This window comes from Pseudomonas sp. R19M (assembly GCF_050312585.1).
Lineage (GTDB): Bacteria > Pseudomonadota > Gammaproteobacteria > Pseudomonadales > Pseudomonadaceae > Aquipseudomonas > Aquipseudomonas palleroniana.
On sequence record NZ_JBNPJV010000009.1, the window covers coordinates 1 to 56,928 of the forward strand.

Annotated in this window: 54 protein-coding genes (1 of these 54 only partly in view); 24 read left to right on the forward strand and 30 right to left on the reverse strand. The window is 59.7% G+C overall.

Annotated elements, in window-relative coordinates; genetic code table 11:
* Nucleotides 1-167: 167 nt before the first annotated feature.
* From ACQRBT_RS00630 to ACQRBT_RS00650, 5 genes are all read left to right on the forward strand, one after another.
* Nucleotides 168-1,448, forward strand: a complete 1,281-nt coding sequence (locus ACQRBT_RS00630) for a glycerate kinase type-2 family protein (protein WP_205345475.1) — start codon at nt 168-170, stop codon at nt 1,446-1,448.
* Nucleotides 1,438-2,853, forward strand: coding sequence for a pyruvate kinase (pyk, locus tag ACQRBT_RS00635; RefSeq protein WP_412047158.1), 1,416 nt, complete (start codon nt 1,438-1,440; stop codon nt 2,851-2,853). The genes ACQRBT_RS00630 and pyk overlap by 11 nt, the downstream gene beginning before the upstream one ends.
* 153 nt (nt 2,854-3,006) lie before the next feature.
* Nucleotides 3,007-3,882: an urea transporter gene (locus ACQRBT_RS00640; RefSeq protein WP_412047159.1), complete on the forward strand. Its 876-nt coding sequence runs from the start codon at nt 3,007-3,009 to the stop codon at nt 3,880-3,882.
* Nucleotides 3,883-3,913: 31 nt separating this feature from the next.
* The gene (locus tag ACQRBT_RS00645) at nt 3,914-4,735 is read left to right on the forward strand and encodes an ion transporter (RefSeq protein ID WP_060754537.1); all 822 of its coding nucleotides are present in this window, start codon (nt 3,914-3,916) and stop codon (nt 4,733-4,735) included.
* A 98-nt stretch (nt 4,736-4,833) separates the two neighbouring features.
* The gene (locus ACQRBT_RS00650; RefSeq protein ID WP_161548857.1) at nt 4,834-5,838 is read left to right on the forward strand and encodes a sulfate ABC transporter substrate-binding protein; all 1,005 of its coding nucleotides are present in this window, start codon (nt 4,834-4,836) and stop codon (nt 5,836-5,838) included.
* 151 nt (nt 5,839-5,989) lie between these two features.
* Here ACQRBT_RS00650 and ACQRBT_RS00655 read toward each other — a convergent pair whose 3' ends face one another.
* Complete coding sequence (locus tag ACQRBT_RS00655) at nt 5,990-6,604, reverse strand: DUF5666 domain-containing protein (protein ID WP_060754539.1); 615 nt, start codon at nt 6,602-6,604, stop codon at nt 5,990-5,992.
* Nucleotides 6,605-6,779: 175 nt separating this feature from the next.
* Between ACQRBT_RS00655 and ACQRBT_RS00660 the strand changes: the two genes are divergently transcribed.
* Entirely contained in the window at nt 6,780-7,976 is a 1,197-nt protein-coding gene (locus ACQRBT_RS00660; protein WP_161548855.1) for an MFS transporter, read from the forward strand.
* 126 nt (nt 7,977-8,102) lie between these two features.
* On the opposite strand, the gene ACQRBT_RS00665 is transcribed toward ACQRBT_RS00660, so the two are convergent.
* From ACQRBT_RS00665 to phnN, 5 genes are all read right to left on the reverse strand, one after another.
* Nucleotides 8,103-9,623: a M10 family metallopeptidase C-terminal domain-containing protein gene (locus ACQRBT_RS00665; protein ID WP_412047160.1), complete on the reverse strand. Its 1,521-nt coding sequence runs from the start codon at nt 9,621-9,623 to the stop codon at nt 8,103-8,105.
* Between the two features lie 235 nt (nt 9,624-9,858).
* On the reverse strand, nt 9,859-11,646 hold the full coding sequence (locus ACQRBT_RS00670; protein ID WP_427851666.1) for a M10 family metallopeptidase C-terminal domain-containing protein: 1,788 nt from the start codon (nt 11,644-11,646) through the stop codon (nt 9,859-9,861).
* 907 nt (nt 11,647-12,553) lie between these two features.
* The gene (locus ACQRBT_RS00675; protein ID WP_412047162.1) at nt 12,554-13,366 is read right to left on the reverse strand and encodes a M10 family metallopeptidase C-terminal domain-containing protein; all 813 of its coding nucleotides are present in this window, start codon (nt 13,364-13,366) and stop codon (nt 12,554-12,556) included.
* Nucleotides 13,367-13,987: 621 nt separating this feature from the next.
* Nucleotides 13,988-15,538, reverse strand: coding sequence for a M10 family metallopeptidase C-terminal domain-containing protein (locus tag ACQRBT_RS00680; RefSeq protein WP_412047163.1), 1,551 nt, complete (start codon nt 15,536-15,538; stop codon nt 13,988-13,990).
* Nucleotides 15,539-15,888: 350 nt separating this feature from the next.
* Complete coding sequence (phnN, locus tag ACQRBT_RS00685; RefSeq protein ID WP_161548883.1) at nt 15,889-16,461, reverse strand: phosphonate metabolism protein/1,5-bisphosphokinase (PRPP-forming) PhnN; 573 nt, start codon at nt 16,459-16,461, stop codon at nt 15,889-15,891.
* 570 nt (nt 16,462-17,031) lie between these two features.
* On the opposite strand from phnN, the gene ACQRBT_RS00690 reads away from it, so the two are divergent.
* Nucleotides 17,032-18,549, forward strand: a complete 1,518-nt coding sequence (locus ACQRBT_RS00690) for an MFS transporter (protein ID WP_412047164.1) — start codon at nt 17,032-17,034, stop codon at nt 18,547-18,549.
* 94 nt (nt 18,550-18,643) lie between these two features.
* Here ACQRBT_RS00690 and ACQRBT_RS00695 read toward each other — a convergent pair whose 3' ends face one another.
* The 10 genes from ACQRBT_RS00695 to ccmA form a co-directional block, all read right to left on the reverse strand.
* Nucleotides 18,644-19,039, reverse strand: a complete 396-nt coding sequence (locus ACQRBT_RS00695) for a hypothetical protein (protein ID WP_060753302.1) — start codon at nt 19,037-19,039, stop codon at nt 18,644-18,646.
* A gap of 14 nt (nt 19,040-19,053) precedes the next feature.
* Nucleotides 19,054-20,238: a c-type cytochrome biogenesis protein CcmI gene (gene ccmI / locus ACQRBT_RS00700; RefSeq protein ID WP_412047165.1), complete on the reverse strand. Its 1,185-nt coding sequence runs from the start codon at nt 20,236-20,238 to the stop codon at nt 19,054-19,056.
* On the reverse strand, nt 20,231-20,704 hold the full coding sequence (locus tag ACQRBT_RS00705; protein ID WP_244698041.1) for a cytochrome c-type biogenesis protein: 474 nt from the start codon (nt 20,702-20,704) through the stop codon (nt 20,231-20,233). Before ACQRBT_RS00705 ends, ccmI begins: the two co-directional genes overlap by 8 nt.
* Nucleotides 20,701-21,237, reverse strand: a complete 537-nt coding sequence (locus ACQRBT_RS00710) for a DsbE family thiol:disulfide interchange protein (RefSeq protein ID WP_008434782.1) — start codon at nt 21,235-21,237, stop codon at nt 20,701-20,703. The genes ACQRBT_RS00705 and ACQRBT_RS00710 overlap by 4 nt, the downstream gene beginning before the upstream one ends.
* Nucleotides 21,234-23,222 (reverse strand): heme lyase CcmF/NrfE family subunit, encoded by a 1,989-nt coding sequence (locus ACQRBT_RS00715; RefSeq protein WP_090365987.1) that lies wholly within the window; start codon nt 23,220-23,222, stop codon nt 21,234-21,236. The genes ACQRBT_RS00710 and ACQRBT_RS00715 overlap by 4 nt, the downstream gene beginning before the upstream one ends.
* Nucleotides 23,223-23,225: 3 nt before the next feature.
* Nucleotides 23,226-23,693, reverse strand: a complete 468-nt coding sequence (ccmE, locus tag ACQRBT_RS00720) for a cytochrome c maturation protein CcmE (RefSeq protein ID WP_104995914.1) — start codon at nt 23,691-23,693, stop codon at nt 23,226-23,228.
* Complete coding sequence (gene ccmD, locus ACQRBT_RS00725) at nt 23,690-23,866, reverse strand: heme exporter protein CcmD (RefSeq protein ID WP_060753296.1); 177 nt, start codon at nt 23,864-23,866, stop codon at nt 23,690-23,692. The genes ccmE and ccmD overlap by 4 nt, the downstream gene beginning before the upstream one ends.
* Complete coding sequence (gene ccmC, locus ACQRBT_RS00730) at nt 23,863-24,618, reverse strand: heme ABC transporter permease (RefSeq protein ID WP_060753295.1); 756 nt, start codon at nt 24,616-24,618, stop codon at nt 23,863-23,865. The genes ccmD and ccmC overlap by 4 nt, the downstream gene beginning before the upstream one ends.
* An 88-nt stretch (nt 24,619-24,706) precedes the next feature.
* A complete protein-coding gene (gene ccmB, locus ACQRBT_RS00735) occupies nt 24,707-25,375 on the reverse strand; it encodes a heme exporter protein CcmB (protein ID WP_014717701.1) in 669 nt (222 codons plus the stop codon).
* Nucleotides 25,372-26,007 (reverse strand): cytochrome c biogenesis heme-transporting ATPase CcmA, encoded by a 636-nt coding sequence (ccmA, locus tag ACQRBT_RS00740; RefSeq protein ID WP_104995911.1) that lies wholly within the window; start codon nt 26,005-26,007, stop codon nt 25,372-25,374. Before ccmA ends, ccmB begins: the two co-directional genes overlap by 4 nt.
* Before the next feature lie 200 nt (nt 26,008-26,207).
* Here ccmA and ACQRBT_RS00745 point away from each other — a divergent pair, with 200 nt between their 5' ends.
* Entirely contained in the window at nt 26,208-27,785 is a 1,578-nt protein-coding gene (locus ACQRBT_RS00745) for a flagellar hook-length control protein FliK (RefSeq protein WP_412047166.1), read from the forward strand.
* Complete coding sequence (locus tag ACQRBT_RS00750) at nt 27,782-28,111, forward strand: EscU/YscU/HrcU family type III secretion system export apparatus switch protein (protein ID WP_412047167.1); 330 nt, start codon at nt 27,782-27,784, stop codon at nt 28,109-28,111. Before ACQRBT_RS00745 ends, ACQRBT_RS00750 begins: the two co-directional genes overlap by 4 nt.
* 151 nt (nt 28,112-28,262) lie before the next feature.
* On the opposite strand, the gene ACQRBT_RS00755 is transcribed toward ACQRBT_RS00750, so the two are convergent.
* Entirely contained in the window at nt 28,263-29,489 is a 1,227-nt protein-coding gene (locus ACQRBT_RS00755; protein ID WP_412047168.1) for a molybdopterin molybdotransferase MoeA, read from the reverse strand.
* Nucleotides 29,473-30,012 carry a molybdenum cofactor biosynthesis protein B gene (gene moaB / locus ACQRBT_RS00760; RefSeq protein WP_412047169.1) on the reverse strand — a complete coding sequence of 180 codons (540 nt, stop codon included), beginning with the start codon at nt 30,010-30,012 and terminating at the stop codon, nt 29,473-29,475. Before moaB ends, ACQRBT_RS00755 begins: the two co-directional genes overlap by 17 nt.
* A 76-nt stretch (nt 30,013-30,088) precedes the next feature.
* On the opposite strand from moaB, the gene mobA reads away from it, so the two are divergent.
* Together mobA and ACQRBT_RS00770 are read left to right on the forward strand one after the other, a co-directional pair.
* Nucleotides 30,089-30,691, forward strand: coding sequence for a molybdenum cofactor guanylyltransferase MobA (gene mobA, locus ACQRBT_RS00765; RefSeq protein ID WP_412047214.1), 603 nt, complete (start codon nt 30,089-30,091; stop codon nt 30,689-30,691).
* 79 nt (nt 30,692-30,770) lie between these two features.
* Entirely contained in the window at nt 30,771-30,992 is a 222-nt protein-coding gene (locus ACQRBT_RS00770; RefSeq protein WP_060753290.1) for a YgdI/YgdR family lipoprotein, read from the forward strand.
* 56 nt (nt 30,993-31,048) lie between these two features.
* Here the strand turns inward: ACQRBT_RS00770 and ACQRBT_RS00775 are convergent, their stop codons facing one another.
* The 3 genes from ACQRBT_RS00775 to ACQRBT_RS00785 form a co-directional block, all read right to left on the reverse strand.
* A complete protein-coding gene (locus tag ACQRBT_RS00775) occupies nt 31,049-31,939 on the reverse strand; it encodes a pseudouridine synthase (RefSeq protein ID WP_412047170.1) in 891 nt (296 codons plus the stop codon).
* A gap of 72 nt (nt 31,940-32,011) precedes the next feature.
* A complete protein-coding gene (locus tag ACQRBT_RS00780) occupies nt 32,012-32,347 on the reverse strand; it encodes a hypothetical protein (RefSeq protein ID WP_060753288.1) in 336 nt (111 codons plus the stop codon).
* 73 nt (nt 32,348-32,420) lie between these two features.
* Complete coding sequence (locus tag ACQRBT_RS00785) at nt 32,421-32,657, reverse strand: glutaredoxin family protein (protein WP_060753287.1); 237 nt, start codon at nt 32,655-32,657, stop codon at nt 32,421-32,423.
* 157 nt (nt 32,658-32,814) lie between these two features.
* Here ACQRBT_RS00785 and ACQRBT_RS00790 point away from each other — a divergent pair, with 157 nt between their 5' ends.
* Nucleotides 32,815-34,533 (forward strand): cation:proton antiporter, encoded by a 1,719-nt coding sequence (locus tag ACQRBT_RS00790; protein ID WP_412047171.1) that lies wholly within the window; start codon nt 32,815-32,817, stop codon nt 34,531-34,533.
* On the opposite strand, the gene ACQRBT_RS00795 is transcribed toward ACQRBT_RS00790, so the two are convergent.
* Nucleotides 34,520-35,728: an ammonium transporter gene (locus tag ACQRBT_RS00795; protein ID WP_090366003.1), complete on the reverse strand. Its 1,209-nt coding sequence runs from the start codon at nt 35,726-35,728 to the stop codon at nt 34,520-34,522. The genes ACQRBT_RS00790 and ACQRBT_RS00795 overlap by 14 nt on opposite strands.
* Before the next feature lie 347 nt (nt 35,729-36,075).
* Here ACQRBT_RS00795 and ACQRBT_RS00800 point away from each other — a divergent pair, with 347 nt between their 5' ends.
* From ACQRBT_RS00800 to ACQRBT_RS00830, 7 genes are all read left to right on the forward strand, one after another.
* Nucleotides 36,076-36,390 (forward strand): DUF883 family protein, encoded by a 315-nt coding sequence (locus ACQRBT_RS00800; RefSeq protein WP_161548841.1) that lies wholly within the window; start codon nt 36,076-36,078, stop codon nt 36,388-36,390.
* A gap of 2 nt (nt 36,391-36,392) precedes the next feature.
* A complete protein-coding gene (locus ACQRBT_RS00805) occupies nt 36,393-36,779 on the forward strand; it encodes a phage holin family protein (RefSeq protein WP_060753283.1) in 387 nt (128 codons plus the stop codon).
* On the forward strand, nt 36,776-37,114 hold the full coding sequence (locus tag ACQRBT_RS00810) for a hypothetical protein (protein WP_060753282.1): 339 nt from the start codon (nt 36,776-36,778) through the stop codon (nt 37,112-37,114). The genes ACQRBT_RS00805 and ACQRBT_RS00810 overlap by 4 nt, the downstream gene beginning before the upstream one ends.
* Nucleotides 37,115-37,274: 160 nt before the next feature.
* On the forward strand, nt 37,275-38,606 hold the full coding sequence (locus tag ACQRBT_RS00815; protein ID WP_060753281.1) for a deoxyguanosinetriphosphate triphosphohydrolase: 1,332 nt from the start codon (nt 37,275-37,277) through the stop codon (nt 38,604-38,606).
* A 166-nt stretch (nt 38,607-38,772) separates the two neighbouring features.
* Entirely contained in the window at nt 38,773-39,162 is a 390-nt protein-coding gene (locus ACQRBT_RS00820; RefSeq protein ID WP_060753280.1) for a response regulator, read from the forward strand.
* Between the two features lie 255 nt (nt 39,163-39,417).
* Nucleotides 39,418-40,044: a response regulator transcription factor gene (locus tag ACQRBT_RS00825; RefSeq protein ID WP_060753279.1), complete on the forward strand. Its 627-nt coding sequence runs from the start codon at nt 39,418-39,420 to the stop codon at nt 40,042-40,044.
* Between the two features lie 8 nt (nt 40,045-40,052).
* A complete protein-coding gene (locus tag ACQRBT_RS00830) occupies nt 40,053-43,688 on the forward strand; it encodes a transporter substrate-binding domain-containing protein (RefSeq protein ID WP_412047172.1) in 3,636 nt (1,211 codons plus the stop codon).
* Nucleotides 43,689-43,834: 146 nt separating this feature from the next.
* On the opposite strand, the gene ACQRBT_RS00835 is transcribed toward ACQRBT_RS00830, so the two are convergent.
* Both ACQRBT_RS00835 and ACQRBT_RS00840 read right to left on the reverse strand, forming a co-directional pair.
* Nucleotides 43,835-44,317, reverse strand: a complete 483-nt coding sequence (locus tag ACQRBT_RS00835) for a GAF domain-containing protein (protein ID WP_244383985.1) — start codon at nt 44,315-44,317, stop codon at nt 43,835-43,837.
* On the reverse strand, nt 44,314-45,204 hold the full coding sequence (locus ACQRBT_RS00840; protein WP_090366008.1) for an ATP-binding protein: 891 nt from the start codon (nt 45,202-45,204) through the stop codon (nt 44,314-44,316). Before ACQRBT_RS00840 ends, ACQRBT_RS00835 begins: the two co-directional genes overlap by 4 nt.
* Nucleotides 45,205-45,367: 163 nt before the next feature.
* Here ACQRBT_RS00840 and ACQRBT_RS00845 point away from each other — a divergent pair, with 163 nt between their 5' ends.
* Nucleotides 45,368-47,677: a response regulator gene (locus tag ACQRBT_RS00845; protein ID WP_412047173.1), complete on the forward strand. Its 2,310-nt coding sequence runs from the start codon at nt 45,368-45,370 to the stop codon at nt 47,675-47,677.
* Here ACQRBT_RS00845 and ACQRBT_RS00850 read toward each other — a convergent pair.
* From ACQRBT_RS00850 to msrB, 3 genes are all read right to left on the reverse strand, one after another.
* The gene (locus ACQRBT_RS00850; RefSeq protein WP_090366009.1) at nt 47,658-48,122 is read right to left on the reverse strand and encodes a MarR family winged helix-turn-helix transcriptional regulator; all 465 of its coding nucleotides are present in this window, start codon (nt 48,120-48,122) and stop codon (nt 47,658-47,660) included. The two genes, ACQRBT_RS00845 and ACQRBT_RS00850, sit on opposite strands and share 20 nt — an antisense overlap.
* A complete protein-coding gene (locus ACQRBT_RS00855; protein WP_060753273.1) occupies nt 48,119-48,604 on the reverse strand; it encodes a glutathione peroxidase in 486 nt (161 codons plus the stop codon). The genes ACQRBT_RS00850 and ACQRBT_RS00855 overlap by 4 nt, the downstream gene beginning before the upstream one ends.
* A 216-nt stretch (nt 48,605-48,820) precedes the next feature.
* Entirely contained in the window at nt 48,821-49,213 is a 393-nt protein-coding gene (gene msrB / locus ACQRBT_RS00860; RefSeq protein WP_060753272.1) for a peptide-methionine (R)-S-oxide reductase MsrB, read from the reverse strand.
* Nucleotides 49,214-49,400: 187 nt separating this feature from the next.
* Here msrB and ACQRBT_RS00865 point away from each other — a divergent pair, with 187 nt between their 5' ends.
* Both ACQRBT_RS00865 and htpX read left to right on the forward strand, forming a co-directional pair.
* Complete coding sequence (locus ACQRBT_RS00865; RefSeq protein ID WP_025857865.1) at nt 49,401-50,612, forward strand: pyridoxal phosphate-dependent aminotransferase; 1,212 nt, start codon at nt 49,401-49,403, stop codon at nt 50,610-50,612.
* Nucleotides 50,613-50,916: 304 nt separating this feature from the next.
* Nucleotides 50,917-51,804 (forward strand): protease HtpX, encoded by an 888-nt coding sequence (gene htpX / locus ACQRBT_RS00870; RefSeq protein ID WP_060753271.1) that lies wholly within the window; start codon nt 50,917-50,919, stop codon nt 51,802-51,804.
* A 53-nt stretch (nt 51,805-51,857) separates the two neighbouring features.
* Here htpX and ACQRBT_RS00875 read toward each other — a convergent pair whose 3' ends face one another.
* Entirely contained in the window at nt 51,858-52,514 is a 657-nt protein-coding gene (locus ACQRBT_RS00875) for a thiopurine S-methyltransferase (protein ID WP_412047174.1), read from the reverse strand.
* 102 nt (nt 52,515-52,616) lie between these two features.
* Here ACQRBT_RS00875 and ACQRBT_RS00880 point away from each other — a divergent pair, with 102 nt between their 5' ends.
* Complete coding sequence (locus ACQRBT_RS00880) at nt 52,617-53,384, forward strand: DODA-type extradiol aromatic ring-opening family dioxygenase (protein WP_060753269.1); 768 nt, start codon at nt 52,617-52,619, stop codon at nt 53,382-53,384.
* Nucleotides 53,385-53,454: 70 nt separating this feature from the next.
* On the opposite strand, the gene ACQRBT_RS00885 is transcribed toward ACQRBT_RS00880, so the two are convergent.
* Entirely contained in the window at nt 53,455-55,128 is a 1,674-nt protein-coding gene (locus ACQRBT_RS00885) for a DEAD/DEAH box helicase (protein WP_016972326.1), read from the reverse strand.
* Nucleotides 55,129-55,551: 423 nt separating this feature from the next.
* Between ACQRBT_RS00885 and ACQRBT_RS00890 the strand changes: the two genes are divergently transcribed.
* The gene (locus ACQRBT_RS00890; protein WP_412047175.1) at nt 55,552-56,343 is read left to right on the forward strand and encodes a crotonase/enoyl-CoA hydratase family protein; all 792 of its coding nucleotides are present in this window, start codon (nt 55,552-55,554) and stop codon (nt 56,341-56,343) included.
* A gap of 98 nt (nt 56,344-56,441) precedes the next feature.
* On the opposite strand, the gene ACQRBT_RS00895 is transcribed toward ACQRBT_RS00890, so the two are convergent.
* A protein-coding gene (locus ACQRBT_RS00895; protein WP_060753267.1) for a spermidine synthase crosses the window boundary here: on the reverse strand, nt 56,442-56,928 show its 3' portion. Its footprint extends 269 nt past the window's final position; 487 of the gene's 756 nt are visible here — the last part of the coding sequence; its start codon lies beyond the right edge, outside the window — the gene reads right to left on this strand; the stop codon is at nt 56,442-56,444.

Genomic DNA, 56,928 nt, shown 5'->3' on the forward strand with positions numbered 1-56,928 from the left:
GGTCCTCCTGAAATACCGCGGCGTCTTTGTTGGGGCGGCTTTGCCACCCAGCGCGGGGCAAGCCCGCTCACTACAGAGTTTGGTCGAGGCCCCCTCCCACAGATTGATCGCATTTCAAGCTTGAAATGGTTGCATCTCTAATAACAAAAATTCCCGGGAGCCCGCTTATGTCGGTCGATCCGCAACACCTGCTTCGCGAGCTGTTTGCCACAGCCATCGAGGCCGCCCACCCCCGGCAAGTCCTGGAACCTTATCTGCCCGCCGACCGCAGCGGCCGGGTGATCGTGATCGGCGCCGGCAAAGCCGCGGCAGCCATGGCTTTGGTCGTCGAGAACTGCTGGCAGGGTGAAGTCACCGGCCTTGTGGTCACCCGCTACGGCCACGGCGCGCCGTGCAAGAAAATCGAAGTGGTCGAAGCCGCCCACCCCGTGCCCGATGCAGCGGGCCTGGCCGTGGCACAGCGTGTGCTGGGGCTGATCAGCGACCTGGGCGAAGACGACCGGGTGATCTTCCTGCTCTCCGGCGGCGGCTCTGCCTTGCTCGCCCTGCCCGCCGAAGGCATCACCCTGGCCGACAAACAAGCCATCAACAAAGCCCTGCTCAAATCCGGCGCCACCATTGGCGAGATGAATTGCGTACGCAAGCACCTCTCAGCCATCAAGGGCGGCCGATTGGCGAAAGCGGCCTGGCCCGCGACGGTCTACACCTATGCGATTTCCGATGTGCCCGGTGACCAGGCCACGGTGATCGCCTCCGGCCCCACGGTGGGTGACCCCAGCACGTCGCAACAGGCCCTGGCGATCCTCAAGCGCTACGGCATCGACGCCCCCGCCTCGGTGCGCAACTGGTTGCAGGACCCGGCCTCGGAAACCGTCAAACCCGGCGACCCGGTGCTCGCGCGCAGCCACTTCCAATTGATCGCACGCCCCCAGCAATCCCTCGAAGCCGTGGCGGTCAAAGTCCGCCAAGCGGGGTTCAGCCCGCTGATCCTCGGTGACCTGGAAGGCGAAGCCCGCGACGTGGCCAAGGTACACGCCGGTATCGCCCGGCAGATCGTGCAACATGGCCAGCCGTTGGCCGCGCCGTGCGTGATCCTCTCCGGCGGTGAAACCACCGTCACCGTGCGCGGCAATGGCCGTGGCGGGCGCAATGCCGAATTCCTGCTGAGCCTCACCGACAGCCTCAAGGGCCTGCCCGGCGTGTACGCCCTGGCCGGCGACACGGATGGCATCGACGGCTCGGAAGACAATGCCGGCGCGATCATGACCCCCACCAGCTACGCCCGCGCCGAAGCCCTGGGCCTGTCGGCCAGCGACGAGCTGGACAACAACAATGGCTACGGCTATTTCGCCGCGCTCGACGGTCTGCTCGTCACCGAGCCGACCCGTACCAACGTCAATGACTTGCGCGCCATCCTGATCCTTGAGACTGCCCACCATGACGCCTGACAAGAAGGTCAAAATCCTCGCCACCCTGGGGCCGGCCACCGACGGTATCGACGATATCCGCGAACTGGTGGAAGCCGGAGTAAACATCTTCCGCCTCAACTTCAGCCACGGTGAGCACGCCGATCATGCCCAGCGCTACCAGTGGATTCGCCAAGTGGAGCGCCAGTTGAATTACCCGCTGGGCATTCTCATGGACCTGCAGGGGCCGAAGTTGCGGGTCGGACGTTTTGCCGAGGGCAAGGTGCAACTGGTGCGCGGCCAGGTCCTGCGCCTGGACCTGGACCCGACGCCGGGCGACCAATGCCGGGTCAACCTGCCTCACCCGGAAATCATCGCAGCGCTGGAGCCGGGCATGGACCTGCTGCTGGACGACGGCAAGCTGCGCCTGCGGGTCATCACCAAGCACGCCGACGCCATCGACACGACCGTGCTCAATGGTGGCGAGTTGTCCGACCGCAAAGGCGTGAACGTCCCACAAGCCTTGCTGGAACTCAGCCCGCTGACCGCCAAGGACCGCCGCGACCTGAGCTTCGGCCTGGAGCTGGGCGTGGACTGGGTGGCGCTGTCCTTCGTGCAACGCCCGGAAGACATCCGCGAAGCCCGCGAACTGATCGGCGACAAGGCGTTCCTGATGGCCAAGATCGAAAAGCCGTCGGCCGTGCAGCGCCTGGCGGAAATCGCCGAATTGAGCGACGCGATCATGGTGGCCAGGGGCGACCTGGGGGTGGAAGTGCCGGCCGAGAGCGTGCCGCACATTCAGAAAGACATCATCCGTACTTGCCGCCAGTTGGGTAAACCGGTGGTGGTGGCCACGCAGATGCTCGAATCCATGCGCTTCTCGCCTGCGCCGACGCGCGCCGAAGTCACCGACGTAGCCAATGCGGTGGCTGAAGGGGCGGATGCGGTGATGCTGTCGGCGGAAACCGCCTCGGGCGATTACCCGCTGGAGGCCGTGCAGATGATGAGCAAGATCATCCGCCAGGTGGAAAACGGCCCGGACTACCAGACGCAACTGGAGGTCAACCGACCCAAGGCGCAGGCCACGGTGTCCGACGCGATCAGCTGCGCCATCCGGCGCATCAGCAGCATCCTGCCGGTGGCGGTGCTGGTGAACTACAGCGAGTCGGGCAACTCCAGCCTGCGTGCGGCGCGGGAACGCCCGGTGGCGCCGATTCTCAACCTCACGCCGAACCTGTCCACGGCGCGGCGTTTGAGCGTGGCGTGGGGCGTGCATTCAGTGGTCAATGACCGGCTGCGGCAGGTGGATGAGGTGTGCTCCACGGCGCTGGAGATCGCCCAGGCCCAAGGAATGGCGCAGCGTGGGGATACGTTGGTCATTACAGCGGGGGTGCCGTTTGGACAGTTGGGGTCGACCAATTCCTTGCGGATTGAGACGTTGATTTAGCGCCTGTCAGGGCCTCATCGGGAGCAAGTCGAATCGTCGCACCGCCCCTCCCACATTTAACTGCGTTCACAAATTTGTGTGTGTAAATGCAGTTAAATGTGGGAGGGGGCTTGCTCCCGATTGGGGGCAACCCAATCCAACTGACTGACCACCATGCACAACCCAACCTGCCCCGACTGGGCCGAAGCCCTGCTCAACGGTTTCAGCCAGATCTTCCTGCAACGCCACCCGCTATGCGGCCTGCTGTGCCTGCTGGCCATTCTGATCGGCGCTCCGGCGCTGTTCGGCGGGGCGCTGCTGGGCGGTGTGGCGGGATTGCTGACCGCCCAGCGCCGAGGGTATCCGAAGGTTGAGCGGCAGGCCGGCCTCTATAGCTATAACGGCGTGCTGCTGGGGTTGTTGATCAGCCAGCACTGCGCCTGGTCGGCGTTACTGCCGCCACTGATCCTGGCGTGCGGCGGCTTGAGTGCGATCCTCACACGGCAATGGCTGCAACATGCCACCCATGCGCAAGCCTTGCCCGCCTACACCGCGCCATTTGTCGGCCTTGGCTGGTTGCTACTGGGCACGGTGCCTGATAGCCCCTCTGCCCTGAGCGAACCCGATGCAGTGGCCTTGCTCACCGCCACCTTTACGGGGCTCGCGCAAATCCTGTTGCTCGATCAACCGCTGGCCGGCGCGTTGATTGCCCTGGGCCTGTTGCTGGCCAACCGCAGCGCCGCGTTATGGGCGTTGATCGGCGCCGGCAGCGGCGTGTGGGTCGGCTGGCTGCTGGATGACCCCACCGGCGCCCTGCTCGGCCTGCACAGCTACAACCCGGCACTCGCCGCCCTGGCGCTGAGCCAGGCCCATCGGCGCCCCTGGCTGCCGTTGCTCGGCATCCTGCTGGCGATTGCACTCACACCGGGTTTTGCCGCGCTGCACCTGCCGGCGCTGACCGCGCCGTTTATCCTCGCGTGCTGGCTGGTGCGCGCCAGCTGCCGGGTACTGCAGAAAACCCGCATGGACAGCCCCTTCGAATCCTCCTAGGCTGGCGCGATATTCGATTCAGGCGACTTCCATGGACAGCAACAACTGGCGTCAACGGCTGTATGTAATGGTGTTTCAGAGCGACACCGCGGCCGGGCGACGCTTCGACAGCACCCTGCTCTTGATCATCCTTGCCAGCCTGGTGATCGTGATCCTCGACAGTATCCAGGCGGTGCACGATAACTATGCCGACCTGCTGGCCTATATCGAATGGGGTTTCACCATCATCTTCGCCATCGAGTACGGGCTGCGCCTGTATTGCTCGCCCAAGCCGCTGCGCTATGCCTTCAGCTTCTACGGGTTGGTCGACTTGCTGGCCATCGTGCCGGGCATTCTGGCGCTGTACTACAGCGACGCCCAATACCTGCTGATCATCCGCATTATCCGCATGCTGCGTATCTTCCGGGTGCTCAAGCTGGGCCCCTACCTCAAGCAGGCCAACTACCTGATGTCGGCGCTGCGGGGCAGCAAGCAGAAAATCGTGGTGTTCCTGGTCAGCGTGTGCACCCTGGTCACGGTGTTCGGCACCCTGATGTACGTGATCGAAGGCCCGGAGCACGGGTTCACCAGTATTCCCAAGGGCATTTACTGGGCGATCGTGACCCTGACCACCGTCGGCTTTGGCGATATCGTGCCCAAGACCCCATTGGGCCAAGTGATTTCGTCGCTGGTGATGATCACCGGTTACTCGATCATCGCCGTGCCGACCGGGATCTTCACCGCGGAACTGGCCAACGCCATGCGTGGCGAGCAACTGCACACTGACTGCCCGGTGTGCAAGAAAAACAGCCACGAAGCCAATGCCGCATTTTGCTCCCGATGCGGTAATGCACTGTTTAAGAAAGTGGAATAAGCAAAGTTCGTTTTAATCTTTAAGCGACTATGCGCCCCCGGCTATAGTCGCTGGCAAATTGCCGCCCCCCTCTTCTCCCGAACAACAAGGAATGAGCAGTGAAAAAAATCCTCAGCGCGTCTCTACTGGCCGCCGGCCTGGCCCTGGCCGGTGCCGTCCAAGCCGCACCGGTCACCCTGCTCAACGTCTCCTACGACGTGATGCGTGATTTCTACAAGGACTACAACGCGGCCTTCCAGAAGCACTGGGAAGCCGAGCACCCGAACGACAAGCTCACCTTGCAGATGTCCTTCGGTGGGTCGAGCAAACAGGCGCGCTCGGTCATCGACGGCCTGCCGGCTGACGTGATCACCATGAACATGGCCACCGACATCAATGCCCTGGTCGACAACGGCCAACTGGTGCCCGACAACTGGGTCACCCGCCTGCCGAACAACAGCGCACCGTTTACCTCGGCCACGGTGTTTATCGTGCGCAAAGGCAACCCCAAGGCCCTGAAAGACTGGCCGGACCTGCTCAAGGATGGCGTGCAGGTGATCGTGCCCAACCCGAAAACCTCGGGTAACGGGCGCTATACCTACCTGTCGGCCTGGGGTTATGTGCTCAAGAACGGCGGCGACGAAAACAAGGCCAAGGCGTTTGTCGGCAAACTGTTCAAACAAGCGCCGGTACTGGATACCGGTGGCCGCGCCGCCACCACCACGTTCATGACCAACCAGATCGGCGACGTGCTGGTGACCTTTGAGAACGAAGCGGAAATGATCGCCCGTGAATTCGGGCGTGATCAATTCGAAGTGATCTACCCGAGCGTCTCCGCCGAAGCCGAACCCCCCGTGTCGGTGGTCGACAAGGTGGTCGAAAAGAAAGGCACCCGCACGGCCGCCGAGGACTACCTGAAATACCTGTGGTCGCCGCAAGGCCAGGAAATCGCCGCCAACAACTACCTGCGCCCACGTGATCCGCAGGTGCTGGCCAAGTACACCGACCGTTTCCCGAAGGTCGACTTCCTGTCGGTGGAAAAAACCTTTGGTGACTGGCGCACAGTGCAGAAGACCCACTTCAATGATGGTGGCGTGTTTGACCAGATCTACTCTGGCCAATAACCCTTTCAGATAAACCTGGTAAAAGTGTGGGAGGGGCGGTGCGACGATTCGACTTGCTCCCGATAGCAGAGTGTCAGTCAATGAATGAGTTGACTGATACACCGCTATCGGGAGCAAGCCCCCTCCCACTTGGGGTTCATGTGATTGGCTGTTACATGGGCGGCGTTACGCCGTCCTTGCCGGCTGAGATGGCTTGAGCGGTGATCGTTCCATCCGGCCCTTTCGCCGCAAACAGCACCACCTTCACCCCGGCCTTGAGCAGACTGCGATCCCCCGGCTCCAGGTTGACGATGGGCACACCCTCCGGCACTACGATCTTCTGCTCGCCCCCCTTGTATTTGACGGTCAGGGTGCGACCGTTGCTGACCACCAGATCACCGACGGTGCCGTTGGTCATGCTGCTGCCTTCCTTCAAGTCAAATGCACGGTGCCCGTCGCCGGTGCCGGCCATGGCCGGTGGGAACACATGCACTTCGAGCGCCGTGAGGGTGCCGTCGGCATTCGGCATTGCGGCCGAGCCGATATAGCTGCCGGGCTTGATTTCATCGATCCTGGCCAGCGTGACGGCGCGCACCTGGGTGGCTTGGGTGAGGTTGACGGTGACCTCTTCACCGCTGTTGGCCTTGACCTGCAGCGCGTCACCGTCGACCGCCGTAATCTCGCCGCGAACCCCGACACGCGGAGCCTCGGCAGCGTGGGCCAAGCCCACGGCCATGGCGGCGGCGAGGGTCGAAGCCATGAGCATCTTGTTCAACGTGATCTTCATCGCAAGCGTTTCCTGTTTCAGCCTTTGTGCCTGAATGTATCATCACCCTCGGCGCAGAAAATTAACGATTCAGTCATCAATGCCGCGCATGAGTGATATCACTGCCAGCGGTCTACCCCGGCGGCGGTGTTGCCTTTAGGCTTGCGCCACTTTCCTACGCTTTTATGAGAACACCATGAACGCTACTTCCCACACTGCGAGCACGATGACCCGGAGCATGGTGATGCTGTTCGCGTTTTGCTGCGGCGCCATCGTTGCCAACATCTACTACGCACAACCGATCATCGAGCTGATTGCACCGGATATCGGCCTGACCCCGGCGATGGCCAGCCTGATCGTGTCCCTGACGCAGATCGGCTACGCCCTCGGCCTGTTCTTCCTCGTACCGCTGGGCGATCTGCTGGAAAACCGCAAGCTGATGATCACCACGACCGTCGTGGCCATCGCCAGCCTGCTGGGCGCAGCGTTTACCGAACAGCCGAACCTGTTCCTGCTGGTGTCGTTGCTGATCGGTTTCAGTTCGGTCTCGGTGCAGATCCTGATCCCGCTGGCCGCGCACCTGGCGCCCGCCGAGTCCCGTGGACGTGTGGTCGGCAGCATCATGGGCGGCCTGTTGCTCGGTATCCTGCTGTCACGCCCGGTGTCCAGTGTGGTGGCCGACCATTTCGGCTGGCGTGCGATGTTCATGGCCGCCGCCGCGCTGATGGCGTTTATCAGCGTGGTGCTGCTGCTGACCATCCCCAAGCGCCAACCCGACCACAGTGCCAGTTATGCTCAGTTGTTGCGCTCCCTTGGCACCCTGGTGCGTGAGCAACCGCTGCTGCGCCAGCGCGCGTTCTATCAGGCCTGCCTGTTCGCCACCTTCAGCCTGTTCTGGACCGCCGCCCCATTGGAACTGGCGCGCAACCACGGCCTGAGCCAAAGCGAAATCGCGCTGTTTGCCCTGGTGGGCGCCCTGGGCGCTGTTGCCGCGCCCATCGCCGGTCGCCTGGCCGATGCCGGCCACACCCACCGCGCCTCGTTGCTGGCGATGTTGTTCGCGGCGCTGAGCTTCCTGCCGGCCTTCGTACACCCGCTGTACAGCGTCATCGGCCTGGCCGTCACCGGCGTGGTCCTGGACTTCTGCGTGCAGATGAACATGGTGCTCGGCCAACGCGCCATCTACGCCCTCGACGCCAAAAGCCGCAGTCGCCTCAACGCGCTGTACATGACCAGCATCTTCATCGGCGGCGCCTTCGGCTCGGCGATTGCCAGCAGCGTGTATGAACAGGGCGGTTGGTTGGGGGTGATGCTGGTAGGCAGTGCCTTCCCGCTGGTGGCGTTGTTGCGATTCCTGAGTGCGGCACGTGGCGTCTCGGTGGCCACCGCCTGATCGATCTTCTATCCGTCGGAATATTGTTTCAAATGCACAAAAGGGCAGGACTTGATCAATCACCGATCAGTCCTGCCCAGCTTTAACGAATGCCACGGCGATCATTGAAAATACGCCGCATGCCCCTTAGAGATAGCCATCCTCCTTGATATTCAGCCCAATGACATCTTCCGGGCTGATCATTCGTGTGCTTTTGATCAGGAAGTCCGTCTTGCCGTCACCATCCAGGTCTATTGCCAGCAGGTAGCGCCCCGATTGAGGATTGAACTTGATGAGGGTGTCACCCGCTTGACCGGTGTAGGCATTCACGAAGTTAAAGGCAACCTTGCCGTCGATGGCCATCTGCGACAGATCGATCTTGTCCTGGCCGGTGTTGAAGTCCAGCAATAAATCGGCTTGGGTACGTGTCGAGTCCGCGAAGGCATTGAACTTGAAGGTGTTCCACCCGCCCCCGCCGACCAAGGTGTCCGCTCCCGCGCCCCCGGTCAGCACGTTGTCCGCAGCATTCCCCACGATCCGGTCGTTACCACGGCCCCCAATGGCATTTTCGATCACCGTGTTCTCAGCGATCCTGACGTTTTCCCTCAATCCCCCCACGTTGGACCGTGAACCGCCCCGCAAGTCGATCGACTGATCCTGCTCGAAACCGGAAAAATCAAATGTATCCACTCCTCGGTCGTCCCAGACGGTGAAGTCTGGTTTGTCGGAGGCGGACGTGAGGGTCATTTCCGGTTTACCCGTGTTGGAGTTGAAACCGTAGATGGTGTCATCCGACAGGGTTTTAACTCCAGGTTTCGCGTCATCGGTGGGTTTGGTTTCGCCTTTAGGCTTCGCATCACCAGCGGGTTTGGTTTCGCCTTTAGGCTTCACATCACCAGCGGGTTTGGTTTCGCCTTTAGGCTTCACATCACCGGCAGGTTTGGTTTCATCTTTAGGCTTCGCGTCACCGGCAGGTTTGGTTTCGCCTTTAGGCTTCACATCACCAGCGGGTTTGGTTTCGCCTTTAGGCTTCGCGTCACCGGCAGGTTTGGTTTCATCTTTAGGCTTCGCGTCACCGGCAGGTTTGGTTTCATCTTTAGGCTTCACATCACCGACGGGCTTGGGTTCACCTTTAGGCTTCGCATCACCGACGGGCTCGGGTTCACCTTTAGGCTTCGCATCACCGACGGGCTCGGGTTCACCTTTAGGCTTCGCATCACCGACGGGCTCGGGTTCACCTTTAGGCTTCGCATCACCGACGGGCTTGGGTTCACCTTTAGGCTTTGCATCAGCAGGTTTCGTTTCACCCTGAGGCTTGGGTTCTGGAGTTGGCCGAGGTTCATCTCCCTGAGGCATAGGCTCACAGCTGGCAGTGGCTACGTTACCGCTGAAGCCGATGATGGCCGCGAAAGATAAGTTGCTCAAGGCTGTTTCTCCAGGCTGCAATAACTTGGAGGGCACACCGACATTCGGGTTTGATCCATAAAGGCGCTGAAGACTGGAAAACCCATTTGTCACCGACATAGACAAACCGAGCAACGGAGACCGCGTAGAGGTCTGTTTTTCAATAAGCGAGTGCTCGTATGGGTTATGTACAATGGGTAACAGCTGAGGAACCACATTGGTGGATGCATGGAAATTTACAACGGGTGCATTCATATTAATCATAATTACTTTTCTCTTTAAGTTAAAAAAACAACGGCCCAACACTTCGCAACAGTAGAACTTACGAATTATTAAATAATTACTTTCGAGCCATAGCTCACACACCAAGGCGATTAATGCACCACCTTAATTTTCTGAGCGATGCCAAAAGACCATTCTCATCACACTGGATTTAGACTGATCAAGCGATCAGCGAGAGGATCAACTATTCAAGTAACACAACTTACTTAAATATATTTCACACATTTTTATTATTTAATGGATCGATTTGCCATGCCCGCGCCGTAAATGCAGCGCTATCAAAGGCCGACACCAGCGTCGATCGATGCTCCGCAGATTTGGCATGGAATCTATGTGCGTCATTCAGGCCCCCAGGGCCCACCTGCGGCCCGCAAAGATCCGCTGGAGGTCGTGGACGCGGGTCTGTCTTCGGCTCGCAGACATCCGGACGTGGGGCTGGCTTGGGCTCCTTCGGCACAGGGCATGGCTCCGGCCTGGGTTCCTTCGGCACAGGACGTGGCTCCGGCCTGGGCTCCTTCGGCACAGGGCATGGCTCCGGCCTGGGTTCCTTCGGCACAGGGCATGGCTCCGGCCTGGGCTCTTTCGGCACAGGGCATGGCTCCGGCCTGGGCTCCTGCGGCACAGGGCATGGCTCCGGCCTGGGTTCCTTCGGCACAGGACGTGGCTCCGGCCTGGGCTCCTGCGGCACAGGACGTGGCTCCGGCCTGGGTTCCTGCGGCACAGGACGTGGCTCCGGCCTGGGCTCCTTCGGCACGGGCGAGGGTGCCGGATTTTCGCCATTCGCCTGGACATCCCCCGCCTTCATCTGGCCAATGCTATTTATCAACAGATCCGCCTTGCCGTTGCCCGTCAGGTCCAATGCCAGGCTTCCCTCGCGACTACCCGCGTCGTACCTGAGCACGACTTGACCCGGTTGACCGGTTAAATGATCGACGAACTTGACCGCTTTGATACCTGTAGCTTTCAGGACCGCAGAGAGATCAATCGTATCTGCGCCACTTTCAAAATCCAGAATGACATCGGGGTTGTCCGGGGTGGAGTCACTTGCCCGGTCATAGACAAAAGTGTCGCCCCCACCACCGCCTTGCAGACGATCTGCGCCGCCGCCGCCTTTGAGGCGGTTAGCCACCTGATTGCCCAGCAGCGTGTCATTTCCCTTGCCGCCCAGGGCATTTTCCACCACGACACCCTTGGCGATGGAGACATTGCCCTTTAACGCTCCTACGTCTGAAAACGACTCAGCATTGAGATTGATCTTCTGATTCTGTGAAAACCCGGAAAAATCCAATGTATCGTTCCCACCACCGTCCCACACACAGAAAATAGGATTGTCGCTGTCCGCCTTCAAACTAAGGGCTTCACGGTTCGTATTGGAGTTGAACCCGTATGTGGTATCGGTATTACGGGTTTTGTTGTTCGCGCCGTAGAGTTTCTGAATAGCCGCAATGTCATCCATCATCGGCGCAGAGGGGTTCAGCGACTTGAAATCGTGCCCGGGCTGATTCTTTTCCGAGAAGTAGCTCATCACCGAGCGCGCCCGGGTATCCCCCGCATACTCCGCGTGAAGCCCATAGTCGCCAAAACCATCATAACCACCTGGGTGTTCCAGCCCGATGGAATGGCCGATTTCGTGGATGAGCACCTCACGGAAAAAACTGCCGATCTTCGGGTCTGCCCCCACACCCAGGGTCCCAATATTTGCGAATGTTCGATTCATTGACTTATTGGGGAGCGAGGCCACGCCAGAAGGTGTTCCAGCCATATCATTGATATCGACATGGCCGTCGGCTTTTTGCGCGTTTTCAGTAAACGTCACATTGGCGACATCCTGCCAAGATTGCAGTGCTTGCCTGGCCTGATCCGCCTGCTGCGGAGTGAAGCCCTTGGCGATCCGATACGATAAGTCAATTTTCTTGTCGCCATCGCGGTCATGAAACCGGTAGCCACCTCGGGTAATTTTTTTCCCAGCCTGCTCTGTTGTTAATACGGCCTTCTTACTGCCCAAGGTGTACGTCTTGATAGGCTGCCCAGGGCTGATACTGCTCCAGGGATTAGACGCCTTATTTACACTAACGGCAGTAGCGGGCGGTCCGGGTACTCTCATAAACCATAGTCCTCATTTCAATCAAACTCGGGGTAAACAATTGTCAAACTCGAGATACCGAATCCCCGCTCATCAAGAGCGGCACTAGTTGTCGGCACACCCTTAAGTTCGCACACAGCCGCTTGGCGTTCCAGACACTAATTAATTCACCCTGACACATTCTAAATCCTGATCACACTTTTCCTTAACCACGCAAAACCCTGAAACCACCCCCACCTCAGACACACACGTAGAACCTTCATAAGCCACTGACTTTGCAGAAAAAACAAATTATAAAGTACACTAAAAATCAGAATAATTTCATCGCATTGCTCACAATCAGATAACACCAACCTCATCAAAAACTCAAAGTTAAACACCCCCTCTCTTACTATGACTACATAACTATCCATTCAAGACAAGGATCTAAGAATCTGGCTTGAGTGAAAAACTCAACATTTCAAAAAAATAGATTATTCTCTGTCTCGCGTCGGTAAATTAATGCCTACAGCATTATTCCTGCCTGACAAATCAAACCTTCGGAGCAAAAAAAGTAAAATGCAGGCGAATGCGTCAACCAGGTCGACAAGACGGCCAAGTGCACACATTTGCCTCAGCAAAGCTAAGTAGGGGGAAGGATCATGCCAGGAGGGGTTGATAGCGCCGACACGGAACCTTCAGGCTGCCATGCTGAATCAGAAAGCAGGCTTGAACGCGAAGCCAGGGCGCGTTTCAAGCCTGTAAATAGATAAATATGAGGCTGATAGTTACAGCGAGGGGATCAACGCAATGTTTCCGTGCACATCAGTCGAGCGCACGGCTCATGTGTTCAGGACAATCCGATGACATCCTCCGGGCCGAAAGGCCGAGTACTCTTTATCAGGAAGTCACTGTGGCGATTACCCGACATGTCGACCGCCATAAAATAGCGCCCGCTGTTTGCATTGTATTTAATGATTGTGTCACCGGGTCGCCCCGTGAAGCTGTGCACCAGGTTCAGCCTGACGCCAGCCGCATTTGCCATGCCGCACAAATCAATCTTGTCCCAACCTGTCTTGAAATCCGTGAGCAGGTCGGCATTCTCGTAAGTGGAGTCAGCTGCCGCATTATATTTGAAGACATTACTCCCGCCGCCGCCACTCAATGTGTCTGCGCCCTCCCCCCCAAGCAGGACATTATCAGATGAGTTACCGATTATCCGATCGTTGCCTGCCCCCCCCACAGCATTTTCAATCTTCGACTCGCGGCTGATATACACATTGTTAGCCATCCCACCGACACTGGAGTAAGTACCCGCCCCCAGATTGATAACCTGATGCTGCTTGAACCCGGAAAAATCCAAGGTATCGTTGCCCCCTGCATCCTTGACGCTGAACCATGGTCTGTCATAGGTAGATACCAGGGAAGTTTGAGTATTCCCGGTATTCGAATTGAACCCATACCGGGTATCGCCCGGAAAATGTTGCGCCGGACGCGGCTCAGGCTTCGGGCTTGGCTCCAGCACAGGGGCTGGGCATGCCGCCAAGACAGCCTTCGGACCAGGCTTGGGTTCAGATGCCGGGCGCGGATGCGCACTCCCCCATGGCGCGTATCGGGTAAAAGCCTGCTGGAATTTCATATAGGCCCTGGCGAACAGGCTCATCACTTCGCTCCCCCCTGGAAACCCCGCCATAATCTGCTGATTGCCGCCGGAGGCGGACGGTAGGTTTGCGTTCCCCGGGCCCGCCCATCCCCTGTCGAGTACGTTGGGTGCCAGGACATTTACCGTGGACGAAAAATGACTACGGGTGTGGTAGTTGTGCAGGCGAGAAGTACTGGACATCATCGTATCATCAGGCCGACCACTCAAAGTAGACTGCTCCGCAAAGCGCGATGAACTATACGTTTGAAAACTGATATTAGAGCCATGAACCGTCATAAGCCAACACTCTCCATCCAGAAAATATTTCGAATACAAACAATTAAAACCCATTGCCGGAATCAAATACACATAGGAAATAAATGAGCATCCGATCAAAGCAGCTCTAAATTCTCACGACAAAAAAAGCGCGACAACAGCTTATTTATTTCAGACTAAAACACTCACCCACTCTGACAAGAAGAGCAATACAAAAACACCAATGCAAACTTTGACAAAAACCTTCCAACCCCCTTTAAAACTAAAGACAACAGGCCAACCGCTTTTAAAATAACCTCAAATCCTGTAACGCGCTGTCTTTAAACACTAGGTACTCACCCGCACAGGGTACAAACTGGCTTGGCATTATTTGAACCATGAAAATATTCGGCTTACCCAGCCGATGGCCGTCGTGGAGAGTTTATTCACCGTTCTTTTGACGAGCCCAGCCAAGCCGAACGTGAGCGGGGCCGGAGCCGAGTCCGGAATCGGTTCAGGCTCAGGCTCAGGCTCAGGCTCAGGCTCAGGCTCAGGCTCAATGGTTGGTTCTGGTTCAGGAGCGGGTTCCACATTTGGTGCGACCGTCGGCCCAGGGGCGCTCCAGATCACATCCGTCTGCTTGATCTGGCCACGACTGAGGATCAGCAGATCAGCCTCGCCGCTCCCTGTCGTATCCACAGCCAGGCGGTAACGGCCTGTATTCGAATCATGACTGAGTATGGCGTCGCCCGCCTGGCCGCTGAACCGCTCGGAGAAGTTCAGGTCCTTGAGGCCTGCTGCTCGAAGCACACCGGAAACGTCGATCCGGTCGACACCACTAGTGAAGTCCTCAAGGGTGTCAGGCTTTTGTGGGGTAGAGTCACTGATGCGCTCATAAATGAAAGTGTCCGATCCAGCCCCCCCACGCAGCTTATCGCTGCCCTTGCCGCCTTTGAGGCGATTGTCGCCGTCGTTCCCCTTCAACGTATCGTCACCGTATCCGCCGATGGCATTTTCGATAACCACCCCTTTGGCAATGGAGACGTTTCCCCGCAGCCCACCCACATCCGAGAACGCCTCGGCATCGAGGTTGATGTTCTGGTTATGGGCAAACCCGGAAAAATCCAGCGTATCGTTGCCCGCGCCGTCCCAGACCGTGAAGACCGGCTTTTCAGTTGCACGCTTGAGGCTATAAACCTCACGACCGGCGTTGGAGTTGAAGCCATACGTGGTATCGGTATCTCGGGTCTTGGTGTTCTTTCCATAAAGCCTTTGAACCGCCGCAATATCATCCATCATGGGCGCACAGGGGCTTTGGTTGGCGAAGTTGTGCCCGGGTTGGTTGGTTTCCGCCCAGTAACTCATGACGCTGCGCGCTTTGGTGTCCTGTTTGTAGGCCGCAGAACTGCTGTAGCTGTGGCCCATGCCGTCGTAGTCGCCCGGATGGCTGAGCCCCAGGGTATGTCCCAGTTCATGGATCGCCAAACCCAGGAACGCGCTGCCTATCGCCGGCTTACCCCCGCCACCCCCGGTGCCTATATTGGCGGTGACCCGAGATTGAGACTGGTTAGGCATATACGCGTGACCAGACCAAGAACCCGCCACGCCATTGACCGTGATATGGCCATCGGTGTTCGAGCCATTTTCAACAAAGTTGATGTTTGTAACATCCGCCCAGTATTGCAAGGCTTCCCTGATACGCACCTTCTGAGGCTCGGTAAATCCTCCAACCAGGTTAAAACCAACAACGATTTTATTATCACCATTGCGATCATAAAACTTGCAACCTTCGCGTGTTATATGTTTTGCCGCTTGATCCGTATTAAAGGAGCGCTGTGTACCGACCCACTTTAAAACATCAATTTTATTCGAGCACGGTGGTTCGGACGGCAAAGAATCGGGGTGTGACAGGAAAGGATGTCTGACAGGGATCTGCATGCCATGAATACTCTTGGGCGTTGAGCACAATCCATAATGAATTTTCGATGCTGACCAATCCGTCGCCAGCCCGATAAAAGTCCCATAGATAAAAAGCGCCAGCCACCCAGACTTTATTGCAAGACCACTGCCTGAAAACCGCCGAACAATAAGCTGCCTTGACTGTTCTATTACAAACCGTCAACAAGCTGTTTTATAAAGAAAAAATACTTCGCAACAAGCGAGCAATCTATTGAAGTGAAAACATCAAGAAACCCACCCAAACGCACCGGTAACTAGTGGAACACTCTCGTTACCCCTGTCTCACTTCCAACACGTCTGACGCCTACATTACGCAATGAACGCGGACGTCAGGCACATGCCGCGTCCCCGTGATCCAGGCAGCACAACAGGCGCTCGACGGTATGCTCAAGGGGGCCGGAGTTATCCAGCACGAATAATCCCGCGCCATTGCCGGCAATCAGCTCGGCGGTGAACCGCACGTTGCGCGCCAGGCGCTCTTCAATGTCCGCCAGCGACTCACGCCCGCGTGCGATGAGGCGTTCACGCAACACCGCTTGATCCACGGTCAGCAGCAACACCAACGAGGTCGGATAGCGTTCACGCGTCTGCGCCAGATGCGCTCGGGAGCCATTGACCAGCACATCCTCCCCCGCCGCCAGCCAGACGTCGATTTCCCTCGGGATGCCATAAGACAGCCCATTGGCCTGCCAACTCAGGGCAAATGCGCCCTCGTCCTGCATCGCGGCAAACTGCTGCGGGCTCACGCCCTGCGCCGCCTCGCCCACCGCCTCCGCCGAACGCGTGATCACGCGGCGCACAATGCGGCAGCCGCGTTCGAGCAAACGTGGGCGTGCGGCCTCCAGCAGGCTGTCCTTGCCCGAACCCGACGGCCCGATGAGATAGATCAACCTGCCCGCCATCAAAACACCCTCTTCGCTTGTCGCCAGACTGGCCTGGTAGTCGCTGGAAAGTATACCCAGCAATCCCCCGGCCGCCAGGCCGGCGGCGGCCACATTACCCGAGTGCGATACGCCGCGCACCCAGTTCGGTGCGCCCATCGGCATGATCATGTTCAGTGCTGAGAGCCAAGTCGCTAGTACGCTTTTAGGGGGCGAATGCGAACCCGAAGAAACCCAAGCATTTTGTTCTGTATTGTTCGCTGCTTGTATTTATCAGACATGAAAAAAGCCGGTGACCGCCGTTAGAGGCTACAGATAAATACGTTTCCCCTAAACTCGCGGCGTCTGTTGTCAGACTTGTAAATTTATAACAGCGATACAAGAAGAAACAAATACTCGATGGTCGCACCTCAATACAAATTATACAAAGCTCGTCACGTTCCAACATGGGAACGCTTTTCTTCTTATAACCGCCAGTCAATTAGGGATATGGAACATGGAGTTCGACGTAATTGCAGTAGACGCAGCCTCTCTGGCCCGCCTGCTTGGACTGAACGCTTGGCAATTCACAATGTGTAGAAGGAGCCGGTGATGTCTTTAGCGGCTGATGAAGTAAAACGACAAACCCGGTCTCGGCGGTGGTTGGCTCTAGCGATATTGATGCTACCGGTCTTGCTGGTGACCGTGGATAACACGGTCTTGGGCTTCGCACTGCCAAAAATCGCTGAGGCGTTACACCCTAGCGCCAGCCAGCAGTTATGGATGATTGATGCCTATTCACTGGTATTGGCAGGATTGCTGATTACCATGGGTAGCCTGGGTGATCGCAAAGGCCATCGAAAACTGCTGTTGATCGGGTCACTGGGGTTTACCGTCGTTTCAGTCATGACAGCTTACTCTCACACTGCCTCCCAACTGATCGTGGGACGTGCCTGTATGGGGATCTTCGGTGCCATGTTGATGCCTTCGACATTGGCGTTGATTCGGTCACTCTTCGAAGACCGGGAAGAGCGGCGCATGGCCGTGGCTATCTGGGCGACAACGTTGACGGTCGGTTCTGCGCTTGGACCTTTGGTTGGTGGCGTTCTGCTCGAGTTCTTTGCCTGGGGATCGATTTTTCTACTGGCGGTACCGGTGCTGGTGCCCTTATTAGTGCTCGGCCCCTGGCTGTTGCCTGAGTCGGAGCCCGATGCTTCCGGGCCTATGGACGCCATCAGTACTGTGCAATCCATCGTGGCGCTCAGTGCTCTGGTGTATAGCATCAAGCATATCGCCAGCGATGCTCTGGATGTGTCCGCGCTGGTGGCCTTCGGCGTTGCAGTGGTTATCGGTTGGCAATTCGTACGCCGCCAATTGCACCTGTCGACGCCGTTGATGGACCTGGGCCTGTTTCGCAACAAGACGTTCAGCGGGTCGGTGACGATTAATCTGATGAGCTTGGCTTTCCTGATAGGTTTTGTATTTTTCTCCACTCAATTCCTGCAAATCGTTCTGCAAATGTCCCCCCTTAGCGCCAGTATCGCGCTGATTCCGGGTCAGATCATGGCAATTGCGGTGGGCATCCTGATAGTCCCGGTCGCGCAGCGAGTATCGGTCAATGTCCTGATTCCCATCCTGCTGGCCTTTACTGCCGGCGCATTTTTGTTGGTTGCAGGCCTGGGCAGTAGTTTGACGGTGATTGTGGCGGCGTTTGCATTGCTGAACATTGGCGTCGGTGCAATCGCTACTGTCTCCAACGACGTGATTCTGTCGGCCGTCCCACCCACCAAAGCCGGAGCAGCATCAGCCATCAGCGAAACCGCCTATGAAGTCGGGGTAGTGCTCGGCACCACCCTGCTCGGAGGCCTTGTCACCGCCTATTACCGCGGCACATTGCAATTACCCGACTTCCTGACGCCTATGCAGATGAGCCTGGCAAGCGAGACATTGGCAGGCGCTCATGCGGTATCAGCCACATTGGTGGGAGATCAGGCCAGTGAATTGATGAACAGTGCCACGCGGGCATTTGAGGGAGGTGCTCACCTGATGGCCTGGACCACCTTCAGTTTGGCGGTGCTGGCCATCGTCGTCGCTAGGTGTACGCTGAAGGCTCGTCAGACAGCGGCATAGAGTCGGAACCAGAAGTACTCCCACATTTGCCCAGCAGTGACCGGCAAAGTGGATTTCAAACCCATGAAAAAGGCGACCCGAAGGTCGCCTTTTGTCATTGCGCGTACTGCTTGCTCAACCCTGGCGGCACGCCGTGCACATCGGTTTCTTCCCAGGGGCCGTTCGGGCTGATCGAACGACTCCAGCCGTTGCTCCAGCGGTAGTAGGTGCGCTGGCGATAGAAGGTGTCGGGCTGGTCGTCGAGCACGTAGACCTGCATCTTGCCGTCCCAGTGGCTGGCGGCGCCCGGTGGCGGGGCGAACGTCGGCGATTTGCTGGGCTGTGGTTTGGGGGCCGGAGTGACTGGGCCGGACGGCTTGGTGCTCGGTTGGGTCGATGGGCCTGACGGTGGGATCGTCGGGCCGGTGGGCGCTGGAGGGGGCCGGTGGACCGCACAGGCGCTCAGGCCGAGTACCAGGCTGAGCAAGGTGATGCGTGCAAATGCGGTCATGGCGTTTCCTCGAATTACGGGTTCGGACTGTCGATGGTCAGTTGCTGCAGCGCAGTGGTGCTGCTGGCCAAGGGTTGGCTGCGGCCGATCCACTCACCGGCGGTGGCAACACCCGCCCGGGATATGCGCGCAACCAGTTGGACTTCGGGGAAGTTCGACAGTTTCAACTGCGGCATCATCGCGTCGGCGTCGCCCAGTTCGACGGTAATCGGAAGCTCAGCCACCGTGACGCGTTTGGCCGCCAAGGGCGCCGGCGGGCCGGAGACGGCGCGGGCGAAGATGAACACGCTGTCGGTAGGCAGGGCCTTGGCCTTCACCTCGGGCGACACATCCACACGCACTCTCATCACCGCCTTGGGTGCGACGGCGCTACCGCTTTCTTTCAGCTTTTCGGCAGCACGGTCAATCCCGCCTTGCAGCGCGGCGCGAGAGTTGTCTTGCGCCGGTAGTTGCGCCAGCAGGCGGCTCCAGTAGTCGATAGCCTCCTGATAACGCTGGCCTTCAAAGGCTGCGATACCCAACAGGCCCAGGCTGGTGACCTCCTTGGGATCTTGCTTCAACGCTTCGTCGGTCAGGGCTTGAACCTTGGGCGACCACTGTTTGTTGTCGGCAAAGTACTGCGCCTGCGCCCACTGGCCGAGCAGTTCGGGCTGGCGACCGGCCAGGGCCACGGTGCGCTCGAAGACTTTCGCGGCATCGGCGGAGCGATCCTGCGCCATGTAGGCGCGACCGAGGAAGTACAGACCTTCGGCCGAGTCCGGCTGGGCCGCCGCGGCGCGCTCCAGGCGCTGGGTCATGTCTTCCATGGACACCGGCGGCTGGGAGAATTCGCGGGTCAGTTCGACCTTGTCGCTGGCCCCGAAGTGCAGGTAGAGGCTGATGCCCAGCACCGGGACCAGAAGCGCGGCGAGTAATGGCAGTGGCTTGCCCAGGCGCGACTCACGGGTTTTTTCCGCGCCTTCGGTGTCAGCCAGCAATTCACGGGCGGCCTCCGCACGGCCGGCATCGAGTTGCGCGGCATTGAGCACGCCTTCGTCCTGCTGCACTTGCAGTTCGGCAACACGCTCCTGGTACAACGCCACGTTCAACGCGGTGCGATCCTCCTCACGCTGGGCACGACGGCCGCGCAACACAGGGATCAACAGGAAACTCAGGGCAATCAGAAGCAGCAAGCCGGCTGCGAGCCAGAAATCAATCATCAGTCTTGGTGTCCAGCAATTGGTCGAGACGTTTACGCTCTTCAGGCGACAGTGCGTCGCTGCCATCAATCGGCGCGGCGCGGCGACGGCGCACAATCACCGCCATGACGACCACACCGGCCAGCAACAGCCCGGCGGGGCCGAACCAGAGCAGTGCGGTCTTGCCGGTGAGGGCCGGTTTGTAACGCACAAAATCACCGTAGCGATCGACCATGAAGTCGACGATCTGCTGGTTGTCCTTGCCCTCCCCCAGCATGCGGAAAATTTCTTTACGCAGGTCGGCGGCGATCGGTGCATTGGAATCGGCGATGTCCTGGTTCTGGCACTTGGGGCAGCGCAGTTCCTTGGTCAGGTCGCGGAAACGCTCGCGCTCGGCATCATTGGCAAACTCGTAGGTATCGATGGCGGCATGGGCCACACCTGCCAGCCCGAGTGCCAGCACAGCGGCGGTCAACCAGCGCTTCATGGCTTGGCCTCATCGACCAGGGCCTGGTACTTGGCGGCCAGTTGCTCACGCCACACGACTTCGTCGATCACGCCGACGTATTTGTCGCGGATCACGCCCTTGGCATCGATGAAGAAGGTTTCCGGGGCGCCATACACGCCGAGGTTGAGGCCGAGGTTGCCGTCTTCGTCGCGGATATCCAGCTGGTACGGGTTGTGGAACTCCGCCAGCCACTTCAAGGCCGCCGCATTGTCGTCCTTGTAATTGATGCCGTAGATCACCACGCCCTTCTCGGCCAGCTTGTTCAGCACCGGGTGTTCAACGCGGCAGGAGATGCACCAGGTACCCCACACGTTGACCAGCGCCGGCTTGCCCAGCAGGTCGGCCTGGGTCAGGGTCTTGTCGCCCTGCACCGTCGGCAAGCTGAACGCCGGGAACGGCTTGCCGATCATCGCCGAGGGCAGCTCGGCCGGGTCCAGGTACAAGCCGCGATACAGGAACACCGCCACCACCAGAAATGCCGCCAGCGGCAACACCATCAACCAACGCTTCATACCGCCGCTCCCTGCAGGCCGAGGGCTTCGCGCACCCGGCTCTTGACCTTGACCCGATAGCGCCGGTCCAGCGCGGCAAGCAAACCACCGAATCCGGTGAGCAAACCGCCAAACCAGATCCAGCGCACAAACGGCTTCACATGCACGCGCACCGCCCAGGCACCCTCACCCAGGGGTTCACCCAGCGCCACATAGAGGTCGCGGGTGAAACCAGCGTCGATACCCGCTTCAGTCATCATCGATGACTGCACGGTATACAAACGTTTTTCCGGGTGCAGCACAGCCACTTCGCGGCCGTTGCGCACGACGCGCACGGTGCCTTTATCCGAGGTGAAGTTCGGGCCTTCGAAGTGCTTGGCGCCCTCGAAAATAAAGTGGTAACCGGCCAGGTCCATGGCCTCGCCCGGCGCCAGGCGCAGGTCGCGCTCGGCGCTGTTCTGGCTGGACAACACCACGCCCAGGGCGCACACGGCGATGCCGATGTGGGCGATCTGCATGCCCCAGTAGCTGCGGGTCAACGTCGGCAAGCCCTTGATCAAACCTTTGTGGCGGGTCTTGTCGAAGATATCGCGCACGCCTGCCAGCAACACCCAGGCCGCCAGCAGGAAGGTGGCGAGCACCGCCCAGTTGAAGTCGCCGTAGGCAATACCGGCGATCACCGCCAGGGCCACACTGCCCAGCAGCACCGGCATCAGCATGCCGGCCAGCCATTTGACGGGTGTGTCCTTCCAGCGCACCAGCACGCCAACCGCCATCACCACCATCAGCAGGCCCATCAGCGGGATAAACAACGCATTGAAATACGGCGGGCCGACGGACAGCTTGGCGCCGCTCAAGGCATCCAGCACCAACGGGTACAGCGTGCCGAGCAGGATCATCGAGGCGGCCACCACCAACACCAGGTTATTGCCCAGCAGCAGGGTTTCGCGCGACCACAGGTTGAAACCCACCTGGCTCTTGACCACTGGCGCGCGCAGGGCGAACAGCGTGAGTGAACCACCGACCACGAACAGCAGGAAGATCAGGATGAATACGCCGCGCGCTGGGTCGGACGCAAACGCATGCACCGAAGTCAGCACGCCCGAACGCACGAGGAAAGTACCGAGCAGGCTGAGGGAAAAGGCAGCAATCGCCAGCAGCACGGTCCAGCTTTTGAACACGCCGCGTTTTTCAGTGACGGCCAGGGAGTGAATCAGCGCAGTGCCCACCAGCCAGGGCATGAAGGAAGCGTTTTCCACCGGGTCCCAGAACCACCAGCCGCCCCAGCCGAGTTCGTAGTAGGCCCACCATGAACCGAGGGTGATGCCGATCCCGAGGAAGGCCCACGCCACAATGGTCCATGGCCGCGACCAGCGCGCCCAGGCGGCATCGAGGCGCCCGCCGAGCAAGGCGGCGATGGCAAATGCGAAGGCCACCGAGAAGCCGACATACCCCATATAGAGCATCGGCGGGTGCACGATCAGGCCGATGTCCTGCAGCAGTGGGTTGAGGTCGCGACCGTCCACCGGGATCTGCGGCAGGATGCGGCTGAACGGGTTGGAAGTCATGATCAGGAACAGCAGGAAACCCACGCTGATCATGCCCATCACCGCCAGCACGCGGGCCAGCATCACTTGCGGCAGTTGCCGCGAGAACACCGACACGGCGAACGTCCAGCCGCCGAGGATCAGCGCCCACAGCAGCAGCGAACCTTCGTGGGCGCCCCATACGGCACTGAACTTGTAGTACCAGGGCAGAGCGCTGTTGGAGTTATTGGCCACATAGGCGACGGAAAAATCGTCGGTCATGAAGGCGTAGGTCAGGCAGCCAAACGCAAACACCAGGAAGGCAAACTGGCCCCAGGCGGCCGGCTGCGCCAGGCTCATCCACAGGCGATCGCCGCGCCAGGCACCGAGCAACGGCACCACGGCCTGCACGATGGCAAAGCACAGGGCGAGGATCATCGACAACTGGCCCAGCTCCGGAATAAACAGTGCGGACGTCATTATTTATCCCTCCTTGGCAGGCTGTGAATTAGAGCTTGGGGCGGATTGGCCGCTGTCTTTCAAGGCCTTGGTCACTTCCGGCGGCATGTATTTCTCATCGTGCTTGGCCAGCACTTCATCGGCCACCACCACGCCGTCGGCGTTGAGTTTGCCCAGGGCGACAATGCCCTGGCCTTCGCGGAACAGGTCCGGAAGGATGCCGCGGTAGGTAATGGTCACGGCCTTGTTGAAGTCGGTGACCACGAAGGTCACGTCGAGGGAGTCGGCAGAGCGTTTCAGCGAGCCTTTTTCCACCATGCCACCGGCGCGGATACGCGTGTCCTGCGGCGCTTCGCCATTGGCGATCTGGGTCGGGGTGTAGAACAGGTTGATGTTCTGCTGCAGGGCGCTCAAGGCCAGGGCCACGGCGATGCCGACGCCGGCCAGGATGGCAAGGATGATCAACAGACGTTTTCTACGCAGCGGATTCACTTATCGGTCTCCCGGCGCAGACGACGCGCCTCTTGTTGCAGGTAACGCTTGCGGGCCAGGACTGGCGCGGCAACGTTGAGGGCCAGCACCGCCAGGCAGATGCCGTAGGCCGTCCAGACATACAGGCCATGGTGGCCCATGGCGAGAAAATCACTGAAAGAAGCAAAGCTCATCCACGCGCTCCCAGGCAGGCTTGCACTTCGGCCTTGACCCAACTGGCGCGGGCCTCACGCTTGAGCACTTCAAGGCGCATGCGCATCAAGAGCACGGCACCGAAGAAACAGTAGAACCCCAGCACCATCAGCAGCAACGGCGCCCACATTTCCACGGGCATCGCCGGCTTTTCGGTGAGGGTGAACGTGGCACCCTGGTGCAGGGTGTTCCACCACTCGACCGAGTACTTGATGATGGGGATGTTGATCACACCGACAATCGCCAGCACCGCACAGGCCTTGGCGGCGCTGTCACGATTGCTGATCGCATTGCCCAGCGCAATCAGACCGAAGTACAGGAACAGCAGGATCAACATGGACGTTAGTCGCGCATCCCACACCCACCACGAGCCCCAGGTCGGTTTGCCCCAGATCGCGCCCGTGACCAGCGCCACGGCGGTCATCCATGCGCCGATGGGCGCAGCACATTGCAGGGCGACGTCCGCCAGTTTCATCTTCCACACCAGGCCGACGATGCCGCACACCGCCAGCATCACGTAGCAGGACTGGGCCAGCATCGCAGCGGGTACATGGATATAGATGATGCGAAAGCTGTTGCCTTGCTGGTAGTCCGGCGGCGCGAAAGCCAGGCCCCAGACCAGGCCGACGCCGATCAGCAAGAGGGCGGCGATGCTCAACCACGGCAACAGCTTGCCGCTGATGCCATAAAACCATTTGGGCGAGCCGAGCTTGTGAAACCAGGTCCAGTTCATTGCTGTTTCCATCACGGTGGCTTCCCGTCGTAGCGGGACGCTCAGGGTCTTTACTGGTCAAGGGTATGACGCGCTCAACCAGACCTCATTATTCGCCGACGCTGATCTTCAGGCCGGCGGCTATAGCAAAGGGTGTCAGGGTTACCGCCAGGGCGGTCAGGCTCCCCAGCCACAGAAGGTAACCGGTCGCCGGCATCCCCATGAGCGCGGCTTGCAGAGCGCCGCTGCCCAGGATCAACACCGGGATATACAAAGGCAGAATCAACAGGGCCAGCAACAGGCCACCCCGCTTCAAACCGACGGTCAACGCTGCGCCCACCGCCCCCAACAGGCTGAGCACCGGCGTACCGAGCAACAAGGATAGAAGCAATACCGGCAGGCACTCCACGGGCAGCCCCAGCATCATCGCCAGCAACGGGGAGAGCAAGACTAGCGCCAGGCCGGAAAAAACCCAGTGTGCCAGCACCTTGGCCAGTACCAGAAGTGGCAGGGGGTGCGACGAAAGGACCCACTGTTCCAGGGAACCGTCTTCGAAATCACTGCGAAACAGCCCGTCTAGCGAGAGCAGGACGGACAAAAGCGCAGCCACCCACACCAGGCCCGGAGACAAGGTTTGCAACAGTTTAGTCTCGGGGCCGACCGCCAGCGGGAACAAGGCAATCACGATGGCGAAGAACACCAGCGGGTTGGCCAGTTCGGCTGGGCGACGGCACAGCAGCCGGGCTTCACGCGCAACCAACAGGGCGAACACGCTCATAGCGACCACCGCCCCAAATCCAGCTCACGATAACCAGCCGGCAGGCGGGCCAGGGTGTGGTGCGTAGTCAGCACGACCAAACCGCCCTGCTCACAGTGCCGGGCCAGGTGCTCTTCGAGTTGGGCGACGCCTTGTTTGTCGAGGGCGGTGAACGGTTCATCGAGAATCCACAGCGGCGGGCCGGGCAGATATAAACGCGCCAGGGCCACGCGGCGCTGCTGGCCGGCAGACAGGGTGTGGCAAGGCACGTCTTCAAAACCCTTGAGGCCGACCGCCGCCAAGGCCTGCCAGATGGCGTCGCGGGAGGCCGGGTGATGCAGGGCGCTGAGCCAGCTGAGGTTTTCTTCAGCGCTGAGCACATCCTTGATACCGGCGGCGTGGCCAATCCACACGAGGTTGCGCGCAAGCGTGCTGCGTTGTTCGTTGAGGGGCTTGCCGTTGAGACGGACCTCGCCGGCCGTCGGCTGCATCAAGCCGGCCAGCAGCCGCAGTAAACTGGTCTTGCCACTGCCATTGGGGCCGCTGATTTGCACCATGTCGCCGCCCGTCAGCCGCAGTTCGAGGTGTTCGAACAGCAGGCGCAGGTCGCGTTCACAGGCAAGCGCTACGGCTTCAAGAAGAGGGCTGGTCAAGAGATCGCGGGCCTTTACGGTTCAAGTCGGCGGTGCAGCGGCCGTTATAGAGAGATGCACAATAACGGCTTTGGCGACCGATTTTAGAGAGCTGGATCAAATAGTTGTGAGGTTTTTACCGCTCTCTTTGCAGACGGGCGGCATTATACATGTGATGCCCTACTCTAAAGAGGGCAATTTCCCCAGAGACGACGCGCACGATGACCGGTGAGATCAACCTTCCTCCGCTGCCTCCCACCCCGGCGCCCGGGCCTGCTCCACTGCCGGCGACCGGTGAGTTGCTCAAATTGCTGGAGCCGCAGACGGGGCTGATCGACCCTGGAAAAACCGCAAACGCCGAAGTGCTCGCGCTTAAACAAGGCGGAGACTCGTTTCAACTGCTGCTCAAGCTGACCCTGGATGGCGGGCGCCAGACGTTGGTGCAAGCCAGCAGTGCGCAACCGCTGCCACTGGGCAGCAACGTGGCGGTAAGCCAAACGCCGACAGGCAACCTGACCCTCTCCCTGCAGCAAGCCATGAGCGCCAATGTCGCCGCCCTCACCCGCATCGATACCACGCAAATGCCCGAAGGCACGCTGTTGCAGGCCAAGGTGCTGACTACCCAGATGTTGCCTCAGGGCGCCACGCAGCCGGCAATCTATCGCTCGCTGGTGAGCGTGCTCAATAACGCCCTGGCAGGCACCACCCTCACGGTGGAGAGCCCGCAGCCGCTGCGGGTCGGCAGCTTGCTCAGCGCCGTGGTGCAGAATGCGCAAACCCTGAATTTCGTGCCCTTGAGCGGGCTCAAGGATCAACTGGCCATCGCGCAGCAACTCTCCACCCAGCAAAGCCGTCAGGGCTCGCTGGATGTGCTGTTCACCGCGTTGCAGAACCTGCCCGCCAGCAGCAGCACGTCCGCCGACCTGCGCGCCGCCGCCGACCGCTTGCTCGCGGCCCTGCCGGACCTGGCACAAGCCAGTAACCCCAAGGTGCTGGCGCAACTGGTGCAGAACAGCGGCGCCTTTCTCGAAGCCAAATTGTTGGCCGGGCAAAACCCGCAGATACCGCCGCTGGATATGAAGGGCGCGCTGCTGCGCCTGGTCGCCGACTTGCTGCCGGCCCTGCCCACCCCGACCAACCTGAACGCGGTGCTTGCCGCCAACACCCTGGCCCAGGTACTGCCGAACTTCGTACGCAACCCGCTGAACACCCTTGGCCAGATCGGTGCCCGTCAAGCGCCCGCGGGGTTTCCGTTACCGGACCGGCTGATGCAGCGCCTGGAAGGTGAAGGCGATCTGGAAAACCTGCTGCGCCTGGCGGCTGCGGCGATCTCGCGGTTGCAGAGCCATCAGCTGTCGAGCCTGGAGCAGACCGGCACCACCGCCGATGGCCGCCTGCAAACCACCTGGCAGTTGGAGATCCCCCTGCGCACCCTGCAGGACATCGTGCCGTTGCAAGTCAAGTTCCAGCGTGAAGAGCCAACGCCGGACAAGGAGCAAACCGAACGCAAAGACAAAAAAGACCCCAAGCAGATGCTCTGGCGCGTCGAGCTGGCGTTCGACATGGAGCCGCTGGGGCCGTTGCAGGTCCAGGCCCAGCTTAGCCAGGGCAAACTGTCCAGCCAGTTGTGGGCGAGCCGGCCCTTCACCGCCAGCCTGATCGAAAGCCATTTGGGCAGCCTGCGCGAGCGTCTGGTGACCTCGGGGCTCAACGTCGGTGACCTGGATTGCCACCTCGGCACCCCGCCACGCGGGCCGCGAACCGGACTGGAACAACGCTGGGTGGATGAAACCGCATGAAGAACGCTAACCCGCCGCGCCAGGCGATTGCCCTCAAGTACGACGGCCAGCAGGCCCCGACGCTGACGGCCAAAGGCGATGACGCACTGGCTGAAGCGATCCTGAAATTGGCGCAGGAGAATGAAGTACCGATCTATGAAAACGCCGAGTTGGTAAAGCTGCTGGCGCGCATGGAACTGGGCGACAGTATTCCTGAGGAGCTGTACCGCACGGTGGCCGAAATCATTGCGTTTGCCTGGACGCTCAAGGGCAAGTTCCCGGTGGGCTACGACCCCCATGCGCAGCCGGTAGAGCGGGACATCACAGAACGTGGCGACGACTATTAACCCTTGTAGTGAGCGGGCTTGCCCCGCGCTGGGTGGCGCAGCCGCCCCAACAAGACCGCCCCGGTGTTTCAGAAAGACCGAGGTGCCTGGGTTTGGGGCCGCTTCGCAGCCCAGCGCGGGGCAAGCCCGCTCACTACAAGTGGGCTCTGGGTCAGTTCAGGACTTCACTCAACGGGATGAAATTGACTCGATCACCCACCGCCAGCGTCGTGCCTTCCAATACCTCCACAAACCCCTCCGCCCACGCCGCGCTGCGCAGCACGCCGGAGCTCTGGTTGCGGTAGATGATCGCCTTGCCCTGTTCGATGCGCCCGCGCAGGTATTCGCGGCGGTTACCCGGTTTGGGCCACACGAACCCCACCGGCACTTCGAAACGCAGCGGCGTCACTTCGTGTACGCCTTGACGGCGCAGTAGATACGGGCGCGCCAACAGGGCAAACGTCACCAGGGTCGAAGCCGGGTTACCCGGCAAACCAATCACCGGCACACTGCGAAAGTGACCGAACGTCAGCGGTTTGCCCGGTTTGATCGCCAACTTCCACAGGGCCAGTTCGCCCTCTTCGCGCAAGGCGATGCCAAGGAAATCCGCTTCGCCCACCGACACACCGCCAGTGGACAGGATCAGGTCGACATCACCCAACCCTGCCAGACGCGCACGGGTCTGTTCCAGATCATCCGGCAGGATTCCGCCATCGATCACTTCGCACCCCATACGCGCAAGCCAACTGCACAGTACGCGGCGATTGCTGTTGTAGATCTGGCCCGGCCCCAGCGGCAGCCCAGGCTCGATCAACTCATCGCCGGTGGACAACACCGCCACCCGCACCCGGCGCACCACGCTCAGGCGGTCACGGCCAAGGGAGGCGGCCAGGCCCAGTTCGATCGGGCCCAGGCGCGTGCCGGCGGTCAACACCCGCTCACCAACCGTGGTTTCCTGGCCGCGTGGGCGAGTGTTCTGGCCCGCCTGCAACGGCTCGCTGAAGCTCACACGCTCGTCGGCGTGAAGCACGGCATTTTCCTGCATTTCTACACAATCAGCGCCTTCGGGCACCGGCGCGCCGGTAAAGATTCGTGCGCACGTCCCGGCGGCCAATGGCTGCGGCGCCTGGCCGGCGAAGATGCGCTGGCTGACCGGCAGCGGCTCACCCTTCCAGTCCGACAGCCGCAGGGCATAACCGTCCATGGCGCTGTTGGGCCATGGCGGCAGGTCGAGGGTGGAAATCAGGTCTTGTGCCAGCACGCGCCCATCGACGTCAGCCAGGGGCAACACCTCCTGCTCGCGGATCGGCGTGGCTTCGGCCATGTCCAGCAGGCGCTGCAGCGCTTCTTCCACCGGCATCAGGGCGCCGGTCTTGCCGGGCTTATCCACGGGATTCACAGGGCTCGGCCTGCTTCAAATGAGGCACGAAATTGCACGGGCGGTGACGGTTGTCCAACTGCTCGGCGAGGATACCCTCCCAGCCCGTGCGCACGGCGTTGGTGGAGCCCGGCAGGCAGCACACCAGCGTGCCGTTGGCCAGGCCGGCCAGGGCGCGGGACTGCACGGTGGAGGTGCCGATATCCGCCACGGATATCTGGCGGAACAGCTCGCCGAAACCGTCGACCTGCTTGTCCAGCAGGCAACTCACCGCTTCGGGCGTGCTGTCACGGCCGGTGAAACCGGTGCCGCCGGTAATCAGCACCACCTGCACGACGTCTTCAGCGATCCAGTGGGCCACTTGGGCGCGGATTTTATAGAGGTCATCCTTGAGCAACACGCGCTCGGCCAGGTGGTGGCCAGCGGCGGTCAGGCGATCGACGAAGACCTGGCCCGAGGTGTCGGTGTCCAGGGTGCGGGTGTCACTGACGGTCAATACAGCGATGTTCAGGGGTACGAAGGGCGCATCAGCCTTGGCTTTCATGGCTCGGTCCGGTTGTCGAAGGAACAGCCCGATGTTATATCACAGGGCCTTATTGACCTGCCGCAGCGAAACCGCCATGTCCCTCGATGACTCACCCCTGCCCTGTTCGATCCTGCTGCTGGCCGGTGGCCGCGGCCAACGCATGGGCGGCCAGGATAAAGGCTTGCTGCAATGGCGCGGCCGGCCGTTGATCGCGCACTTGCAGGACCTGACCAGGCCGCTGACAGATGACCTGATCATCTCGTGCAACCGCAACCATGACCTCTACGCCCCCTATGCCGACCAACTGGTGAGCGACGACAGCCAGGACTTCCCCGGCCCGCTCGCCGGCATCCGTGCAGGCTTGCTCGCCGCACGTCATCAGCACCTGCTGATCCTGCCGTGTGATGTGCCGAACATTGATGCAAGATTGCTCGCCGACCTGTGGGAGACATCGCGTAGCCATCCCTGCGTGCCGGTCATGGTCCGACAAGGTGAGTTCTGGGAACCCTTGCTGTGCATCATCCCCACCGCCCTTAAAAACCCAGTGGAATGTGCCTGGGCCGCAGGCGAACGCAGCCCGCGCAAGATCCTGCTGCAACTGGGTGGCGTCGCACTGGAATGCCCGGACAATGACCCGCGCCTGGCCAACCTTAATACACCCGAACTGTTGCACCCTGGGACTGGCGTGTCAGAATGATGGGCGAACAAGGAACTTTGACGACGCCCTGCGCGTCACAAGCTCAGTCATTCAAAAGTATTTTCTCGGAGACAAACTCATGACTCAACGGACCATCGCCGCTCTCATGCTTGCACTGGGCCTGGCTACCCTCGCCGGTTGCGCCTCGCCAACAGTGATCACCCTGAATGACGGTCGCGAAATCCAGGCCGTCGACACCCCGACTTACGACAAGGCATCGGGCTTCTACGAGTTCAAACAGCTTGATGGCAAGGAAACCCGTATCAACAAAGATCAGGTTCGCACCGTTAAAGACCTGTAAGTCTTAACGCTTGCCGCCCAAGGCCCGCCTCGTGCGGGCCTTGTCGTTTCCGGGGGTCACCAGTCGAGGGTGATCCGGCTGCGGAAACTGCGCTCCAGGCCGGTGATCGGGTCAATAAAACGCACGCCCTGGGCCAGCAGTTTGAGCGGGTTGGCGTAGTCATCCACGGCGTCCTTGATCACATCCGGGTAGAACGGATCGTTGCAGATACTCGCACCGAGCGCGGTCATGTGCACGCGCAACTGGTGCTTCTTGCCGGTCACAGGAAACAGGCCATATCGCCACAAATCGCCGTGCTGTTCCCGGACCTCAACCGCCGTTTCAGTGTTGCTGGCACCGGGCCCCTCCTGCATGCGAAAGAACGGTTCGCCATCTACCAGGCGGCTTTTATGCACCAGAGGGAAAGTCAGGTTGGGCAATGCCGGCGCGATGGCTTCGTAGAATTTGTCGATACGCCGCGTGGGAAACAGTTGTTGATAGGCCGAACGGCTTTGTGGGTTGGCCGAGAACAACACCAGCCCCGCCGTGTGGCGGTCGATACGATGCAGGGGCACCAGCGAGGGGTTGTCCAGGCGGCGGATCAGGCGCCGCAGCAGGGTCTGCTCGACGTATTCGCCGGCTGGCGTCACCGGCAGGAAATGCGGTTTGTCAGCCACCACCAGGTGCTCGTCGGCATACAGGATGGTTTCCTGCACCGCGATGACCTTCTCATTGGGCACTTCCCGGAAGTAGTAGATGCACAGGCCCTCCTTGTAAGCCAGGCCCTGGCTGATCGGCTGGCCATTGAGATCCAGCACTCGGCCCCGCGCAATACGGTCCAGCCAATGCTCGCGACTGATGGCCGGGAAGTGTTCGCACAGGCAATCGAGCACCGTCGCCCAAGGCCCCGGAGGCAGATACAGAGTGCTGGCTTGATGCTGGGACGCGGAAAAACCGGAAGTGGACATGAAGAGGCTCGAAACCTGGAAAAACACAGCGGTATTATCCCGCAAGGAGCGGGATTGGGCCTAGGGTCGATCTCAAGCTTTGGCCAATTGGGTTCGCAGGATGGGCGAAGCACTCGCGGCCTCGGTGAACTCCTTGAGCCAGCGCAGCACGTCGACCGCATCCCAACGGCCGGGATCGTACAGCGCGTACAACAACCCCTGGTAACCCACCACATCCAGCTGCTTGTGATAACCGGCGCGCTGGAACAACGCCTCGATCTCGGCAAAGCAGGTGTTGAAATGCACTTTGTTAAACGGCGTCTTGCCTTCCGTGACCAGGCCGTCGAGGCGCAGCTCGTTCACCGCATCACGCACGACATCGACGGACATGCGATTGACGCTGCTTTTCAATTGTTCAACATTCACCACGGGCGTTCCCTCTATTCAATCGCTGTACAAACATACAGTAACTTAATATTTGGAAACCTGCCATCGCATAAAGCTAGAGCAAGAACGTCACGACCTGTTCCGTATCGAACGGCCAATCCAGCTCAGCCCCGGTGTCTACCCGGCGAAGCACCGGAATCCGCAGGCCGTAGGCTTCGGTCAGGTCGTCGGGGTCGGTGATATCGACCAGTTCCACCAGCAAGCCACGTTCGACGAGCGGCATGATTTCGGCTTCGGCAACTTCACAAAGATGGCAACCCAGGGTGCCGAACAACTGGCATTCAGGAGGCATGATGAATGGACCCGGTCAGAAAACAGTCACCTATTCTAAGCCCGGTGACTGCATGAAGCCCACCACCACAAAAAACCTGACCCAGATCAGCATGGCGTATAACTGATTCAGCGATTCTCGCGGCTTTTTGCCCGCCCAACCTGCAAGGAAGCTGTCCGTGTTTGCCAACCTGTTGATCATTCTGGCCTCATCCCTGGTGGTGATTGCGCTATTTCGCCGCCTGCAATTGCCTCCCGTACTGGGCTATCTGTGCGTCGGCCTGGCCGTAGGCCCCACTGCGCTGGATTGGGTGAATGACAGCGAAGAACTGCCGGACCTCGCCGAGCTTGGCGTGGTATTCCTCTTGTTCTCCCTGGGCCTGGAGTTTTCCCTGAGCAAAATGCTCGCCCTGCGGCGAGTGGTGTTTGGCCTGGGCAGCCTGCAGGTGCTGGGGTGCGGCGTGCTGCTGGGTGGTTTGTTGATGGGCTTGGGCCTGTCGCCCGGTGTGGCGCTGCTATTGGGAGCTGGACTGGCGTTGTCTTCCACCGCTATCGTCAGCAAGGAGTTGGGCAGCCTTGGGGAAATCTTCAGCAGCCATGGCCAGAATGCGATTGGCGTGCTGCTGTTTCAGGATGTGGTCGCCGTGTTGCTGCTGACGCTGGTGCCGGTGTTTGCCGGCGGCAGCAACCAAGCGTGGTACTGGGCGCTGCCACTGACACTGGGCAAAACCGTGGTGCTGTTCATCGGCCTGCTAGGGGCCAGTCGCTGGCTATTACCGCGGTTGTTCCATGAAGTCGCTGCGTCCCATTCGGCGGAGCTGTTTGTGTTGCTGGCGCTGGTGATCGTCCTGTTGACCGCCTGGCTGACGCACCTGCTCGGACTCTCGCCGGCCCTCGGTGCATTCCTGGCCGGCATGCTGCTGGGGGAAAGCCATTACCGGCATCAGATCGAAGCGGATATCCGCCCGTTTCGCGACATTTTGCTGGGCTTGTTTTTCGTCAGCATCGGCATGCTCATCGACCTGCAACTATTCGTCAGCCATAGCCTGCTGATACTTGGCCTGACCCTCACCCTGATGCTGGTCAAAGGTTGTGTGGTGGCGGGGCTGGTCAAGTGGCGTGGCAGCGACACTGAAACCGCCTGGCGCAGCGGACTGGCCCTAGCCCAGGGTGGCGAATTCTGTTTTGCGCTGATGGCGCAGATGCAACAAAGCCGGCTGATTCCCGATGAGTTCAATGGCCTGCTCCTCGCTGCCACGTTCTGCTCGATGCTGTTCACCCCACTGCTGCTGCGCGCCGCGCCGTCGATCGCCCAGCGCCTGCACCGCAAGCCCAACCTGCAAGTGCAATTGGAGCAAATCACTGCGCTCAACGCCCAGTTACGCGGCCATGCGGTGATTTGCGGATATGGCCGGGTCGGGCAATCCATCGGTCGTTTTCTGCGCCGCGAACAGCAGGCGTTTATCGCACTGGATGACGACCCGGAACGGGTGCAGGAAGCCGCCACTGAAGACAGCAGCGTGCACTACGGTGACTGTCGCCGTGGCGCCTTGCTGAGTGCGGTTGGGTTGGAACGGGCGCGATTGGTGGTGATCGCAGTGGACGACACGGACGTCGCACTGGTGGTGCTCAAGGAAGCTCGGCGGATCAACCCTGAAGTGCCGATCCTGGTGCGTACCCGCGATGACAGCCAACTGGCCGAACTGAAAGCTGCGGGCGCCAGCGAAGTGGTGCCCGAACTGCTGGAGTCCAGCCTGATGCTCGCCTCCCACGCCTTGATCCTGTTGGGCCTGCCGGAACAACAGGTGCAGGCGCGGGTGGATGAAGTGCGACATAACCGTTATCGCCTGCTGCACGGCTTCTACCCGCAGGCAGAACCGCCGATCAGTCCTGACTGACCGCGCCGATTTTGTGGATCGACAGGTCGGCGCCGTAATACTCCTCTTCCTGGCTCAGCCGCAGCCCATGCACGCGCTTGATCAGGCCATACACCAACAGGCCGCCGACCAACGCCACCGCGACACCCAGGGCCGTACCGATCAACTGGCTGATCAGGCTGACACCGCCCAGGCCGCCGAGGGCCGTCTGGCCGAAGATGCCGCAGGCGATACCGCCCCAGACGCCGCACAGGCCATGCAGCGGCCACACGCCCAGCACGTCGTCGATCTTCCAGCGATCCTGGGCCGCAATGAAAAACCACACAAACAACCCGCCGGCGACCGCACCGGTGATCAGTGCGCCCACCGGGTGCATCAGGTCGGAACCCGCGCACACCGCCACCAGCCCAGCCAGCGGGCCGTTATGCAGGAAGCCTGGGTCATTGCGACCAATGATCAGGGCCGCGACCGTGCCACCGACCATTGCCATCAGCGAGTTGACGGCGACAAGGCCGCTGACGCCGTTGAGGGTTTGCGCACTCATCACGTTGAAGCCGAACCAGCCGACAATCAGAATCCACGAGCCCAACGCCAGAAACGGAATGCTCGACGGCGCAAAGGCGACCAGCCTTCCCTCCCTGTATCGCCCATTACGTGGCCCCAGCAGCAAAACTGCCGCCAGCGCCAACCACCCTCCCATGGCGTGTACCACCACGGACCCGGCGAAATCATGGAAGCTGGCCCCAAAGGTTGCCAGCAGCCAGGCCTGCACGCCGAAATTGCCGTTCCACACCATGCCTTCGAAAAACGGATAGATAAACGCCACGATCAAGGCGGTGGCACACAGCTGAGGTGCGAACTTCGCCCGCTCGGCAATACCGCCGGAAATGATCGCCGGGATCGCTGCGGCAAACGTCAGCAGAAAGAAGAACTTCACCAGGCCGTAGCCGTGATCGGCGCTGATCACCGCTGCCGGTTGCAGGAAGCTCACGCCGTAGGAGATCCAATAGCCTATAAAGAAATAGGCCAGGGTGGAGATGGCGAAGTCGCTGAGGATCTTCGACAGGGCATTGACCTGGTTTTTCTGGCGCACCGTCCCGACTTCAAGGAACGCGAAGCCGGCGTGCATGGCCAGGACCATGACCGCACCGATCAGGATAAACAGGGTGTTGGAGCTGTGGACTAAGGTGTCTACTGCGCTTTGCACATTTTCCATGGACGTTGGCAGGCCTGCATCAAAGGCAAAAAAGCACCAAACCGGTTCAAGCCAGCGTTTCGCGCACTAAATTGGCACCGACGGCCCCACCCCTCTATTGGGGGTGTGAACCGCTTTAGCGCAGCGATCAACACAACAGGCCGTAACCGACAGGGTTTTTCCGCGAGTTTCAATTATTTAGGGTAAGGTTTTTCAAGGCTTTAGGCCCGACCGCCCGGATTCAGCGCAGCCCGTTGGGCCTGCGCACCAAGGCAAAGCAAAAGCTGTACCAGACAATTGCACTGAACCTTCACCGAACGCGGTGACTCGAAACCACACACACCGATCAGCCAATCACGGAGATACCCATGGCCAGACGCACTGCAAAGACTGCTCAAGAAATACTGATGGCGGATTTTCAAACCCTGGTCAGTGACACCGAAAAGTTGCTGGACGACACCGCCGTACTGGCCGGTGACCAGGCCGACGAGCTGCGTACCAAGATCCATGAGAGCCTGCTCAAGGCTCGCGAAACCCTGCAACTGACCGAAGACTCCCTGCGTGAGCGTGGCCAGGCAGCGGTTGCCGCCACCGAGGATTACGTACAGGCCAACCCTTGGCAGTCGGTCGGCATCGCCGCTGGCGTGGGCTTTCTGATCGGCCTGCTGGCCACAAGGCGCTAATCATGTCTATCGGCGAAACCGAGTCGTCCAAGGGCGCAAGCTCAACCTCTCGACGCCTGGGCGCGGCCGTTCTGGGCTTGCTGCACAGCCACGTCGAGCTGTTTGGCATCGAACTGCAGGAACAGAAGTCGCGCACCGTCAGCCTATTGCTGTTTGCCGGGCTCTCGCTGGTGTTTGCCTTGCTGTTATTGGTGGGGTTGTCGGCACTGGTGATGATTCTGGTATGGGACACCTACCGTATCACCGGGATCATCAGCCTCTGCGGGTTTTACATCCTGGCCGCGGCATTCTGCGGGTTGCGCTTGAAAGCGGCGATATTCGACGAGTCCACGCCCTTCCACGCGACCCTGGAAGAGCTGGCCAATGACCGGGAGCGCCTGCTGCCATGAGCCTGACTGAAATCCCGCCATCCACCTCACGCCGGGAAATGCGCAAGGCGTTGATTCGCCTGCGCATGGAAATGCACCGCCAGGAGATCCGCCACGAGTCGCAACAACTCATGGCGCCCCTGCACAAAATGCGCGACATGCGCCATAACTGGCAAGACAGTCTGGGCATCAAGCATGCGCCGCTATGGGGCGTTGCGGCAGTGACGTTGCTGGGCTTTTTTACCGGCAAAGGTGCCAAGGGCGGCAGTATCAGCAGTGTGACGCGCCTGGTGCGCTTGGGCGCCGGCTTGATCCCACTGATCAAGCTGGCCATGCAAGGCGCGCGCAAAGGCTGAACCCATACGCTGCCTGTTGCCTCGACAGAACCGGCCTGGCCCTTATCAGAACAGGGCCGGGCCTTTTTTCGCCCGCGCATCTGCCGGTAGATTTTCGCTTGCCCAGGCCACGCCGAACCGGGAAGCTGGGCGCATCCTTCACCAACGGAGAGTACCCGCCTTGGATTGGCCTACCCTGCTGACTCGCGAACGCCTCGGAAAACCCCTGCACAGCCCGGAAGAACTGGGCCGTAGCCCATTTCACAAAGATCACGACCGCATTATCTTCTCGGGTGCTTTCCGGCGCCTGGGCCGCAAGACCCAAGTGCATCCGGTGTCGAGCAACGACCATATCCATACGCGCCTGACGCATTCCCTGGAAGTCAGTTGCGTTGGCCGCTCCCTCGGCATGCGCGTCGGCGAGACCCTGCGCAGCGCCCTGCCCGACTGGTGCGACCCGAGCGACCTGGGCATGGTGGTGCAATCGGCTTGCCTGGCCCATGACATCGGTAACCCGCCCTTCGGGCATTCCGGTGAAGATGCCATTCGCCATTGGTTTCAGCAGGCTGCGGGCCGTGGCTGGCTGGATGGCATGAGCCCTGCCGAACGTAATGACTTCCTCAATTTCGAAGGCAATGCCCAGGGTTTTCGAGTGCTGACCCAACTGGAGTACCACCAGTTCGACGGTGGCACGCGGCTGACATACGCCACCTTGGGCACCTACCTGAAATATCCCTGGACCGCGCGTCACGCCGACTCCCTGGGCTACAAGAAACACAAGTTCGGCTGTTACCAGAGCGAACTGCCAATTCTGGAGCAGATCGCCCACAAACTCGGGCTGCCCCAACTGGAAGAACAACGCTGGGCGCGTCATCCGTTGGTTTACCTGATGGAAGCCGCGGACGACATCTGCTACGCGCTGATCGACCTGGAAGACGGGCTGGAGATGGAGCTGCTGGAATACGCCGAGGTCGAATCGCTGCTGCTCAACCTGGTCGGCGATGACCTGCCGCAGACGTATCGCCAATTGGGCCCGCTGGACTCGCGCCGGCGCAAATTGGCCATCTTGCGCGGCAAGGCGATCGAGCACCTGACCAACGCGGCGGCACAGGCATTTGTCGAACAGCAGGACGCCTTGCTGGCCGGCACCCTGCCCGGCGACCTGGTGGAGCATATGCATGGGCCTGCCAAGCGTTGTGTACTGGATGCCAAAGACATGGCGCGCAAGAAAATTTTCCAGGACAAGCGCAAGACCCTGCATGAAATCGGCGCCTACACCACCCTGGAAATCCTGTTGAATGCGTTTTGCGGTGCCGCCCTGGAACAACATGGCGGGCGTACGCCGTCGTTCAAGAACCGACGCATTCTCGACTTGCTGGGCAATAGCGCACCGGACCCCGCCTGGCCGTTGCATGCCTCGTTCCTGCGCATGATCGACTTTATCGCCGGCATGACTGACAGCTACGCTACCGAAATGGCGCGAGAGATGACCGGCCGCTCCAGCCCCCAATAACCCTCGGATCCCGCAGCCTGTTCCCTGAACAGAATTAACCTACAAAGGGAACAGAGCGGCCTGATCGAATTCGTACAGGCACCCGAAGAATAATCACGCACGCTCCTCGCGGGCGTCGCAAACAATTCCTACATTCCACCGACGCTTGACCCACTGTGTGCTCTCTATGCCCAGACACTCTCTTCGTATTCTTGTGGTGGAAGATCATCCCTTTCAACTCCTGGCCACCCAATGCCTGCTCAGAAGCTTCGGTTTCGATCAACTCACACCCGTAGAAAACGCCGAACAGGCCATCCGCACAATGACCCAGTCCGAACGACCTTTCGACCTGATGCTGTGTGACCAATGCCTGCCTGACTTACCCGGCCTCGAATTGATAGAAATAGCCAGCCGCGGCCGTTTTATCAGTGCTGCGATTCTGCTCAGCGGGTTACCTGCCACCGAATTGATCAACCTCGCTCTACAAGCTGCGCAGCGAAGCCTGCCACTGTGGGGATATTTACCCAAGCCGTTAAATAAAGAAGAACTTGAAAAGCTAATAACATCCAATCGATAAATGTAGGACATTAAACATCTCGACTGGTGAAAAGCGACTCTAAGCGCATCGTAAATTCCCAGCCACTTCCCGTCACCGCTTTCGCGCCCAAAACTCTGTCCGTTTCATTTCACAACTACCCTGTAGCTGGTAGGCATATGCCTTTTTTTATGTAGGACTTTTCTTGTTTTATGTCTAGGCCGTCGGCGTCGATCCTCCTCACTCATCTTCTGAGCTAATGTGCCCGCTTTATTTGCATCGGCGCGGAGCGTGACCATGAATACAGTTTTTATTATCGACGACCATCCGGTTATACGATTGGCCATTAGAATGTTACTTGAACATGAAGGTTACAAAGTCGTTGGCGAAACAGACAATGGCTGCGATGCCATCCAAATGGTCCGTGAATGCCTCCCGGATCTGGTTATTCTCGATATCAGCATCCCCAAACTTGATGGCCTCGAAGTACTCTGCCGATTCAACGCCATGAATACTTCGATGAAAACCCTGGTGCTCACGGCCCAGTGCCCGACCTTGTTTGCAACACGCTGCATGCGTTCGGGCGCTGAAGGCTATGTATGCAAGGAAGGTGACCTCAGCGAGCTGCTGAGCGCGATCCGTGCAGTACTCTCCGGTTACAACTATTTCCCCAGCCAGGCACTGAATGGCAACGGCAGCGAAGGCGTTGAGGTGGAGGAGTTGGAATTATTCAAAACCGTCAACGACCGGGAGTTGATGGTATTACAACTTTTTGCACAAGGACGCACTAATAAAGAAATAGCCAAAGGCATGTTCCTGAGCAATAAAACCGTCAGCACTTATAAAAAGCGGCTCATGCAGAAGCTCAAAGCCAAATCCTTGGTAGAACTCATCGAGATGGCAAAACGAAACGCGCTAGTGTGAGAAAGCGGATGCCCAGCCGTATAAAGGACTATCTGATTGTATTATGTGCCGGCTTGTGCTTCAGCACCGTTGCGCTCGCACAATATCAACCCGACCCGGAACATTTCACCTTATTAAGTCGTGCAGGAAGCGTTCAACTGGACATTCAATTGGACAGAGCACAACGCCAGTGGCTACAGAACAAACGCGAGCTGGTACTGGGCACTTCCGCACCCGACTACCCGCCCTTCGACCTCACTTCCAGCGGCCATGACTATGAAGGCCTCACCGCCGATTATGCGGGGCTGCTGGCCAAGGCACTCGCCTTGCCGGTCAGGGTCGTGCGCTACCCTTCCCGCAAGGCATCCATTCAAGCCCTGGAGGCGGGTGACATTGATCTACTGGGCTCCTCCAACGGCTTTGAAGCCGCGAACCCAAAGCTGATCCTGTCCGCACCCTACGCCGTGGACCAGCCGGTGCTGGTCACCCGTGAGGGTGAAACCCGCAGCCTCAACGATGGCTTGGCGGGGCTTCGCCTGAGCCTTGTCTATCATTACCTGCCCCTGAGTGAAGTGGAAAAGCTGTACCCCAACGCGATCATTCGCGCCTATCCCTCTTATCAAAATGCCTTGAATGCGGTGGCCTTCGACCAAGCGGATGTGTTTCTGGGCGACACCATTTCCACCCATTACATGATCAACAAGGGCTATCTGAAAAATATCCACATGGCTAACTTCGGCAAACATGAGGCCTTTGGTTTCAGCTTTGCACTGCGCCAGGACCAACACATCCTGTTGAGCATTATCGACTCGGTACTGGCCGCCGTGCCTACCAACGAACGGGACAACATAGCCAAGCGCTGGAGTGCCGGTAGCGACATCCTGCTGACCGACAAAAAACTGCAACTGACCCAACGTGAAGAGCGCTGGCTGAAACAGCACCCCGTGGTAAAGGTCATCGTGAACGAAACCTTTGCACCGCTCACGTTCTTCGATGCAGACGGCAACTTCCGCGGCATCACTGCCGACCTCCTGGAGTTGATTCGCCTGCGCACCGGCCTGCGTTTCGTGATCCAGAACGGCCGCGACGTCAACGACATGATCGAGCAGGTCGCCACCGGCAAAGTGGATATGATCGGCGCCATCGTTCCGAGCAACGAAAGGGAAGCGCAGCTCAACTTCAGTCGGCCCTACCTGGAAAACTCCTACGTACTGCTGACACGCAAGGAGCCCGGTGCTCCGCTGAGCCTGGAGCAGATGGCCGGAAAACGCCTGGCCATCACCCAGGGCAACCCACTGGCCGGTACCTTGGGCAAGGACTTCCCACAGATTCACCTGGTGGAGACCAGCGACACGTTCAAGGCTTCGGAACTGCTTGCACAAGGCCATGTGGACGGCGCCGTGAACTCGCTGGTCATCGCCAACTACTTCCTCTCCTCGCAGGTCTTCCAGGACAAACTGCAGATCAGCAGCACTATCGGGACGGTCCCCGCCACGTTTGCCCTGGCCACATCACGCCATGCGACCGAACTGAGTTCGATCCTCGACAAGGCACTGCTCAGTATCGCCCCGGATGAAATGGGCGTGATCAACAGCCGCTGGCGTGGCTATACCGCCGCGTCCGACAGCTATTGGCGCAACTACCATCAATTGATTGCCCGGATCGTTATCGGCACCGGGCTGCTGCTGTTGATCTCCTTGACCTGGAACGCCTACATGCGTCGCCAGATCAAGCATCGGCAAATGGCCGAGCGCGCCCTCAACGACCAGTTCGAGTTCATGCGTGCGCTGGTCAATGAAACCCCACACCCGATCTACGTACGTGATCGCAACGGTTTGTTGCAGACCTGCAACGACAGTTACCTGCAGGTGTTCGACGTCAAACGCGAAGACGTCATCGGCAAAAGCGCGGTCCAGATGAGCATGGCCCTTGAGTCGGAGGCGGCGCAGTATCACGCCGATTATCAACGCGTCGTGGCCGAAGGTAACCCGCTGATCCTGGACCGCACCCTGCACATCCACGACAAGAAACTGACCATCTACCACTGGATCCTGCCGTACCGCGATTCCACCGGCGAAGTCCAAGGCATCATCGGTGGCTGGATCGACATCAGTGAAAGGCGCCAACTGCTTGATGAGTTGCGCGCTGCCAAGGAGCGCGCCGATGAAGCCAACCGTGCCAAAAGCACGTTCCTTGCCACCATGAGCCATGAGATCCGTACACCGATGAATGCCGTGATCGGTATGCTCGAACTGACACTCAAGCGCGCCGATCAAGGGCATCTTGATCGACCGGCCATTGAAGTGGCCTACAACTCGGCCAAGGACCTGCTGGAACTGATCGGCGATATTCTGGACATCGCACGCATTGAGTCCGGGCGTCTGAGCCTCGCCCCGGAACGTGTCAACCTGCGGGAAGTGATCGAGTCCGTCGTACGCGTATTCGATGGGCTTGCACGCCAGAAAACCCTCAGCCTGTTGCTGGAGTTCAAACCCGACCTGAACGACATCGAGGTCCAGATTGACCCACTGCGCTTCAAGCAAGTGCTGTCCAACCTGGTGAGCAATGCGATCAAGTTTACCGAGCGTGGGCAGGTGAAGATCAAAGTTGAGGTGTTGCCGACTCAAGCACTGGAACAAATCGAGCTCAAACTGGTGGTGGAAGACACCGGCATCGGGATCAGCAGGGACGACCAGTTGCGTTTGTTCGAACCCTTCGCCCAAGCGGACAACTCCGGACACCTGGCCAGGAGCGGCGCAGGGCTGGGGCTGGTGATCTGTCGTAGCTTGTGCGCGATGATGGGCGGCCAGCTAAGCCTGAGCAGCGTGCCCATGGTCGGCACCCAGGTGCACGTCAACCTGAAGATGCCTCGCCTGCACACGCAGAACCAGGTCGGTGAACTGATACCGGTCGCGGCCGCCCCGACCCCGGTGCTCAATGTGCTGGTGGTGGACGACCATCCGGCCAATCGCTTGCTGATGTGTCAGCAGCTGGGCTACCTGGGCCACCAGTTCACCGCGGCCGAGCACGGTGCGGCCGGTTTCCAGGCGTGGCGCCAGGAACATTTCGACCTGGTGATCGCCGACTGCAACATGCCCATCATGAACGGCTACGAGTTGAGCCGCTCGATCCGTGAATACGAGCAACGCGAACAACGGCCGCCCTGCGTGGTATTGGGCTTTACCGCCAATGCACAACCCGAGGAACGGCAACGGTGCGTGCAGGCCGGTATGAACGACTGCCTGTTCAAACCCATCAGCCTCACGGTGTTGGAGCGACAACTGGCACACATCGCCCCACAACCGGCGAGCCCGTGCCTGGACCTGGCGTGCCTGGAGGCCCTGACCGGCGGCGATACGCAATTGAGTCGGCGCTTGCTGGAGGAACTGCTAAATAGCAGCCGGCACGACCGCCAGGAACTCATGGGCATGCTGGCTCGACAAGCCCCGCACCAGGACATCATCGAGCAAGCCCACAAAATCAAAGGAGCCGCCCGCATCGTCCAAGCCCACTCATTGGCGGGGCAATGCGAAACACTGGAACAAGCCTGCTCTCGCAGCGAAGATCGTCCCGTGATCGACGCCGGCATCAAAGCCCTGGAAAAGCTGATGCTGGAATTGGAAAGAATGCTGCAAACGCAACTGCATGACCTGGATCGCCAATAAGAGGCAGGGGTCAGTCAAGCTGTAGGAGCGAGCTTGCTCGCGAAAAAACGTCAACGATAACGCGTTTTTCCTGGATCAACGCGGCGCCTGTGAGTTTTTCGCGAGCAAGCTCGCTCCTACACAAAGCCTTACCCTGGCATCTTTGTTCAGCAATCCGTCAAACGTAGGAAAATCGCCGCCAGCTGTTCAATCCCGACCTGGTCCTCGGGCGTAAAGCGCGCCAGCGAGGGGCTGTCGAGGTCGAGGACACCAATCAACCGGTTGTTCTTGATCAACGGCACCACCAACTCGCTGTTGGAAGCGCTATCGCACGCAATGTGCCCAGGGAACGCGTGCACATCCTCCACCCGCTGGGTTTGCCGCGAAGCCGCAGCCGCACCACACACGCCACGACCGAACGGAATCCGCACACAGGCGATCTGCCCCTGAAATGGTCCGAGCACCAGCTCTTCGTTACGGTTGAGGTAGAAACCTGCCCAGTTTAGATCATCCAGCTGGTTGAACAGGAACGCGGAAAACTGCGCACTGTTGGCGATGAAATCACGCTCATCCGCCAACAGCGACTCCAGCTGCGCGCAAAGCATGGCGTAGCCATCAAGGCCGGTACCGGCCTGTTGTAAATCGATCATGGTTGACGTTCCAGCAATTTGAGACCCACCCAATAACGGGCGAATTGATAGGCACACCGGCCGTTGCGGTTGCCGCGACCGGTAGCCCAGCGCACGGCGAGGATATCGAGGGCCTCATCGCGTTGCCACTGCAAACCGGCTTTATTGGCCAGCTCGCCGATCCAGTGCTCCACCACATCCAGAAAGTGCTCCTGGGTAAAGGGGTAAAACGATAGCCACAAGCCAAAACGGTCAGACAAGGCAATCTTGTCCTCGACGGCCTCGCTGGGGTGCAACTCACCGTCCACGCGCTTCCAGTTGTCGTTATCACTCTGGTTTTCCGGCACCAGATGGCGACGGTTCGACGTGGCATACAGCAACACATTGTCCGGTGCCTGCTCCAGCGAACCGTCAAGTACGCTTTTGAGCACACGGTAATCACTTTCACCGGCTTCGAACGACAGGTCATCGCAGAACAGAATGAAGCGTTGCGGCAGCTTGAGCAGTTGCTCGACGACACGTGGCAGGTCGGCCAAGTGATCGCGCTCGATTTCGATCAGGCGCAAACCCGCCTTGGCGTGCTGGGCCAGCAGCGCGCGCACCATGGACGATTTGCCGGTGCCACGCGAACCCCAGAGCAACGCATGGTTGGCGGGCAGGCCCTCGATAAATTGCTGGGTGTTGCGGGCCAGTTGCTCACGCTGCCGGTCAACGCCGATCAGATCGGACAGGCGCATATCCAGGCTGACGTCCAGCGGCAACAGGAAGCCGCTGCGGCCTTCGCGCTGCCAGCGGGCCGCCAGGCACTGGTTCCAGTCAATAGCTTGGCGTGGGGCGGGCAACAAGGGTTCCAGGCGTGCGAGCACCGCATCGGCCCGCTCTAGAAAGGCATTCAATCGAGAATCCACGATTATTCCTCTGGAAAGTTCCTGCAAAAGATGGCGTATTGGCAACCCTGCGGCAGACCGCACGAGGCTGCGTAAAAAACGATTTATGCCGGGTAAGCCAGAGCCTGTGGATGTTCAGCTATGCTTGCCGGGCGAAGGGAAACGTGAAGTGGTTCAACACTCGATGGATATCAAGTTCGCCCACCGCTTGTCTTATAAACAAGCCAGATTGACTGTGCTGGTCGGTTTCGTCTTGGGAACCCTGCTCAGTCTGATCCAAATCGGTATTGATTATGCCAGCGAAGACGCATCCATCAACCGTGAAATACGTTCGCTGATTGAAATCAGCCATAACCCCGCGTCACGTATTGCCTACAACATTGATGCCGAACTCGCCCAGGAGTTGACCCTGGGCCTGCTGCAGTCCCCTGCCATCACTCATGCGCAATTGATCGACAACAATGGCGTGGTCCTGGCAGACGTGGTGCGTGCGCCCAAGGAAAGCAGCTACCGGCCCCTCAGTGATTTTCTGTTCGGCGCCAACCGTCAGTTTGAAGATCGCTTGTTCCTCAGCCATATGCCCAATGATTCGCTTGGGGTGCTGCGGCTGGACGTCGACACCTACGCCTTCGGCAGCCGTTTCCTGCATCGCGCCGAAATCACCCTGCTCAACGGATTTGCCCGCAGCCTGCTGCTGACCGGAATACTGCTGGCGTTGTTCTACGTCATGTTGACCCAGCCGCTGGTGCGCATTATCCGTGCCTTGAGCACCAGTAAGCAGACCCATCTGGACTGCCCGCCGGGGCACGAAAACGACGAAATCGGCGTGCTGGTCAACGTCGCCAACCAGCAGTTCGAAAACATGCAGACCGAAATCCAGCAGCGCCGCCACGCTGAAGACCGGCTGACTGAATACCTCGGGCAACTGGAAGATATTGTCTCGGCGCGCACCCTCGAGCTAAAAGCCAGTAACCAGCGCCTGATTCAATCCAATGATGAACTGGAAGCGGCAAAAATGACCGCCCTGGGCATGGCCCAGGCACGGGCGGCATTCCTGGCCAACATGAGCCACGAAATCCGCACGCCGCTGAACGGCCTGCTGGGGATGATCGCACTGTCACTGGACAGCCCATTGAACGCCGAACAGCGCCAGCAACTGTCCATCGCCCATGACTCGGGCAAAGTGCTGGTGGAATTGCTCAACGATATCCTCGACCTGTCCAAGTTCGACGCCGGTCAGCTGGAGCTTGAGCACATCCCGTTCGACCTCGGTTCACTGGTGGAGGACACCGCAAACCTGCTGTCGCAGAACGCAGCTCCCAGTGTCGAACTGACGTGCCTGATCGACCCACAGTTCCCCGCCCAGGTCATTGGCGACCCGACCCGCGTACGCCAAATCGTCAGCAACCTGCTCTCCAACGCGTTGAAGTTCACCCGCTTCGGCCGGGTCGATGTACGCCTGCGCGCTCAAGCCGACCGGGTCAGCATCGAAGTGTGCGACACGGGCATCGGCATCGCCCAGGAAGCGCAGGCGAAGATCTTCCAGCCGTTCACTCAGGCCGGTGCCGGTATCACCCGTCAGTTCGGCGGCACTGGCCTGGGCCTGGCGCTGACCTACAACTTGTGCGAAGCGATGAAGGGCCGGCTGACGATCAGTTCGGAGGTCGGGTTTGGCAGCCAGTTCTGCGCCGACCTGCCGTTGCCTACGCATTTGCCGGCCGCCCAGGTTGCCCCGCTGACGGGCGAAGTCATTGCCATCACCAACGCGGGCAGCGGCCTGACGGAACTGCTCACCACCCTGCTCCCCCATTGGGGGCTGACACCGCGCTGCTATTCCCAGGACGATGACTTGAGGGGGCAAACGCCGGACCTGCTGATCACGGATTGCCCCGAGTGCCTGTTCCGCCTGCGCCCGGCGATCAGCGCACCGATTCTGGTAGTGACCGCCTATGGCAACTTCATGCCCAGTGAAGAAGTGGCGGCCCTTGCGCCATTGCAGCAACAGGCACGCCCGTTGAGCCGCAACGCGTTGTACCAGATATTGCAACGTAACCTGCACAGCGACTCGCCGTTGATCCTCGACCCGGTGCAGATAGAAGCCGCCCCCCTTGCCCACCGCGCGTACATCCTGCTGGTGGAGGACAATCCGGTCAATCAACTGGTAGCCAAGGGCATGCTCAACAAATTGGGGTGCAAGGTCATCGTCGCCGCCCATGGTGGCGAAGCGCTCAAGCTGCTTGAAGACCAGCGCTTCGACATGGTGCTGATGGACTGCAACATGCCGGTGATGGACGGCTACGAGGCGAGTCGGCAAATTCGTCGCAGCGGGCGTTGGCCGGACCTGCCCATCGTCGCGTTGACGGCCAACGCGATGTCTGAAGAACGCGAGCGTTGCCGGGCGGCGGGGATGAATGATTATCTGGCCAAGCCGTTTCGCCGTGAAGAACTCAATGCGTTGCTGGACCTCTGGGTGCCTAAGACGACAACCCTTTGACCTGCGCCAGCAACTGGTCCAGGCCATTGCGCAGGGCGTCAGCCTGATTCAGGTCGATGCCACTGTCGCACAGTAACCGGGTCTTCAAACCCTGAGTCCGGTCGCGCAATTGCACGCCGGCCTCGCTCAGGCTCAGGTGCACTTCGCGCTCATCCTTGGCGCTGCGCTGACGCCTCACCAGTGCAAGCTGCTCAAGCCGCTTGAGCAACGGCGTCAACGTGCCCGAATCCAGCATCAGCCGTTCCCCTAACGCCTTGACCGTGGGTTGCGCCGGTGCAGCGTCGTGCCATTCCCACAACACCAGCATCACCACGTATTGCGGATAGGTCAGGCCCAACTGATCCAGCATCGGCTTATAGGCCCGGGTGACCGCGCGCGAGGCGGCGTAGAGCTTGAAACACAACTGGTTGTCCAGGGCGAGGGATACGCCAGGCAGATCGGTCATTTGAGCAGCGCTTCGATCTCTTGGGTCAGGTCCTCAGGCTTGGTGGTCGGGGCAAAACGCTTGACCACCTGACCGTTGCGACCGACGAGGAACTTGGTGAAGTTCCACTTGATGCCCTTGGAACCCAGCAGCCCCGGTGCCTGTTTTTTCAACTGAACAAACAAAGGGTGAGCATCGCTGCCATTGACGTCGATCTTCTTGAACAGCGGGAAACTGACGCCGAAGTTCAGCTCGCAAAACTCGGAGATTGCCCCTTCATTGCCAGGTTCCTGCTTGCCGAACTGGTTGCAGGGAAAACCCAGCACCACCAGACCCCGGTCTTTGTACTGCTGCCAGAGTTGCTCCAACCCTTTGTACTGCGGCGTGAAACCGCATTTGCTGGCGGTATTGACCACCAGGATGGCTTTGCCGGCGAAATCGGCCAAGGTCTTTTGCTCACCCTTGATGGTGGTGCAAGGAATACTCAGCAAGTTGTCGCTCATGGCAGTGCCTCGGATAAGGGGAAGAAGCAAAAAGATAGTGGGTAATTCAATTGTGTGCAATTTAATTACCGGGATTGATGGCGCGTTATCAGCCTCGACTCAGGCCAAATGTGGGAGCGGGCTTGCTCGCGAAAGCGGTCTATCAGCTGACATATCTACTGACTGACACGCCGTATTCGCGAGCAAGCCCGCACACAATTGAAGGTCGTTGCCGGTCTAACGCGGTACCAGGTCCAGGCACACCGAATTGATGCAGTAACGCAGGCCGGTCGGCGGTGGGCCGTCCGGGAACACATGACCCAGATGGGCATCACACTTGGCGCAGGTGACTTCGGTACGGATCATGCCGTGGCTCACATCGCGGATCTCGATCATCGCGCTGTCGGCAATCGGCGCGTAGAAACTCGGCCAGCCGCATCCCGAATCAAATTTCGTGGTGGAGTCGAACAGCGGCTCATTGCAGCAGACGCAGTGGTACACGCCGTCGGTCTTGGTGCCATTGTATTTGCCGCTGAAAGGTCGCTCGGTGCCCTTGAGACGGCACACGTTGTACTGCTCCGGATCGAGCATCGCCTTCCACTCATCAACGGTTTTCTGCAACTTTTCCATCGGTACACCTCGGCAACTGAAAAACCCTGATCTGTGTCTTTTCCATGGATCAGGCGGCACGTATGATTGCGCCTCTTCAAAACGCCAGTCTGGCACCCACGCTACCGGCATTCAAACGTATTTATCGGATTCACAGTACGGTAGTGTCCACACCGTCTGGATCGTTCATTTTCAGGATCACATCGCCATGCAGGTCAGCAAATCGAACAAGCTCGCCAACGTCTGCTACGACATTCGCGGCCCGGTGCTCAAGCACGCCAAGCGCCTGGAAGAGGAAGGCCATCGCATCCTCAAGCTGAACATCGGCAACCCGGCGCCCTTTGGTTTCGAAGCGCCGGACGAAATTCTCCAGGATGTGATCCGCAACCTGCCGACCGCCCAGGGCTACAGTGACTCCAAGGGTCTGTTCAGCGCACGTAAAGCCGTGATGCAGTACTACCAGCAGAAGCAGGTCGAAGGTGTCGGCATCGAAGACATCTACCTGGGCAACGGGGTGTCCGAGCTGATCGTGATGTCCATGCAGGCCCTGCTCAACAATGGCGACGAAGTCCTGGTGCCGGCGCCGGATTATCCGCTGTGGACCGCCGCCGTGACCCTCGCCGGTGGCCACCCGGTGCACTATCTGTGCGACGAAGGCGCCGACTGGTTCCCGGACCTGGCCGACATCAAGGCCAAGATCACCCCGAACACCAAGGCTCTGGTGATCATCAACCCGAACAACCCCACCGGTGCCGTGTACTCCAGGGAAGTGCTGCTGGGCATGCTTGAACTGGCGCGCCAACACAACCTGGTGGTGTTTTCCGACGAGATCTACGACAAGATCCTCTACGACGACGCCGTGCACGTGTGCACCGCCTCCCTGGCACCGGACCTGTTGTGCCTGACCTTCAACGGTTTGTCCAAGTCCTACCGCGTCGCCGGTTTCCGCTCTGGCTGGATCGCCATCTCGGGCCCCAAGCACAACGCCCAGAGCTACATCGAAGGCATCGACATGCTGGCCAACATGCGCCTGTGTGCCAACGTGCCGAGCCAGCACGCGATCCAGACCGCCCTTGGCGGGTATCAGAGCATCAATGACCTCGTGCTGCCCCAGGGCCGCCTGCTGGAGCAACGCAACCGTACCTGGGAGCTGCTCAACGCGATTCCTGGCGTCAGTTGCGTGAAACCCATGGGAGCGTTGTATGCCTTCCCGAGGATCGACCCGAAAGTGTGCCCGATCCTCAACGACGAGAAGTTCGTGCTCGACCTGCTGCTGTCGGAAAAGCTGCTGGTGGTCCAGGGCACCGCGTTCAACTGGCCATGGCCGGATCACTTCCGGGTAGTGACCCTGCCGCGCGTGGATGACCTGGACATGGCCATTGGTCGCATCGGCAACTTCCTCAAGTCCTATCGCCAGTAATGGATCTATCGCTGTACGGCCCTCATTCGGTCGTACAGCGAGCATCTGGCAACACTTCTCTGCCCTGCTTCTCCGTCCTCCCTGTGGTTGCCCCCACTAATCGGCAAGCCCCCTATAATTACGGGACGGCAGGGTAAAAGTGGGGTGATGAAGGCAAGCTTGGTGGGTCAGAAAATCCTTTCAAGGCTCTACGTTCAGGCTGTAGGACACAGTTTGAAATAGTCGCTCGGTTGAATCACCCCATCCCGCACCTTATATACCCCGCAGTACGCGACATATTAAGCCTGAGGAGAACTCTACAACCATGATGCGCATCCTGCTGTTTTTGGCCACTAACCTGGCGGTCGTGCTGATTGCCAGCATCACCCTGAGCCTGTTCGGCTTCAACGGGTTCATGGCGGCCAACGGGGTTGACCTGAACCTCAATCAGCTGCTGGTTTTCTGTGCGGTCTTTGGTTTCGCCGGCTCGCTGTTCTCGCTGTTCATCTCCAAGTGGATGGCGAAGATGAGCACCAGCACCCAGGTCATCACCCAGCCACGCACCCGACATGAGCAATGGTTGTTGCAGACCGTTGAGCAACTGTCCCGTGACGCCGGTATCAAGATGCCCGAGGTAGGCATTTTCCCGGCTTATGAGGCCAACGCATTCGCCACCGGCTGGAACAAGAACGACGCGCTCGTCGCGGTGAGCCAGGGCATGCTGGAACGCTTCTCATACGACGAAGTGAAAGCGGTGCTGGCCCACGAGATCGGCCATGTGGCCAACGGTGACATGGTCACCCTGGCATTGGTACAAGGGGTAGTGAACACCTTCGTCATGTTCTTTGCGCGAATCATCGGCAACTTTGTCGACAAGGTGATCTTCAAGAACGAAGAAGGCCGCGGTATCGCCTATTACGTGGCGACCATCTTTGCCGAACTGGTACTGGGCTTCCTGGCCAGCGCAATCACCATGTGGTTCTCGCGCAAACGGGAATTCCGTGCAGACGAAGCCGGTGCCCGCCTGGCCGGCACCGGGGCAATGATCGCAGCGCTGCAACACCTGCGCTCCGAGCAGGGCTTGCCGGTACACATGCCGGACAGCCTGACCGCATTCGGCATCAACGGCGGCATCAAACAGGGCATGGCTCGCCTGTTCATGAGCCACCCACCGTTGGAAGAGCGGATCGACGCATTGCGCCGTCGCGGCTGATTCCCGGTAACGCAAAAGGGGCGATTATATCGCCCCTTTTTTTTGACCGTGGTTTATACCCTGGTTAACCGATAAGCGCGCTCTTCAAGGCGAGTGACGCCATCCTGCACAAACTTCCAGCTTTCACCCAGGATGTCCTGCTCCTGCAACACCTCCAGCGTCCACCGCTCACCCAATAGCTCGTGCACTTCCTCGTCAGTCACCGCAAACGGCGGCCCGGCTTTTTGCATCTGCTCGTAATCCAGAGTGATCAACAGCCCCTGGCAACCTGGCCGCAACAGCGTATTCAGATGCTCGGCGTACTGCACACGCATCAACGGCGGCAACGCGATCAAGGCGGCGCGGTCATAGAGCGCAGTGCAATCAGCCAACGGCTCAGCGCCCAAGGCAAAAAAATCACCACACCAGATTTCGATCAGACCCGCCTGATACACCTTGAACACCCCCCGCTCGCTGATTCGCGGGGTCAGGTTCTGCTCGCTGAAAAACGCTTCGACCGCCTGCTCCGACAGCTCCACACCCAACACCCGCAACCCTTGGCTGGCCAGCCACATCAAGTCCAGGCTCTTGCCACACAGCGGCACCAGCACCTTGGAGCCTTCAGCGACGGACAATAGCGGCCAGTGTCGTTGCAGATAAGGGTTGACTTGCGGCAGGTGAAAGCCAATCTGATTGCGCGCCCAGCGTTCCCGCCAAAATTTGGGTTCCATGAATCACCCTGAAAATTCGATCAAAAGGGGTTAAAACTTATATTAGATTTAGATCAATGATCTGATTGAAGATGGGCCATGTTAACGCTCAGGACCCGACTTATGCTCCCTAGCCTGTTTATTTCTCATGGATCTCCCATGCTTGCCCTGCAACCCGGCGCCAGCGGCCCGGCACTCCAACGCCTTGCCGCCGAACTGCCACGGCCGAAGGCGATTGTAGTGGTGTCGGCGCATTGGGAAAGCGACCAGTTGCTGGTCAGCGGCAGCGCTGCCCCGCAAACCTGGCATGACTTCGGCGGTTTCCCACGTGAGCTGTTTGCCGTGCAGTATCCTGCGCCCGGCAACCCGCAATTGGCTGGCCGGATCGTCGAACTGCTGCATGCCGATGGTCTGGATGCGCGCATTGATGAGCGCCGCCCCTTTGACCACGGGACATGGGTGCCTTTGTCGCTGATGTACCCGGCGGCGGATATCCCGGTGGTCCAGGTGTCCCTGCCCAGCCGCATGGGGCCTGCCCTGCAAACCCGGGTCGGACATGCCCTCGCCGAGCTGCGTGAACAGGGCATCTTGCTGATCGGCTCCGGCAGCATCACCCATAACCTGGGTGAACTGGACTGGCATGCGGGGCCGCAGAGCATCGAACCATGGGCGCGGGACTTCCGTGACTGGGTGGTGGACAAGCTTGCCGCCGACGATGAAGCGGCCTTGCATGATTACCGTCGCCAGGCACCGAATGCGGTACGCAGCCATCCCAGTGATGAACACCTGCTGCCGCTGTACTTTGCGCGCGGCGCCGGAGGGACATTCAGCGTGGCACACCAGGGCTTCACTATGGGAGCACTGGGCATGGACATCTATCGCTTCGGTTAACCGCCGGGCAAAAAAAATCCCCGAACCAGTCGGGGATTTTTTAGGTGCGATCAATCAACCCAAGGGCGGATCAATCTTCGCGGTAGCGACGCAGTTTGAGCTGCTTGCCGGCAACGCGTGTGTCTTTCAGCTTGGCCAGCAGTTTTTCCAGGCCGTCTTCCGGCAGCTCCACCAGGGAGAAGCTGTCACGCACCTGGATACGACCGATGGCTTCACGTGCCAGGCCACCCTCGTTGAGGATAGCGCCCAGCAGGTTCTTGGCAGCGATACCGTCACGCGCACCCAGCGCGGTACGGCAACGAGCACGGCCTTCAGCCAATGGCACCGGAGCACGACGCTCACGATCACCACGGTCTGGACGGTCACCGGAACGCTCTGGACGATCACCGCGTGGGGCGCTGTTCGGCACCAGTGGGCGTTCTTTCTCGATGGCCGCCAGGGTCAGGGCCTGACCGTTGGTGGCTTTACGCAGCAGGGCTGCAGCCAGGGCGCGCGGGGTGCAACCGATATCGGCGGTCAGGCGGTCCAGCAGGTCGCCATGGGTCGATTCAGCGTCAGCCACCAGCGGCGACAGGCTGTTGGTCAGCTTCTTGATGCGAGCATCCAGAACTGCCTGGGCATCCGGCAGGCGGACTTCGGCAACTTTCTGACCGGTTACGCGCTCGATGACTTGCAGCATGCGGCGCTCACGTGGAGTCACCAGCAGCAGTGCACGGCCTTCGCGACCCGCACGGCCGGTACGGCCGATACGGTGAACGTAGGACTCCGGATCGTACGGCATGTCAACGTTGAACACGTGAGTGATGCGTGGAACGTCGAGACCACGAGCCGCCACGTCGGTTGCGACAACGATGTCCAGGCGACCATCCTTGAGGGAGTCGATGACGCGCTCACGTTGGTTCTGGGCGATGTCACCGTTCAGCGCAGCGGCCTTGTAGCCTTTGGCTTCCAGGGCACTGGCCAGGTCCAGGGTCGCTTGCTTGGTGCGTACGAACATGATCAGGGCATCGAAGTCTTCGACTTCCAGCAGGCTCAATACAGCCGAGGTCTTCTGGTCGGCGTGAACCAACAGGTGAGCCTGTTCGATCGCGGTAACGGTCTGAGTCTTGGTCTGGATCTTGACGTGCTCAGGATCGCGCAGGTGGCGTTCGGCAATGGCACGGATCGACTGTGGCAGGGTGGCCGAGAACAGTACGGTCTGACGAGTCGGTGGCAGAGCCTTGAAGATGACTTCCAGGTCATCCATGAAGCCCAGCTTCAGCATTTCGTCAGCTTCGTCGAGAACCAGGTGGTTCACGGTCGACAGGACTTTTTCGTCACGACGCAGGTGGTCGCACAGACGGCCCGGAGTGGCGACAACGATCTGTGCGCCATTACGGATTGCCTTGAGTTGTGGGCCCATGGGCGCGCCGCCGTAAACGGCCACAACGGTTACGCCCGGCATTTGCTTGGCGTAGGTTTCAAAGGCGGTTGCTACTTGCAGCGCCAACTCACGGGTTGGCGCCAGGATCAGGGCTTGCGGTTCGCGCTTGGCAGGATCGATGCATTGCAGGATAGGCAGGGCGAAGGCAGCGGTTTTACCGGTACCGGTTTGCGCCTGGCCAATCATGTCTTTGCCGGCCATGATGATCGGGATCGATTGCTGCTGAATCGCCGAAGGCTCTTCGTAGCCGGTCGCTGCGACGGCTGCAAGAATATTCGGGTTAAGATTAAAAGCGGCGAAGCCGCCGGTTTCCTGGGTCATGGGTCTGCCTCTAAGTGCATCCGCAAAGACCCATGCTCCAAAGCTGCGCATGCCGTGTTGAGACTCAAGAGTCGCCCTGGCTGCTTTGTCGGCGGGGATTTGCGAAAACGAATGAATGAAAAAGATTCGTCAAGGAAGAGTCCGCTGTGCGGACGTGCAGCCGAAGCTGACTTCGGGGAATTGCGCTACCTAAACGCGGCCCGGTTAAAGGCCGGCGCGCACTATACCGGAAATAGCTGAAAAAGGGAGCTTTTTTTATCGCAAAGCACTGATAAACCGTGCTGTATCACAGCCTTTGCAGAGAAGAGCGGCAAGGTCTATTTTTCAAAGGCCCGGCCCTGTTGGTCAAAACACTTAAACGGTTCACCTGCCGATTGAGACCCTTTGGTCTGAAACCCTTCCCTACGCCCGAGGGCACCCCCGATGAATCAAGCCAGCAGCAGCCGCGTCAGCCGTGCACTCCAGGGCCATGTCCTGCTACTGGGCCTGGACCGGGTGGCCAAACGCAATGCCTTTGACCTCGATCTGCTCAATGCGCTGAGCCTGGCGTATGGCGAATTTGATCGAAATGATGACGCACGGGTAGCGGTGGTATTTGCCCATGGCGACCACTTCACCGCCGGGCTGGACCTGGCCAATGTCAGCGCCGTGATGGCCGGCGGTTGGCAGCCGCCACTGGGGGGTTGCGATCCCTGGGGAGTGTTCGCCGGCCCCCGCGTAAACAAACCGGTGATCGTCGCGGCGCAGGGCTACTGCCTGACCCTCGGGATCGAATTGATGCTCGCGGCGGATATCAATCTGTGCGCCAGCAACACGCGTTTTGCGCAGATGGAGGTCCAACGCGGGATCTTTCCATTTGGCGGCGCGACACTACGCTTTCATCAAGTCGCCGGCTGGGGCAATGCGATGCGCTGGCTGCTCACCGGCGACGAGTTCGACGCCCACGAAGCCCTGCGCCTGGGGCTGGTTCAGGAGGTGATGGCCAGCGAAGACCTGCTACCACGCGCCATCGAACTCGCCAACCGGATTGCGCGCCAGGCGCCGCTCGGCGTGCAGGCCACGTTGATGTCGGCACGCATGGCGCGCAATGAGGGCGAGACCGCCGCGGCCGCCGCGCTGCCACCCATGGTGGAGAAGTTGCTCAACAGTGAAGATGCCAAGGAAGGAGTCCGGGCGATGATCGAGAAGCGTCCGGGGGTGTTCAAGGGTATTTGAATTGGCTGGGCCCGCCATCGGAACAAGCCCCCTCCCCCATTTGCAATGAGTTCCAAGTGTGGGAGGGGGCTTGCCCCCGATGGCGCCGGCACAGCCAACTAAGTCGCCGGCCGAATCACCTTGATCAGCGACTGCAACGAATAACCCAGGCGCGGCGCCAATGCTTCGGCACGGGCCGAGAGTGCATCCAGGTCCAGTTCCTGATCCAGCTCGGAAGGCACCAGCAAAATCACATTGCCCTCCTTTACCGGCAGCTCCCAGTAATGCCGGTGGTACAACCCACGCAGCAACGCCGCGCCCAGTGGCTTGCCATCGTCCGTGGCCCATTGGTTGATCACCAGCCAACCGCCAGGGTTGAGTTTCTTCTGGCAGTCTTCCAGGAACGTCCAGGCCAGGTGCCCGACACCCGGGCCGACATCGGTGTACAGGTCGACGAAAATCAGGTCGGCCGACTCGGCACTGCCAAGCAATTGCAGGGCGTCGCCAATGCGGATGTACAACCGCGGGTCATCGTCCAACCCCAGATATTCAATCGCCAGGCGCGGCACATCCGGGCGCAGCTCAATGGCCTCAACGTCTTCCAGC

Excerpts from the sequence above, each read along its gene's own strand:
- ACQRBT_RS00890 (WP_412047175.1), top strand. The coding sequence starts at position 55,552 with ATGAATCAAGCCAGCAGCAGCCGCGTCAGCCGTGCACTCCAGGGCCAT.
- ACQRBT_RS00830 (WP_412047172.1), top strand. The coding sequence starts at position 40,053 with ATGCCCAGCCGTATAAAGGACTATCTGATTGTATTATGTGCCGGCTTG.
- ACQRBT_RS00855 (WP_060753273.1), bottom strand. The coding sequence starts at position 48,604 with ATGAGCGACAACTTGCTGAGTATTCCTTGCACCACCATCAAGGGTGAG.
- ccmI (WP_412047165.1), bottom strand. The coding sequence starts at position 20,238 with ATGATTGATTTCTGGCTCGCAGCCGGCTTGCTGCTTCTGATTGCCCTG.
- ACQRBT_RS00750 (WP_412047167.1), top strand. The coding sequence starts at position 27,782 with ATGAAGAACGCTAACCCGCCGCGCCAGGCGATTGCCCTCAAGTACGAC.
- ACQRBT_RS00795 (WP_090366003.1), bottom strand. The coding sequence starts at position 35,728 with ATGGAAAATGTGCAAAGCGCAGTAGACACCTTAGTCCACAGCTCCAAC.
- ACQRBT_RS00745 (WP_412047166.1), top strand. The coding sequence starts at position 26,208 with ATGACCGGTGAGATCAACCTTCCTCCGCTGCCTCCCACCCCGGCGCCC.
- ACQRBT_RS00655 (WP_060754539.1), bottom strand. The coding sequence starts at position 6,604 with ATGAAGATCACGTTGAACAAGATGCTCATGGCTTCGACCCTCGCCGCC.
- ACQRBT_RS00845 (WP_412047173.1), top strand. The coding sequence starts at position 45,368 with ATGGATATCAAGTTCGCCCACCGCTTGTCTTATAAACAAGCCAGATTG.
- phnN (WP_161548883.1), bottom strand. The coding sequence starts at position 16,461 with ATGGCGGGCAGGTTGATCTATCTCATCGGGCCGTCGGGTTCGGGCAAG.
- ACQRBT_RS00710 (WP_008434782.1), bottom strand. The coding sequence starts at position 21,237 with ATGAAGCGTTGGTTGATGGTGTTGCCGCTGGCGGCATTTCTGGTGGTG.
- ccmB (WP_014717701.1), bottom strand. The coding sequence starts at position 25,375 with ATGAGCGTGTTCGCCCTGTTGGTTGCGCGTGAAGCCCGGCTGCTGTGC.
- ACQRBT_RS00785 (WP_060753287.1), bottom strand. The coding sequence starts at position 32,657 with ATGCCTCCTGAATGCCAGTTGTTCGGCACCCTGGGTTGCCATCTTTGT.
- ACQRBT_RS00825 (WP_060753279.1), top strand. The coding sequence starts at position 39,418 with ATGAATACAGTTTTTATTATCGACGACCATCCGGTTATACGATTGGCC.
- ACQRBT_RS00640 (WP_412047159.1), top strand. The coding sequence starts at position 3,007 with ATGCACAACCCAACCTGCCCCGACTGGGCCGAAGCCCTGCTCAACGGT.
- ACQRBT_RS00770 (WP_060753290.1), top strand. The coding sequence starts at position 30,771 with ATGACTCAACGGACCATCGCCGCTCTCATGCTTGCACTGGGCCTGGCT.
- moaB (WP_412047169.1), bottom strand. The coding sequence starts at position 30,012 with ATGAAAGCCAAGGCTGATGCGCCCTTCGTACCCCTGAACATCGCTGTA.
- ACQRBT_RS00715 (WP_090365987.1), bottom strand. The coding sequence starts at position 23,222 with ATGACGTCCGCACTGTTTATTCCGGAGCTGGGCCAGTTGTCGATGATC.
- ACQRBT_RS00680 (WP_412047163.1), bottom strand. The coding sequence starts at position 15,538 with ATGCAGATCCCTGTCAGACATCCTTTCCTGTCACACCCCGATTCTTTG.
- ccmD (WP_060753296.1), bottom strand. The coding sequence starts at position 23,866 with ATGAGCTTTGCTTCTTTCAGTGATTTTCTCGCCATGGGCCACCATGGC.
- ACQRBT_RS00660 (WP_161548855.1), top strand. The coding sequence starts at position 6,780 with ATGAACGCTACTTCCCACACTGCGAGCACGATGACCCGGAGCATGGTG.
- ACQRBT_RS00690 (WP_412047164.1), top strand. The coding sequence starts at position 17,032 with ATGTCTTTAGCGGCTGATGAAGTAAAACGACAAACCCGGTCTCGGCGG.
- ACQRBT_RS00630 (WP_205345475.1), top strand. The coding sequence starts at position 168 with ATGTCGGTCGATCCGCAACACCTGCTTCGCGAGCTGTTTGCCACAGCC.
- ACQRBT_RS00885 (WP_016972326.1), bottom strand. The coding sequence starts at position 55,128 with ATGACCCAGGAAACCGGCGGCTTCGCCGCTTTTAATCTTAACCCGAAT.
- ACQRBT_RS00665 (WP_412047160.1), bottom strand. The coding sequence starts at position 9,623 with ATGATTAATATGAATGCACCCGTTGTAAATTTCCATGCATCCACCAAT.
- ACQRBT_RS00775 (WP_412047170.1), bottom strand. The coding sequence starts at position 31,939 with ATGTCCACTTCCGGTTTTTCCGCGTCCCAGCATCAAGCCAGCACTCTG.
- ACQRBT_RS00835 (WP_244383985.1), bottom strand. The coding sequence starts at position 44,317 with ATGATCGATTTACAACAGGCCGGTACCGGCCTTGATGGCTACGCCATG.
- ACQRBT_RS00695 (WP_060753302.1), bottom strand. The coding sequence starts at position 19,039 with ATGACCGCATTTGCACGCATCACCTTGCTCAGCCTGGTACTCGGCCTG.
- ACQRBT_RS00875 (WP_412047174.1), bottom strand. The coding sequence starts at position 52,514 with ATGGAACCCAAATTTTGGCGGGAACGCTGGGCGCGCAATCAGATTGGC.
- ACQRBT_RS00865 (WP_025857865.1), top strand. The coding sequence starts at position 49,401 with ATGCAGGTCAGCAAATCGAACAAGCTCGCCAACGTCTGCTACGACATT.
- ACQRBT_RS00675 (WP_412047162.1), bottom strand. The coding sequence starts at position 13,366 with ATGAGCCTGTTCGCCAGGGCCTATATGAAATTCCAGCAGGCTTTTACC.
- ACQRBT_RS00800 (WP_161548841.1), top strand. The coding sequence starts at position 36,076 with ATGGCCAGACGCACTGCAAAGACTGCTCAAGAAATACTGATGGCGGAT.
- ACQRBT_RS00810 (WP_060753282.1), top strand. The coding sequence starts at position 36,776 with ATGAGCCTGACTGAAATCCCGCCATCCACCTCACGCCGGGAAATGCGC.
- mobA (WP_412047214.1), top strand. The coding sequence starts at position 30,089 with ATGTCCCTCGATGACTCACCCCTGCCCTGTTCGATCCTGCTGCTGGCC.
- ccmC (WP_060753295.1), bottom strand. The coding sequence starts at position 24,618 with ATGAACTGGACCTGGTTTCACAAGCTCGGCTCGCCCAAATGGTTTTAT.
- msrB (WP_060753272.1), bottom strand. The coding sequence starts at position 49,213 with ATGGAAAAGTTGCAGAAAACCGTTGATGAGTGGAAGGCGATGCTCGAT.
- ACQRBT_RS00820 (WP_060753280.1), top strand. The coding sequence starts at position 38,773 with ATGCCCAGACACTCTCTTCGTATTCTTGTGGTGGAAGATCATCCCTTT.
- ACQRBT_RS00645 (WP_060754537.1), top strand. The coding sequence starts at position 3,914 with ATGGACAGCAACAACTGGCGTCAACGGCTGTATGTAATGGTGTTTCAG.
- ACQRBT_RS00850 (WP_090366009.1), bottom strand. The coding sequence starts at position 48,122 with ATGACCGATCTGCCTGGCGTATCCCTCGCCCTGGACAACCAGTTGTGT.
- ACQRBT_RS00880 (WP_060753269.1), top strand. The coding sequence starts at position 52,617 with ATGCTCCCTAGCCTGTTTATTTCTCATGGATCTCCCATGCTTGCCCTG.
- htpX (WP_060753271.1), top strand. The coding sequence starts at position 50,917 with ATGATGCGCATCCTGCTGTTTTTGGCCACTAACCTGGCGGTCGTGCTG.
- ACQRBT_RS00805 (WP_060753283.1), top strand. The coding sequence starts at position 36,393 with ATGTCTATCGGCGAAACCGAGTCGTCCAAGGGCGCAAGCTCAACCTCT.
- pyk (WP_412047158.1), top strand. The coding sequence starts at position 1,438 with ATGACGCCTGACAAGAAGGTCAAAATCCTCGCCACCCTGGGGCCGGCC.
- ACQRBT_RS00705 (WP_244698041.1), bottom strand. The coding sequence starts at position 20,704 with ATGAAGCGCTGGTTGACCGCCGCTGTGCTGGCACTCGGGCTGGCAGGT.